This window comes from Geomonas oryzae (genome assembly GCF_004117875.1).
GTDB classification, from domain to species: domain Bacteria; phylum Desulfobacterota; class Desulfuromonadia; order Geobacterales; family Geobacteraceae; genus Geomonas; species Geomonas oryzae.
The window spans coordinates 398226-455896 of sequence record NZ_RAHW01000003.1; the positions used below are offsets into that span (position 1 = coordinate 398226).

Genomic DNA, 57671 nt, shown 5'->3' on the forward strand with positions numbered 1-57671 from the left:
AAACGCGGACAACGCGTTGCAGACCGAGAAGATCGCCTCCAAATCGGCCAAGGACGCCAAGGAGGGGGGCGAGGCGGTAACCCATACGGTAAGCGCCATGAAGGAGATTGCCGGCAAGATCTCCATCATCGAGGAGATCGCGCGGCAGACGAACCTTTTGGCGCTGAACGCAGCCATCGAGGCGGCACGCGCCGGCGAACACGGCAAGGGATTCGCCGTCGTGGCAAGCGAGGTGAGAAAACTCGCCGAGCGGAGCCAGAAGGCGGCGGCGGAGATCTCCGACCTCTCCTCGAGCAGCGTCGAGATCGCGGAGCGTGCGGGGGACATGTTGAACCGGATGGTGCCGGACATCCAGAAAACCGCGGAACTGGTCATGGAGATCTCGGCGGCGTGCCGCGAGCAGGACACCGGCGCCGAACAGATCAACAAGGCGATCCAGCAGCTCGATCAGGTCATCCAGCAAAACGCCTCGGCGGCCGAAGAGATGTCCTCCACGGCGGAGGAACTCTCCAGCCAGGCCGAGCAGCTGCAGGACGTCATCGGCTTCTTCAAGGTGGAAGGCGGTGAGCATGCGGCGCCCAAGACGCCCAAGCCGAAGGTGAAGCAGGTGCAAACGAAGAAACCGCTCACACAATCGGCCAAGATCCTCCCCGCCGCCGCAAGGCGCAAGGCAGCCGGCGCCGGGCTCTCCCTTGAGATGGAGCACGACGACCCGGACTTCGAAAGGTTCTAGCTGAAGCTCAGTTCTGCCCGACAAGGGCAGCACCGGGAACTATTCCGATGCTGCCCTTATTTTTTGCTTTAGAAGCCCCCCCCTGTGCCGATACAAAACAGACCGGCCAGACACTTCCGAAAGGAGCCCTGCAGCAGGGGCATTGAGAGTTCAATGGAAAAGACCCCCTTTTTGCTCTTCCTCTGTATCGCAATAATCGCCCTCTTCGCAGCAAACCCAGGCTTCAGAAAGTATAAAGAAGCGAACAGCTGTGAGATCTCCTGTTACCAGTACGGTCAACTGCACTCGGCGATGAGCCTCTTCCCCGAGATTGCAGACACAGCCAGACACGATCTGACAGGGGAGTACGTCAGCATCTCGCAGTACAACGAGATCATGCGCAAGGTGGAACTCGCCAAACTGAAGCAGGCAAGAAGGATGTCTGCTCAGACAGAGTTGGCACTGGCAGAGAAACGCCTCGCAAAAAATTGATAGTTTTTTATTGAATATTTTTAACTGTACGCTATTATTTTGTCTGAGTGCGTGCCCCCCAAAACCGTACTTCATGCAGTGCCGCTTACTTCGACCGTATAGGTCCTAAATCCGCATACCCAAAGGAGACGTCATGAGCATCAAGATCCGCAGCATCATACTCGCAGCAACGGCGATAGCCGCGTTTGCAGCCCCGGTACTTGCAGAGAGCACCAACTGCACGGTTACCGCGCCCGAAATCCGCCTGCGCAAGAGCCCCAGCAAGAAGGCCAAAGTGGTGGCGATCCTCAAGAAGGAAACCAAGGTAAGCGCAGAGAAGTGCTCGGGAGGCTGGGTGAAGGTTTCCTCCGAGGACGGCAAGATGGCCGGCTACGTCGGGGGCTGGGCCCTTGCCGCCGCTCCGGTCCTGGTGGCATCCACCGAACCGGTACCGGTCTCGGTCTCCGCGCCCGCCCCGGCCGCCGAACCGGTGAAGGAAATCCCTTCGAACGAGAAGCTCGCCATGCAGATCACCGACCTGCGCCTGAAGATGCTCACCGTGGAGAGGGACGTGGCGATGATGCGCAAGGACATCAAAAAGATCAAGGTAGCCATGAAGCATAAAAAGTAAGGCAGCGGGGGACCGGGTACGGTCCCCCTTCCTCCCCTTCCTCCCCTTCCTCCCCCGGCTCCATCCGTTCTCCCCCCCTCGCTTTCCCCGACCGAATAACTAAAGATTGATCTCCAGTGACCGATAAGGTGGCAATCGACCACTATGGGCACAGGAGATAGCATGAAACGTTTCACCTCGACGCGGTTATCCACCAAGTTTTTCGGCGCCATGATCGTCCTCAATCTCCTCACCACGACGGCCTTCACGGTACACACATATTACGCGGAGAAAAAGGAGATCCTTGGGGACATCGACCGCGAACTGCGCACCTGCGTCGAAGGCGTGCGCATGGTCGCGGATGGGTACCACGCCAGGATGGCAACTACCCCGCCTACCCCTGCCGAGTTCCAGGCACTGAGCGACCGCCTCACCACCTACGCAAACGGGGCCGGACTCAACTACATCTACACGATGGTGAAAAAGGACGGCAAGATAGTGTTCTCCTCCTCAAGCTACACGCGCGAGGAAAAGGAAAAGGGAGAACAAAGCAAGCTCTTTGACCCCTATGAGGACGCAAGCGAGGGACTAAAGGCGGCGTTTGCCGACGGCAAGCCGCACTACGACCAGTATTCCGACAAGTGGGGCGTCTTCCGTTCCCTGTTCGTGCCGGCCCGCGGTGCGGACGGCACCGAGTACGTGATGGGGGCCGACATCTCGATGAAGCGCATCGATTCGGCCCTGCGCGGTGTGCTGCTGAACTGCCTGGTGATCGCGCTCATCGTGTTCGTGGTAGGCGGGGCGGTCATGCTGGTCCTGGTGCGTTCGGTGCAGCGGACCGTCGGCGAACTGGCACGCGGCGTCAACCTGATCGCGGAGGGAAACCTGGGGACGTACATCGACCACGAAGGGGGGGACGACGAGCTCGGCATGCTGGCCGACGACATGAACCGCATGGCGGCCCAACTGAAGGACGTGGTAGCCGAGGTGAGAAATTCGGCCGAGGAGGTAGCGATGGCCTCGAGCAGGCTATCGGACACCGCGGCGGTGATGGCGGACGGCGCGGACAGAGTGCACGGACAGATCGGCTCGGTCGCCACGGCAGGCGAGGAGATGGCAACGACCTCAGGCGAGATCGCGCACAACTGCGCCGGGGCCGCTGAGCTCGCACGCCGGGCCAACACGACGGCCTCATCGGGTGCGGGGGTTGTCGCCGGCGCCATCGAGGCGATGCAGCATATCGCGGAGCGTGTAAAGGAATCCGCGCAGACGGTAGGCGGGCTCGGGGTGCGCTCGGAGCAGATCGGCGAGATCCTTGGAACCATCGAGGACATCGCCGACCAGACGAACCTCCTTGCGTTGAACGCCGCCATCGAGGCGGCGCGTGCCGGCGAACAGGGCCGCGGCTTTGCAGTGGTCGCGGACGAGGTGCGCGCCCTTGCCGAGCGCACCACCCGTGCCACCAAGGAGATCGCCGAGATGATCAAGGTGATCCAGCAGGAAACGAGGACCGCGGTCAGCTCGATGGAGGCCGGGGTGGCCGAGGTCGAGAAGGGAAGCGCCGAGGCGGGGAAATCGCAGCAGGCCCTGCGCGAGATCATGGAGTGCATCGGCGAGGTGACCCAGCAGATCAACCAGGTGGCCACCGCGGCGGAAGAGCAAACGGCGACCACGCGCGAGATTTCCGGCAACATGCAGCAGATCACCTACGTGGTGCAGCAGACCACCCGGGCAGCCCACGACTCGGCGGAAGCGGCGGAGCAGCTGAGCCAGAATGCGGCGCAACTGCAGTCGAGGGTCCGGCAGTTCAAGATCGACTGAGCCCCAACCTCACCCTATCCGTCACCTCGGCCTACCTTTTTCCCGGCCGGCGCCCAGCGCCGCGCCGGGCGGAGGTCGGCAGCACGGCGAGGTAGATAGTCACGCATGCGGCGATGGACAGGAGCACGCCCCTCAGCCAGATTCGGTCCACGAACAGGAAGGTGGTAACGGGAAACGAGATCCAGATCGCGCCGATGGCGAGGCACTTGGCGCGCAGCGGGATCGAGCCGTGCAGCAGGTACTCCTTGAGCATCGGCCCGAAGTGCTTGTGTTCCACAAGCCAGGTATGGAAACGTTCGGAACTGCGGGAAAAGCAGATGACCGCGACCAGCAGGAAGGGGACACTCGGGACCAGAGGGAGAAATAGCCCGACAACGCCACCGGCGAGGGAGAGAAGCCCGGTGCCGATGAGCAGGTAACGCAGCCACTCGCTCCTGACCAGCCTGATCTTCAGATGACGGTGTTTCATCCGACTTGCGTGCCCCCCGCTCCAAGCTTTGCATTTCGCCCAGACTCATTGTAAGCGATCCAATGTCGTTTTAACAGACCGGCTCGGCGGCGGCTAAATCATCGCAGTATCCATATAGTCCTTGAAATGATCCACCCCATCCGGTATGGTGCCCGTTGACCGATTACAACAACCGATACGCAAAAGGAAACTGCATGGAAAAGCTTGACGAGGCGCTGGTCAACCTGCGCCAGAACTTGAGGGACGGCAAGAAGCAGTCCGAGTTTTACGATCTCTTCCTGAACTCCGCTTTTTTCGTCGCCATCCTCAAGGAGAGTGAACAGGTGGAAAAGGCCGGCGGGGTACTGCCGCTCATCACCGAGGCGGACGGCAAGGACTACCTGATGCTTTTCAGCACCCTGGAGCGCCTTAAGGCCTGGGACGCCGAGACCCAGTACATAGAGGTCCCCGGCCACCTGCTGGCACTGAGCACCACCCCTCCCCTGCACTGGGCCCTGAACGTCGGCACCGAATATTCCAAGGAGTTCCACCCCGAGGAGATCGCCTGGCTCAGGGACTCCGTCGAACGCTGCAACGCCGAGGCTGCCGGGGCTGCCGGGGCACGCCAATCCTGATGAAAGTAAAGGACGGGGTCCCGTCCTTAGCACAGATCAAATGAACCAGACCATCCAACTCATATATTTCTCCCCGACCGGGACCACGCGCAAGACGGTGACCGCAATCGCGCAGGGGCTCGGTACGGGGAAGGTCGTCCATCACGATGTCACCCGGGTTCGGGAAGGGCTAGAACTTAACCTGGATGAAGGAATCGCCGTCATCGGCTTCCCGGTCTACGCCGGGAGGGTGCCCGAACTCTTCCTTAAGCGCATCGAGCGGCTCCAGGCCGCCGGCGTCCCTGTCGTCATCGCCGCAGTTTACGGCAATCGTGCCTTCGAGGACGCCCTTTTGGAGATGACCGACGTCTGCCGCGCCAAGGGCTTCAGCGTTTCAGCCGCAGGGGCATTCATCGGCGAGCACTCCTACGCAACAAACACCCACCCGGTCGCTTTGGGCCGCCCGGACCGCGACGACCTGGACCGGGCCGTCGAGTTCGGCACCCTTGCCTCGCGCGCCGTGGCAGATCCCTCCCGGCGTGCACCGCAAATCCCCGGGAATTCCCCGTACAAGGAAAGACCGCCGCTAGGCGGTGCCGCGCCCGACACCGACGCAGGTCTATGCACCATCTGCGGCGCCTGCGCGGAGGTTTGTCCGACCTTCGTGATAGAGGTCGGCGATGCCGTCAGGACCGACGCGGCCGGCTGCATCAAGTGCTGCGCCTGCACAAGAGTCTGTCCAGCCGGCGCGCGGACCATGAACCACCCGTCGGTTGCGGAGAGACGGCAGATGCTTGTCGACAATTGCTCGCGCCGCAAGGATCCGGAATTATTCCTGTGAAACAAATCAGACCGTGAGGCCCCAGCGGGGCCTCCTTCCCTCCCCCTTTACGCCTGGTGGGCACAGGGGGACAGGCACCTTCGGAGCCGGTCCCCTAATCCCCATCCTTTCCGCTTTTACACCTCGCTTAGCTTCGCTCATCTACCGCCGCCTGTTTGATTTACTCCCAACTGGTGCGATAATCACCCCTTGTTGCCCACTCAGCACCAGAGCCAGACACAGAGACGCCGGATTCCACGCGGCACTGTCTCAACACATCTGCAGCGGGGATTCCATTGAAACAGCGCGCATACTCATACAGCATTCCTCTCGCGTTGATCGTTGCGATTGCAGCGGTGTGGCTGCTGGTAAACGTATCAAAGGATGACTCTCTCACTCGACTGCGCCACGCCGGGACCATCCGGATCGGTTATGCTGTGGAAGCTCCCTACGCCTTCGTAAACCAGGACGGCACGGTCACCGGCGAATCTCCCGAGATTGCGAAACACATCGTCAAGGCCATCGGTATTGACCAGATAACATGGCGCCAAGCCGAGTTCGGTTCCCTCATTGCCGAACTGGAAGCCGGCCGCATCGACGTCGTGGCTGCGGGCATGTTCGTCACGCCGGAAAGAAAAATACAGGTTGCCTTTTCCACGCCGACCTTCCAGGTCAGACCGGGGCTTTTGGTTCCTGCCGGTAATCCCCTCCGGCTGTACTCCTACAAAGAGCTTGCGACACGTGACGTAGCCGTCGCGGTCCTCAGCGGGTCGGTTGAAGAAAACACTTTGCGCGGCCTTGGCGTTTCCGCAGAAAGACTCCTTGCCGTTCCCGATACACGCACCGGTCTTGCCGCAGTGACATCGGGCCTCGTCGCCGGGATGGCAATTTCATCTCCTACGGCACGGTGGATTGCCAAGCACTCCAAGGAGCACGTCGAAGCGGCAGAGGCGCCCGCAAAGGGGTATAGCGAATCGCTTGGCCTTGGCGCCTTTGCCTTCAGGAAGGAGGACCGGGAGTTGCTGGAGGCCTGGGACCGGGCGCTCAACGGTTACATCGGCACCAAAGAACATCTTGCCCTGGTTTCGCGCTTTGGGTTCACCGCGGACGAACTCCCCCCCACGGCAAAGGGGAAATCGGAGCCCAAGCCATGACGGCCGCACCTCTGCATCAGCGCGTCCGTTCCTACTCCCGGCTATCGGTCGGGAGCGCAGTACTACTCTCCATCCTCGTCTGCACAACCGTCTACTGGCTCGACCTTCAACAAAGACACACCCTGCGCGCGGCCCTGACCGAAGTGGAAGACCTGCGCGAGGCCCGCATCGACCTCTGCAAGGGTTTCCTGCACCTGACGCTCGCCGGCCAGCCCGATTCCCCGTTCGGCCAAGCCGAGGGACTCGCCCTGCTGCGCCAGTCCATCTCCTCCCTGGACCGGGCCGCTATGCGGTTAGGCGCCGACCAGAAGGACGCCGCTGCTTCTTTCAACAACAGCGTCAGCAGATTCGAGACCATCCTGGAAAGATGGCAAAAAGGAGGAACGGCACGTGCCGCCCATGAGGTGGCGCTCAGGGTCTCCTTCCAGCAACTGGAGCTGCAGGCAAACGAAATAGATACCCTTTCGCAGAAAAGGCTTAGGGGGATATCACAGCAACTGGAACGCCGCTTCGGCTGGACGATTTTTGCGGCGGCGCTTTTTTTGTCCGCCCTGTGCGGTGTGGTGTACCAGGCCGGGCGGGCGCGAGATCGGCTGTACGCCTCCTCGCGCGAGAGCGAGAATCGCTTCCGCACCATCTTCGAGAGGACGACTTCTGGATACTCCTTGTCGACGACCGAGGAGGTGCTGCTGATGGTGAATGACGCTTTCGCCCAGATGCTCGGCTACGAGCCGGAGGAACTGCCGGGGCACCCGCTGTCCAGCTTCATGCATGCGGACGACTTCGCCCAGTTTCTGGAACAGCGACGGCTGACCGTCAGCGGCAAACAGGAGTCGTTCCGGTTTGAAGCCCGCTACCTGCACCGGGACGGTTCGGTCCTCTGGGGCATGGGAAGTTCCAGCTTGCTGAGGGACGCCGGCGGTGCCCCGCTCTATTTCATCACAAGCGTCATGGACATGACTGAACGCAGGAAAGCCGAACTCGCCCTCAGGGAAAGCGAGAGCAGACTGCGCTTCGCCTTGGAGGGAACCAACGACGGCCTGTGGGACATCGATATGGTGACCGGTGCGACATACCTGAGCCCCAGGGGGTGGGAGATCCTAGGCTACGCCCCGGGAGAAGGAGAACTGTTGCGGCCGGTGTGGACCGACATGCTGCACCCGGACGACCTACCACGCTCCCGTGAACTCTTGCAGGCGCACATGGAGGGCGAAACCGAGATCTTTGAAATGGAGCAGCGCCTTCTCACCAAGTCAGGGGACTGGAAATGGGTACTCACCAGAGGGAAGGTGGTGCTGCGTAACGAGTTGAACGCCGCGCTGCGGATGACGGGAACCCACACCGACCTTACCGTCCAGAAGAAGCTGGAAGAGCAATTCCTGCAGGCGCAGAAAATGGAAGCGATCGGCAGGCTGGCTGGTGGCATCGCCCATGATTTCAACAACATGCTGCTTGTCATCATCGGGTTCGCAGAAATGTCCTTGCACGAACTGGGCGAAGGGAGGCAAACGGTATCGAGCATGCTGAACGAGATCGTCAAGGCTGCCGAGCGTTCGGCGAACCTGACCCAGCAACTCCTGGCGTTCGCCCGACGGCAGAAGGTTTCCCCGAAGGTGGTCGATCTTAACGATCAGATAGGCGACACCATCGCGATGCTCAAGCGCCTGATCGGAGAAGAGACCGAACTGGTGTGGCTCCCGCAAAAAGAACTATGGCCGGTGCTCATGGACCCGTCGCAGTTGAACCAGCTCCTTGCAAACCTCTGCGTCAACGCAAGGGATGCTTTAGCGGGCTCGGGCAAAGTGGTCATAGAGACCGCCAACATCTCCCTCGACCGGACCTACTGCCAGGAACACCCGGACTTTCACCCTGGAGATTACGTGAGCCTCACGGTTACCGACAACGGCTGCGGGATGGAAAAGGAAACTGTCGAGAGGATCTTCGAGCCGTTCTTCACGACGAAGGGGCCGGGGATGGGAACGGGGCTTGGGCTCTCCACCGTCTACGGCATAGTCAAGCAGAACCAGGGGACCATCCACGTGTACAGCGAGCCGGGCCAAGGTACCAGTTTCGCCATCTATCTGCAGCGCCATAGCGGAGAAGAGATGCCGGTCGGGGTAGAAGCAAGCGAGGAGCCCCCGCAGGGGAAAGAGGAGACGATTCTCGTAGTGGAAGATGAGCCGGAGATCCTGCGGATGACAACCGACATGCTCAAACTGCAGGGATACCGCACTATCGCAGCGTCATCCCCTGAGGAGGCGCTCAACGCCGCTGAGCAGCACCCGGGGGAAATCGACCTGCTGTTAACCGATGTCATCATGCCAGGTATGAACGGTCGGGCGCTTGCCGACCGGTTGCTCGCGGCGCGGCCCGGTTTGAAATGCCTTTACATGTCCGGATACACCGCCGATGCGATCTCTCAGCACGGGGTTCTCGACCCCGATGTGAAGTACATCCAGAAACCATTCAACATGAAGGCGCTGGCCCGCAAAGTAAGAGAAGTCCTGAGCGAACCGTAGCCTTCCCAACGAAAAAAGGCAGCCTAACCGGCTGCCTCTCCTCGATCCGAACTCAAGTCGCGACTTATCGCGGCCGCGGTACCACGACCGCCTTAACCCCCGCCTTTTCCAGTTCACCTGCACTTCTCGCAGCGGCGTCCTCGCTTTCGAAGGAACCGGCGGTAAGTTGCAAGGTCGGGACCTGAACCGACAGTTGCCTCAGCTCCGTCGTAATGCCGAAGCGAGCGAGGCGCACCTGTTCCTCGATGGCACTCGACTTGTCAAAGTAAGAGCCTGCGTAGAGGTTGAATTTACCCCGACGATCCTGAAGGATGAAAACGTCCGCCTTCGCCTTGCGCAGCTTCTGTATCATATGATCCGCCGCCTTCTTCTCGGTGTACTCGGCGACATGGATCCGGCTCATCTGTTCCTTTTTCCTTGAACCAGACACTACAACCGGTACCATTCCTGCTTTCCTGATCTTCTTTTTAATCTCGATCATGTCCCTTTTGAGGACGAAGGAGCCGAAATCGAGGGTGTAGCTCGCCGCTGCCGATCCGGTTCCAGCAACAGCCACCGGTGCGGCCACGGCAGCAGGAGGTGCTGAAGGAGGCTCCGGAATGGCTGCCAAGGCAGGATCCTCCATGGGGACTGCAGGAGCCGCAGCCTTTGCTGCTTCCGCCTGGGCCATGGCCTCAGCCTTGGCAGCGGCTTCAACCTTAGCCTGCTCGGCTTTTGCCTGCTCGATCCTTGCCTGTTCCGCCTTCGCTGCAGCCTCGGCTTTTTCTTTCTCTATCCGGGCCTGTTCGGCCTTGGCAGCGGCTTCAGCCTTAGCCTTCTCGGCTTTCGCCTGCTCGATCCTTGCCTGCTCTGCCTTTGCAGCCGCCTCGGCTTTTGCTGCCGCTTCGGCTTTCTCTTTCTCAATTCTTGCCTGTTCGGCCTTGGCCGCTGCTTCAGCTTTGGCCGCAGCCTCAGCCTTGGCTTTCTCCGCTCTGGCCTGCTCGATCCTTGCCTGCTCTGCCTTGGCAACCGCCTCAGCCTTTGCAACCGCCTCAGCCTTTGCAGCCGCCTCAGCCTTTGCAGCCGCTTCGGCTTTTGCTGCCGCTTCGGCCTTCGCTGCCGCTTCGGCTTTTTCTTTCTCAATTCGCGCCTGTTCGGCCCTGGCCGCAGCTTCAGCTTTGGCCGCTGCTTCAGCCTTAGCCTTCTCGGCTTTCGCCTGTTCGATCCTTGCCTGTTCAGCCTTTGCAGCCGCCTCAGCCTTCGCTGCCGCATCGGCTTTCTCTTTCTCAATCCTTGCCTGTTCGGCCTTGGCCGCTGCTTCAGCTTTGGCAGCAGCCTCAGCCTTGGCTTTCTCCGCTTTGGCCTGTTCTATCCTTGCCTGTTCAGCCTTTGCAGCCGCCTCAGCCTTCGCTGCCGCTTCGGCTTTTTCTTTCTCAATTCGCGCCTGTTCGGCCCTGGCCGCAGCTTCAGCTTTGGCCGCTGCTTCAGCCTTGGCCTTCTCGGCTTTCGCCTGTTCGATCCTTGCCTGTTCAGCCTTTGCAGCCGCCTCAGCCTTCGCTGCCGCATCGGCTTTCTCTTTCTCAATCCTCGCCTGTTCAGCCTTGGCGGCCGCCTCAGCTTTTGCCGCCGCATCGGCTTTGGGTTTCTCGATCTTTGTCTGCTCCGCCTTGGCAGCCGCTTCGGCGCGGGCTTTCTCATACCTGGCCTGTTCCGCTTTGGCCACGGCTGCCTTTGCGGCGGCCTCAGCTTTAGCTTCAGCCTCAGCCCTTGCGTTATCGTCCCTTCTCTTTTCCGCCGGCACAAGAGCGCCAACGCCCAGAAGTGCTCCCTCGACCGGTGCTTTCAAGGAAGAGACGGCGACGGAAGCCGCTGGAACAGCAGGAACAGCTGATTTTGCCGCGCCGGTAGGCGATGACTGTACTTTGGCCACAGGCTTTGGAGCTTCCTGCGGCTCGGCAAGCCTCGGAGGCTCCTGCTGCGCCCTCTCTTGAACCAGCTTCAGGACATCAGGATCAAGCTTGTCGGCAGCCTTCGGGTAATCCTTGAGCAGCGTGTTAACAGTGCGGACGGCCTTATCGTCGCGCGAAGTCGCCGTGTAGCACTTCACCAGCATCAGGAGTACCTCCTCACGCTGGGGCGTCTTCGGGTATTTCTTCAGGATCCTTTCAAGCCAGGTCGAGGCGTAGTAGTAACCCTTTTCCTGGTAGTGGTTCTTCGCCTGGGCGAACATCGCCGCCTCATCTGTTTCGGAAAAAGCAGCGGCAGGGAAAGTCAAACATGTCAGCACAACAGCCATTAAAAGAATGCGAACAGCGCTCATTCAAGACCTCACCTTGCAATAAATCTCTGGATATGCCCGAGTCTTAGACAGAAACCGGAAACCGCCATGAATTGGCGAAAGATTAATTTAGCGAAGAAATAAAGTCAAAGAATATTTATAAGGATTCTATGACAGAAGAGGTGTGGCGTATCCGGCCTGCACTCTCAAGGTGACACATCCGTTTCTTCCTGTAGAATCATCCTTATGAGAGACATCGACTGCTGGCATGAAGAGGAGTTTCGCCGCCTGGCGACGGAAAAGGTGGTGCGGCTACTGGGCGACACTCCGACAGAAGCCAACCTGGCTGCCGCCGTTTCGGGTTGCGCCGAGGACGCCGAAGCGATCTGCAGCGACCGCCCCATGGCCTGCGCCGCGGGCTGTCCCTACTGCTGCGTCTTGAACGTCGCAGCATTGCTTCCGGAGGCGATGGCCATCGCACAACGGCTGGCAGAACAGACTCCTCCAAGGGAACTGGACGAACTGCGCCAACGACTTGCACAGCACCGCTCCTGGACCAGATGGATGGACGACGAAGAGCGGATACTGAAGAGGATGTCCTGCCCGCTGCTGGACCGATACGGCGCCTGCAGCGTTCATCCGGTGCGCCCGCTCGCCTGCCGCGCCATAACGTCTCTGGACAGCGAAAGCTGCCGCGAAGCATTCGCCCCGGTGGTAAGTGATGAAGACCGCCTTGTGCCTACCGACTTGTTACGCAAGGCGGCTTATGATGCCGCCTTCACCTCGCTTGCCGCGGGACTTCTTTCATGCGGTCTTGATGACCGCAGCATCGAACTCGGAACCGGGGTTATAGCCTTTCTCGAACACCCGGAGTACCGGGAGCTGTTTCTAAAGGGAGGAAAGCTCCCGGAAGCCCTGTGGCGATAAAAAAAGGGATCAGCCTTTCCGGCTGATCCCTTATCGTTTCCTTGCATATCTTGACGGCTAGCCGCGCGGGTCCTTCGGGTAACCGAGCCCCTTCCAGTCTATGCGTCCGTTCTCGCCGTGGCAGTGCCGGCACCGGATTGCCTTTTCCTTTGGTACCACCATGTGGTTCAGCGACCAGACCGTGGTTGTTTCCACCCAGCCGTACTTCCCACTGTAGGGAAGCCCGGCCGCCTTCATCCCCGCCTCGATCGCCTTGTTCCAGTCGAAGGTCGCCGAATAGGCCGTCTCACTGTCGGCCGGGCCGAAGATGTTGGGGACGGCTATGATCCGGTTTTCCAGGTCATAAGGCTGTTTCGCCTTCAGCACCTTGAACGGGAAGATCTTCGACTGCGGATCGGAGCGGTCGCCGCGGGGGGCGGAAAGCCGCACCACCTTGCCGGGATCGATCTTGTCGCCCATGAGGACCCGCTCCACCGTGCCGTTGTACCACATGTAGGTCGGTACGAGGTCCTTGCCGAGCACCAGCTCGCCGCGCGCCTTGTCGTAGATCTTCAAGGGATCTGCCCCCTCGGCGGCGCTCTTACCCGCGGCCGACCAGTCCCACGACAGCACCGTCGGGCTCCCCTTGGCGTAGGTCGGGATGTGGCAGGTCTGGCAGGCGACGCGTCTCATGTGTATGTTCAGGATCCTGATGGCATGGACGTCACCCTTGTGACAGTCGGTGCACCCCATGGCGCGGGGACCCGAGCCAGGCGAAACGGAAAGGGCCTCCCCCTTCACGTCGTGGTCGGGCGCTTTGTGGCAGGACTCGCAGGTGAGCCCCTTTGCCCCCATGTGCACGTCGTAGTCGCCGCTCGGGTTGGCAAGGGTCGAGTCGAGGTCGCCGTGCTTGTAGTTGTCGCCTCCGCCGCTGTAGAAGTGGCAGGCGCCGCACGCCGCACGCGAGGGACGCTCTATGGAACGCGCCGCGGCAAGGAGGTCGACCGGCTCCCACACCTTTCCCGGCGGGAATTCCTTTTTCTCCCCCTGGTAGACCGGGTGTCCAGATCCCAGCGGGAACTTCTTGTAGGCGCCGTTCGTCTCGTGACAGACGAGACAATCTATATTGTCGGTGTTGCCGAAATCGAAGGTGTTGTCCTTCCACCCGTAACCGGCGTGGCAACTGGTGCATGCGGAAAGGTTGGACGGGACGGCGAGACAGAAGGAATTGCCGAGGGCGTTCTTCTTGCCGAAGTCGACGGTCTTGCCGTTGATCGTCTGCTTCTTGCCCCAGTTCCAGTGCACCGTCTGCATGATCTGTTTGGTCAGCTTGTCATGGCAACCGGCGCAGGTCTTGGTCACCTCAGGGCCGCTCTTGAAAGGTTCGGAGAAGAACCGATGCGTCCCTTTCAACGAGGCATCCGAGGTGGAAGCACAGACCAGCACCAAAAGCAGCAGCAGGTATTTCCTCATGATGTATTGGACCCCGCGATCTGAATGATTGGCGACCCGCTCGCCCGAGGCATGCGGACGGTAAAGAACCGGGAACACATTATATTTGATGCCGGACGTAGTCAATGACAAATTGCGCCGCAAAGGTCATAAGCCGTGCAGAAGTGTCTTCCATCGTGACGGGGGTATCTGACAACGAAAACGTGCCTCCCCCTCTTTAAGCTGCACATCGCGCCGAAGCTGTTAAAATGTTCAACTTGTCGACAACGGCACCTTGTTACCAGTCATAGACAGACAATAGGAGAAACAAAGTTATGGCGGTGCTTGCAACAGTGTTAGGTCACCCTAGAATCGGTATAGCGCGGGATCTTAAAAAGGCGCTCGAGGCATACTGGAGCGGCGCCACTCCTGCGGAGTCGCTCCTTGCCACGGCCCAGGAGATCCGCAGCCGTCACTGGCACTTCATGAAGGAAGCCGGGCTCGACCAGATTCCATGCAACGACTTCTCCCTCTACGACCATATGCTGGACATGGCGGTAACGGTGGGGGCGGTGCCGCCGCGCTTTGCCGGAATCGCCACGCCGCTGAACCGCTACTTCGCCATGGCGCGCGGCATCCAGGACCGCGGCGCGGGGATCGACCTTTCCCCGCTCGAGATGACCAAGTGGTTCGACACGAACTACCATTACATCGTCCCGGAGCTAAACGCCGATCAGGCGTTCCGACTGGATCCAACGAAGATCATCGCGGAGCTCACCGAGGCACAGGCCCTGGGCATCGCGGCACGCCCCGTCATTCCGGGGCCGGTCACCTTCCTGAAGCTCTCCAAGTTCGCAGGAGAAGCCCCCGCGGGAAAGGACACGCTCGACCTACTGGAGCGCCTCCTGCCGGTCTATGAAGAGCTCTTCGCGCTGCTTGCCGGTCACGGCGTTTCATGGCTGCAACTGGACGAGCCCTGCCTCTGCTTCGACCTGGACAACAAAAGCCGGGAAGCCTATCGCTTGGCCCTTACCCGGCTAGGCGCCTGCCCGAAACGACCGGCGCTGTTGGTCGCCACCTACTTCGGCTCGATCGGTGACAACCTCTCCCTCGTCACGGCATCGGGATGCGAGGGGCTGCACATCGATCTCGTCCGCGCCCCTGCCGAACTCAATGCAGTGCTCGGCGCGCTCCCCACGCAGATGAAACTCTCCCTCGGCGTGGTGGACGGCCGCAACGTCTGGCGCTGCGATCTGGAGCAGGCGCACCGGACGGTCCGGCAGGCCGTTACGAAGCTGGGAAGCGAGCGCGTCATGGTCGCCACCTCATGCTCGCTGCTCCACGTTCCGGTCGATCTGGATGCGGAAATGAAGCTCGACCCGGAGCTTAAGAGCTGGATGGCCTTCGCGACGCAGAAGGTGGCCGAGGTCCGCGCCTTGGCCGACGCGGCGGAAGGCGAAATACCGGATGACGCTTTCTGGGGGCAGGCCTCGTCGGCGCTGGCAAGAAGGCGCGCGGCGGCGGCGACCTCCAACCCGGAAGTCAGGCGCCGGGCCGAACAGGTGACCGCGGGGATGCTGCGGCGCACCTCCCCGTTCACCGATCGAATCGCCCGTCAGAAGGAACATTTCGGCCTGCCGCTTCTCCCCACCACCACCATAGGCTCCTTCCCGCAGTCAAAACAGGTGCGCGAAGCGCGGTCCAAATGGCGCAGCGGCGCCCTCGACGGCGAAGGGTACGACGCCTTTTTGAAGGAAGAGATCAGGCTTTGCGTGGAGAAGCAGGAAAAGCTCGGGCTCGACGTGCTGGTACACGGGGAGTTCGAGCGCACCGACATGGTGGAATACTTCGGAGAGCAGTTGGAAGGGTTCGCCTTCACGCAAAACGGCTGGGTGCAGAGTTACGGCTCGCGCTGCGTGAAACCGCCGGTGCTCTTCGGCGACGTGGCGCGCCCCCGCCCGATGACCGTCGACTGGAGCCGCTACGCCCAGTCACTGAGCGGGCGGCCGGTGAAAGGGATGCTCACCGGCCCGGTAACCATCCTGCAGTGGTCCTTCGTGCGCAACGACCAGCCCCGCTCGGAGACCTGCCGGCAGATCGCCCTGGCGCTGCGCGACGAGGTGGCCGACCTGGAACAGGCCGGGATCGCGATGATCCAGGTGGACGAGCCTGCCATCCGGGAGGGGCTGCCGCTTAGGCGCGGCGAGTGGACCGCCTACCTCGAGTGGGCGGTGGAGGCCTTCCGCCTCGCCACCTCCGGGGTGAGGGACGAGACCCAGATCCACACCCATATGTGCTACTCGGAGTTCGGCGACATCCTCGCCTCCATCGTCGCCATGGATGCCGACGTTCTCTCCATCGAGTCTTCCCGCTCACGGATGGAGCTCCTGGGGAACTTCCGGCAGCAGGGGTATCCAAACGACGTCGGCCCCGGCATCTACGACATCCACTCCCCGCGCGTCCCCTCCGTCGAGGAGATGGCTGCGCTGCTGGAGCTTGCCTGCGAGGTCCTTCCGGTGGAACGGCTCTGGGTCAACCCGGACTGCGGGCTTAAGACCCGCGGCTGGCCCGAGATCGAGGCGTCACTTGCCAACATGGTGCATGCCGCACGACGGCTCCGCTTTCAGCACGCGGCAGGCTAGCCCGACCAACCTGCCCGCACCACATCTATGAAAAAGAGGGATCAGCCATGGCTGATCCCTCTCCTTTTTTCCCGCTTTACCGTAGGCCGCGAAAAACTTTCCGCGTTAGTCACCTACGAGGCATTTTTTCTTCCCGCCCGTTTTTTCACCTTGACGGCCTCCGCCTCCGCTTTGGGCACAACCGGCGGAAGGGGCTTAAAGGAGGACGCCTCGGCCGGCATCAGTTTGGCGAAATGGGAACACGAGATCTTCCTCACGCCCCCGTCGTTGAAATGAATTGAGGCCCACTGCGTGGTGACCTCGACAACCTTACCCGAGCCCCACTCGACAGCCGCGCAATGGCTCACTACATCCCCACGCTTGATGGACATCTCTTTCCCCTATTGGTTGGCAGCGTGAACTTAATATCCGGCATGGCAGGCTTGAAACAAAAATGGCCCCAGATTGAAACCGTAGGGCCATTTCCTTTTGTGGATGCGGAGTTGTTGCGGCTAGACCCTTTTCACGTTGGCCGCCTGAAGACCTTTCGGCCCCTTCACGACGTCGAACGTCACGCTATCGCCTTCCGCCAGGGATTTGAACCCGTCGCCGCTGATCGCGGAGAAGTGGCAGAAAACATCGTCACCGTTCTCCTGCTCCAGAAAACCAAACCCCTTGCTGTCGTTAAACCATTTTACAGTACCGTTTGCCATGTGATTCTTTCTCCAAGTCTTGCTGATTGTGTTCGGCAACATGCCGAATTTAGCAGTTACCGTAACAGCTATGGATGACTTAAGCAAGCTATTTAACTGCTTCAGGTTCAGAAATAATTTTGGCACAGACGTCTTTTTTATCATTTATGACACAAAATATTTACCTATCGCATGAACTTTAAATCTGACAATACCCTATATAAACAGGATCTTGAGTAACAAATGATGGAAATATATCTGGGTAAATTGAAACTTCTTGCTATTTAAATGGCGGTAATTCAGTATGGCTGCTCAGCTTATTTTATAATCCGTGCAGGAAAAAAGAATATCCGTCCGATACGAAACGCATTTTTTTTGTGAAGGAGAGCCCATGGCACACACGAATTTCAAGTTTCAGAAGCGTCAAAAAGAATTGGACCGGAAGAAGAAGCAGGACGAAAAGGCCCTGCGCAAACAGCAGAAGGACATCGCCGATCCTGAGACCGAGGCTGAAGATCTGCCTATTGCTGACACTGAGATCAAGGCGTAACGAAGCACCTCCTGGAGAGGTCGATAGATGAACTGTTTTGGAAGGCACCGGCACCGGAGGCGGGCGACAGGCCTGCGTCTGAGTCGAACCGCAAAGAAGGGACCAACCCGTGGGGCTGGTCCCTTCTTCGTTCACGCCTCCATGGAGGTTAGTCCTCTACTTACCACCCTTCACAGCGTGCAGCGTCCACGGGCCGCGCGTGGTGATCTGCACAACGGTCTCCTCGTCCACCCAGGCGTTATGGACCGTCTTCGGTTTGATCGAGAAGTAACTCCCCGCCGGGAGCAGGACCGGGTTTTCCTGCGTCATGCCCATGGCGAGCTTGATGTTCCCGGAAATCACCGTCACCCTCTCGACGTTGTCATGGAAATGCGGCGCTATGCGCGCCCCCGCCGGCAGCTTGAGCCTCGCCACGAAGAATCCGGGCTTGGACAGGCCCCCCTCCAGCACGGCCATCTGCGCGCCCGGGATGGCCGGGGGGCCTGCCTGCCACTGTATGTCGTTCGGTACGACGATGATCGTTTTCACCGCCGACTGCGCCATCTTCTTCTCGTGCGCGGCACCGCTTCCTGCCAGCGAAAAGAAGATCACCATCAGAAGTAACATCATCCTTTTCATGTCGTCCTCCTACCGTGCTCCGCAACAGCCTTTTTCCGCTGATTTTCCTCCTACATGCCACCATTTTACCGGCCGCGGCTCCCGTCGCGCCACACAAAACGACACGGGCAACGCCTGACGCGCCCCTTTCCGAAAATAATTCTTTACACCACTCGGTAAAATGAATAAAATTCGTCCAGAAAGGTGTAAACAAGAATGTTCGACGAAATAGACATCCACATACTGGAAATCCTTCAGGAGAAGGCGAGGATCCCGAATGCCGAGGTCGCAAGGCAGGTCGGCATGGCACCATCGGCGGTGCTGGAGCGGATCCGCAAGCTGGAGGAGCGAGGCATAATCGAGGGGTACGAGGTGCGGCTGAACCCGGCCTGCTTCCACCAGGGGCTCTCCGCCTTCGTGCAGGTGGAAAGCGACGGCGCGGCGACGGCCCGGGCGCTCGCCGAGATCACCTCGGTCCAGGAGGTGCACCAGGTGGTAGGCCCGGACGGGTTCCTCGTCAAACTGAGAACCGCCGACCACACCACCCTCGCCAGGATACTCGGGGAGATCAGGGCCCTCGAGGGGGTCCGGTCGATCAGGACGCAGGTGGTCCTGGAAACGGTGAAGGAGACCAGGCGGGTGGATCTCACCGAACACAACGGCAACGGCCGTCACTGATATATCGAACGCAACAGAAATCATCTAAAAACTGCGAAGGAGAATCAAGATCATGCCGATGTCCGCTTCTTTCAAAGACCGCCTGTTCCCCAGGCTCCCCGAGATCGACAAGCACTTCAACACCCCGTTCCACATCTACGATGAAACCGGTATCCGGGAGACCGGCGCGAACCTGGTCAAGGCTTTCTCCGGCATCCCCGGTTTCCGCGAATTCTTCGCGGTCAAGGCGCTCCCGAACCGCGAGATCCTGAAGCTCATGAAGGAAATGGGCTTCGGCTTCGACTGCAGCTCCATCCCGGAAGTGATCCTCGCCCGTGAGCTCGGCGCAAAGCCCGAAGACATCATGTTCACCTCCAACAACACGAGCCGTGAGGAGTTCGATTTCGCGGCCAAGGACGGCGGCTGCATCCTTAACCTCGACGACATCTCCCTCGTGGACAAGGTGCCGGTCTTCCCCGAGCTCATCTGCTTCCGCTACAACCCGGGTCCGCGCCGCACCGGCAACGTCATCATCGGCAACCCCGAAGAGGCGAAGTACGGCGTCTCCCACGAGCAGGTGGTCGAGGCGTACCGCAAGGCCAAGGAGCGCGGCGCCACCCGTTTCGGACTGCACACCATGGTCGCCTCCAACGAGCTCGACTACACCTACATCGTCGAGACGGCGCGCATGGTGCTCGAGGTGGCTGAAGAGGTCGAGGCGGCGCTCGGCATCACCTTCGAGTTCGTGAACATCGGCGGCGGCTTCGGCATCCCCTACCGCCCTGATCAGAAGGCGCTCGATCTGAACACCATGTCCGCCGAGATCACCGCGCTCTTCAACGCCTTCCGCGAGCGCCACGGCCACGCACCCGCCATGTTCATGGAAAGCGGCCGTTTCATGACCGGTCCGCACGGCGTCCTGGTCTCGACCGCCATCAACAGCAAGGACACCTACAGAAAGTACATCGGCCTCGACGCCTGCATGTCCTCGCTCATGCGCCCGGCCCTCTACGGCTCCTACCACCACATCGACGTCCTCGGAAAAGACGGCGTCGAGCGCAGCGAGGTGTACGACGTGGTCGGCTCGCTGTGCGAGAACAACGACAAGTTCGCCATCCAGCGCGAGCTTCCCCCTATCGAGGACGGCGACCTGGTGGTGATCCACGACTCCGGCGCTCACGGTCACGCCATGGGCTTCCAGTACAACGGGCGTCTGCGCCCGAAAGAGCTCATGCTGCGCGCCGACGGCAGCGTCGAGCTGATCCGCCGCGCCGAGACCCTGGAGGACTACTTCGCCACCTACAACTTCGAGCCGAGCGTGCTGAAGCCGTAGGTGTCCTGGGGTTACTGCAAATAGCGAAGTCTACTGAAACAACAAAGGCACCCGGCCTGTCACCGGGTGCCTTTTTCAATTCCTGCAGGGATGCCCCACTTCCGCCCCTCCCCCGCAGCTTCACCCACCCCCAACTTCGCTTTCGTCAAGGTATAGGGAGTCGGATGAGGGGACTTCGCGATCCGCAACCAGGAACGCCTCGGCCTCTGCCGCGGGCATCGGTCTTGCGTAAAGGTACCCCTGCACCTCGTCGCAGCGGCACGCGCGGAGCTTCGCTTCCTCCTCCTCAGACTCCACCCCTTCGGCGATGACGGTGACCCCCATGCTGTGGCCGATGGCGACGATCGCCTTCACGATGCCGGCGGCGTCCTCCCGTATGGTGATGTCGCGGACGAAGGACTGGTCTATCTTGATGCGGTCCACGGAGAAGTTCTTCAAGTAGCTCAAGGAGGAGTAGCCGGTCCCGAAATCGTCGATGGATATCTTCACCCCCAGCGACTTGAACATGCGCAAAAGGGCCACGGATTCGGCGGCGTTGTCCATAAGCATGCTCTCGGTCAGTTCCAGGTCGAGGTACTTAGGTTCGAGCCCGGTCTCGAGCAGGGTATCCACCACCATCTCCGAAAAATCCTCCTGCATCACCTGCTTTATGGAGACGTTGACGCTGATGACGAGTGGGTGCCCGTTCAAGTGCCACTGTTTGCACTGGGCGCATGCCGTCTTGAGAACCCAGGCCCCCAGCTCCCTGATGAGCCCTGTCTGTTCCGCGACCGGGATGAAACGCGCCGGTGCCACCGCACCGAGCTTTTCGTCGTACCAGCGGGCAAGCGCCTCCATCGCGACGACCTTCCCCGTTTTCAACTGTATTTGAGGCTGGTAGTGCACCGAGACCTGCTCCTTTTCGAGCGCCTCGCGCAGCGCCCGCTCGATGGATGCCCGCTCCTGCGCCTTCATGTTCAACGTCTCCGAGAAGAACTGGTACTGGTTCCCCCCTCCCCCTTTCGCCGCATACATGGCGAGGTCCGCGTTTTTGAGGAGCGTGGCGATGTCGGAGCCGTCATCGGGGAAAAGGACGATCCCGATGCTCGCCCCGGTGTAGATCTGGCGCCCGTCGACCTCGAAGGGGTCCTTCATGAGCGCCAGGAGCTTCTCCGCGAGGGTCGCCGCCCCATCGGGCCCGGCTACGGACGCGCAGAGAATGGCGAACTCGTCCCCCCCGAGCCTCGCGAAGGTGTCGCTCGCGCGCACGATGCCGCCGATCCGGCTCACCACGAGCTGGAGCAGGAGGTCTCCTGCGTGGTGTCCCATGGTGTCGTTCACGTCCTTGAAGTGGTCGAGATCGAAGAAGAGGATGGCGAAGCTTTCGCCGTAGCGCCGGCAGCGTGCGAGGGCTTGCGAGCTGCGGTCGTAGAAGAGGGTCCGGTTGGCAAGGCCGGTCAACTGATCGAAGTAGGCAAGGTTATGAACCTCCTGCTCAGCCTGCTTGCGCTTCGTGACGTCGTGGCTCAGACAGAGAAAGCGCTCCCTCTTTCCCTTCAAATCCAGCATGGTTGCGCTGAGGGAAACGTGCAGTTCCCTGCCGTCCCGCGCCGACAGCATCGCCTCCTCCTCGACCAGCCCGGTACTTGCCGTCACCGTGGCTACGAGTGCGTCCCCCCTGTTCCGCTCCAGGAACAGATCGGCGAACTGACGCCCCACCAGTTCCTCCCGGGGGTAACCGAACATCAGCTCCGTGGCGCGGTTCACATCAAGGATGCTCCCGTCGACGGAGACCACGGTGAGGGCCTCTGGCATGGTGGTGATGACGCTGTCGAGGTAGCTGTTCGCGGCGTCGAGCTCAGCCTCATAATCCCTCAGCCGTTCTACCATGCCGTTAAAGCAAAGAGAGACCGAGGCGATCTCGTCGTGCGCCGTCACCGGGAGCACAATGTCGCGTCGTCCCGCGGCGACCTGGCTGGCAGCGTCCTTCAGAAGCCGTATCCTGCGCGAGATGGAGAGGGAGAGGGCAACCCCCAGGATGAGGGCTCCGCTGATCGCTACCAAGGAGACGACGACGAACCGGGTCACGGCGCTCGAAACGCTGTCGAAGGTGGCGGCTGTATGTCGCCCGAGGTTCGCCATCTCGCGGTCGTGGGCGGAGTTCACCTCCTTCAGGAACTCCTGTTCCGCGTTTTCGAAACGCTCCTTCGAGGCAAGCAGTTGCCGCGCCGACGCCCCTACACGCACGACGGCAAGGTATTCGCTCGATGCGGCGAGAAGGGCCTGGCCGGTCTGCTCCAGAGGCTGTTGCTCCTTTCCCTGAGCCAGCATGGTCCTGCAGATGGCGAGGCTGACCTGGAAGCGCTCGCGTCCCTCGGCGATCAGCCTGATTTCCTCCATCCGGGCATTTTCCTGATCCACCCCCTGCACCGAGGTCAAAAAAGCGTACTCCATCGAGGAGGAGACGATGCGCAGCCCAGCATAGCGCAGGTCCTTCAGGGCGAGCAGATGCGGGATCACCTCGCGGTTCACCTTGTTGAAGCTCTCCTTGACGCGCAGGGCGCCGCTGATCCCGCCGACGGCAAGGAGGAGCGTGGCGCATATTACGGCCAGGTAGCTAAGCAGCAGTTTCAGCCAAAGTTGCATAGGGAGGTCTCACGTTCGGCAGGTTCGGATACCCCTATCCTATCGGCAGGCGAGAATAAAAATTTAATGATAATTTGTCCCACTGCGGGCGTAAAAAAGGCGTCCGGGGGCGCCGGACGCCTTTTCCTGCTTGCCTGCTGTCCCGCCTCACTGCCCCAAGGCGTGCCTTAAGTCCTCATCCGGGGTGGAGATCCCACCCAGGTCGTAGTTCTGCACCAGGAAGTCGAGCACTGCCGGTGAGACGTAGGCAGGGAGCGTGGGGCCGAGCCGGATCCCCTTTATACCCAGATGCAGCAGGGTAAGAAGGATCACGTGCGCCTTCTGCTCGTACCAGGAGAGGATCATGGAGAGCGGAAGGTCGTTCACCTCGCACTGGAAGGCGTCCGCCAGCGCCACGGCGATGCGGATCGCGGAGTAGGCGTCGTTGCACTGCCCGACGTCGAGCAGGCGGGGGATGCCGCCGATATCGCCGAACTCGAGCCGGTTGAAGCGGTTCTTGCCGCAGGCTAGCGTCAGGATCACGCAGTCCTTGGGCACCTTCTCGGCCAGTTCCGTAAAGTAGTTTCTCCCCGCCTTCGCCCCGTCGCAGCCGCCGATCAGGAAGAAGCGCTTCACCAAGCCGTTTTTTACCGCGTCCACCACGGTGCCCGCCACCTTGAACACCGCCTCGTGCCCGAACCCTACGAGGATCTCCTGCCCCGGGTTTTCCGGGAGATCGGGGAGCGAGAGGGCCTTGTCGATAACCGGGGTGAAATCGTCCCCTTCGAGGTGCGGGATGCCGGGCCAGGCGACCTCGCCCCAGGTGAAGAGACGGTCGGTGTAGGAGGGGTCCGGTTTCTGGATGCAGTTGGTGTTGAAGACGATGGCACCCTTGAAGTCGGGGAGTTCACGCACCTGGTTCTGCCAGGCGGTGCCGAAGTGTCCGGCGAAATGCGGGTACTTCCTAAGGCCCGGATAGCCGTTGGCGGGGAGCATCTCGCCGTGGGTGTAGACGTAGATCCCCTTCCCCTCGCTCTGCTTCAGGATCTCCTCCAGCATGGGCAGGTCGTGCCCCGAGACGACGATCCCCTTCCCGCCGCGCGTCCCGAGGTTCACCTTCATCGGCTCGGGAGCCTGGAAGTTTTCGGCGTGGCCGTCGTAGAGCAGTTCCATGGTGCGCAGGTTCCACTTGCCGCACTCAAGGGAGAGGTTGACGAACTCCTCGAGGGTCGCCGCGCCGTTCGTCGTCGCGGCGAGGGAGCGGTGGATGAATTCGTAGATGCCATCGTCCTCCTTGCCCATCTCCGCCGCGTGCCATGCAAAGGCCCCCATGCCCAACAGCCCGTAGATGAGGATCTCGATGGTGGAGAGGATATTCGGGTCCTGGTGCCAGGTCAGGATGCCGTGTTGCTTCCCCTGGTCGATGAGAGCCTGGGTCCCCGCTGCGGGCTGCCACAGGGCCGCCTCCTCTGTCAGCTGCGGCGCTTCCCCCCCCTTCTGCTGCCGGTAGGTCTGTTCGTAGAGGGATTTCGCCTTCTCCTTCATCTGGTAGCACTTCTGCAGGCGCCGGGCGATGTCTTCGGGGTCGAAGTTCACGTTGGTGACCCTGGTGAAGAGTCCGTCCAGCATGAAGCGATCCACCTCCTGGTCCTTCGCCCCCAGCTCCCTCGCCCCGCTCGCGTAGAGTGCCACTCCCTGCAGCCCGTGGATCATCAGGTCCAGCAGGGCCGAAACCTGCGGGTCCTTGCCGCAGTTTCCCATCACGTCGCACCCCACCCCGCGGGCCGCCTGCTCACATTGCCGACAAAACATCGCGCTAGCCATTTACGCCTCCCTTGAAAGATTGGAATTTTCCAACCACAGAGTTTCCCAGAAGCGTTTCTTTTTTCAACCACAAAAAGGCAAGGGAGCAAAGATCAGGCGCAAAAGTACGAGGAGTACGATCGGCAAGGGGTGAGGCATGCAGGGGCAGGTGCAGGGTCTGGCGTGAATTCAGTGAGGCTGAGACGGTGCGAGGAGGTCGGCCAATACCGCCGATACCTCCGAGGCGCGGTAGGGTTTCGCCATGGTCGCCTTGAAGCCGAAGGCGGCGTAATCGGACATGATCGGATCGTTGGAGTAGCCGCTTGATACGATGAGGCAGGCGTCCTTGTCGATCTCCAGGATGAGCCCGGCCGCCTCCGTCCCCCCCATTCCACCCGGAATGGTCAGATCCATGATCACCGCATCGAAGGGTGCGGCGTCCTCCATGGCGGCGGCGTACAGTTCCACCGCCTCGCTGCCGTTGCAGCAGGTAGTGACCGTGCATCCCAAAGCAGCGAGGATCTCGGCCATGAGATCGCGGATCATCTGCTCGTCATCCATCACGAGGACCTTGCGTGCCGCGTGCTTTACCGCGGCCGTCTGCTCCTGTGCCGGTTCAGTCTTCGCCGCGGCCTCCGTCCTGGCGGCCGGGAGCAGTATCTCCAGGGTTGTTCCCTGGTCCGGCTGCGAGTGCACCGTTATGTAACCGCCATGCCTCGTAATGACCGAGTGTGCCGAGGAGAGCCCCAACCCCTTCCCTCCCGTCTTCGTGGTGAAATACGGGTCGAAGATCCTCCTCTGGTCCTCGGCGGAGATGCCGCATCCGGTGTCGGTGAACAGGAGCTTGACGTAAGCCCCCGCTGGCAGGGCGAAACGGTTCTCATCGACCAGGGAGATGTTCATGGCGCTCACGGTGAAGGTCCCTCCCCGCGGCATCGCCTGCACCGCGTTGATCGCGATGTTGTTGAAGACCTGGTGCATCTGCCCCTCGTCGACCTCTATCAGGTGCAGGTTGCCCGGAATATCCAGGATGCTCAGCACGCTCGTCCCACGCAGCGCGAGCGACACCGCCTCCTCGATAAGGTGCCTTGCCGCAACGCACTTTTTGATCGGTTTCCCACCCTTGGCGAAGGTGAGGAGCTGAGTGGACAGTTCCGAGGCCCGCTGACACGCCTTCTCCGCCTGCTGGAGGAGCTTTTTCCCGCGCTCGGGCTCTCCCAGGGTCATCTGTGCCAGGGTGATGTTCCCCATGATGCCGGTCAGGATGTTGTTGAAGTCGTGGGCGATACCGCCTGCCAGCACCCCCAGCGATTCCAGCTTCTGCATCTTCAGGAGTTCCTGCTGCGACTTCTCCCGCTCCGTGATGTCGCTGTTGATCTCCATGATGCGCCACGGGCGGTTTTCCCTGTCGACCTGCAGCACCCATCTGCTGTTGACGATGATGCCGGTCCCCGCAGCGGTTGTGTGGGTGAGCCTTCCCTCCCAGCGCCCGTTGCTGCGCAGTTCCTCGTAGATCTCCTCCTGAGCTTTCGGGAAGCGGGTCGCCAAAAGCGGGTGGATCACCTTCCCGAGCGCCTCTTCCGGCGTATATCCGTAGATGGCCGCTGCTCCCTGGTTCCAGTACAGGATGGTTCCTTCCATATCGAGCAGAACGATGGCGTCGTGGGCAAGATCAAGCAGGTCGGACTTCTCCCGCAGCACGTCTTCCTTCTTCATCCGGTCCTGCAGCTCGAAGCAAAGCGCCTCGGCCATCTCGTCGAAGCAGAGCCCAAGCCTCCCGAGTTCCCCCCCTCCCGCCTCCTGTCCGACCCTGACCTCAAGGTCCCCGCCGGCCAGGGCGCGCGAGGCGTGCTCCAAAGCGCTGATCCGGTTCACGATGAGCCGTTTGCTGAGCCATATGTTGAGCCCTAACACGGAGACGAGGATCAGGAACATGACGCCCAGGTTGAGAATGAGTTCCCGGTTCGCCCCCTCGAGCATGATGTCGACCGGTGTCCCCCCCCTGATGTAGGCGTAGGGGGGAAGCTCCGGTCTGAGCCGGATCTTGCGGTAGGCGGAGAGGCGATGGATGCCGTCGTTTGAGACGATGTCGATGATCCCCGCCTCCGGGCCGTTTTTCATCTTTTCGAAGTGGTTGGTGCGGTCCGGCTTGCCGATGAACTTTTCCGGATCGATGGTGCGGTAGAGGAAGGTCCCTTTGTGGTCGAAGATGCCGAACGAGGTGCCTGCCGGCAGTTTGGCCGCCTCCAGCAGGTTCCCGATGTTTGCGAGGTCGATGCCGAAGAGGATGGCCCCGTCGAAGGCGCCGGTCTCGTCCTTGAGCGGGTAGGCGAAGTTGATGATGGGCTTTTTGCTGGCCCTCCCCACGGTGTACTCCCCGGGGGAGAAGCGGCCGCTGTCCCTTGCGTCCTTGAAGGCCTTCCTGTCCGCTAAGGAAACCGGTCTACCACTGGGGAGGGCGGTCGCCCAGGTCATCCCCTGGCGGTCCACGATCATGATGTTCGCGTACATCGGGAATTTTTTCTGCAGCCCCGCAAGCAGCTGGTCGACCGCGGCAGCATCTTTCCCGCGCACCTGCGGCATGAGGGAGAGGAGTTCCATCATCTGCTCTGCCGCCTCGACCTTGCTGTTCAGCTCGGAGGCGATGTTGTCCAGGAGGTAGGTGGTCGCACGGGTGGAAAGGCGCAGGTCGTCGGTGCGCCCCTGCAGGCCGGCATGGATGATCAGGGCAACCGAGGGAAGCGCCATGATCATCAACATGCACACAATCAGAAGATGAATCGGTAGTGATTTCAACCAATGCATTACAAGAATCCCACTGTCAGAGGGCACAAAGAGACTTCATTACTAGTATTAACGAACAAAAATAGTAATTGATCATGAGTTCGATGTCAAAATTACTTTTCGGGAACTTTCGAATGTTCAGTGTCGAATTGGAACTTAAGCCCGCAGCGTACCGCCCCAAGCCGGGGCAGAGTTGCCTAAGCCGGACCTGTGCCTATACTTGGCGTGACCCGCTACGGCACGGCCGCCAAGGGAGGTATCGCATGCACCGCATCGCACGGAGCGCGCTGCTAACCGTCATCATACTCTCGGGATTCACCGCGAACGGACATGCACTGACCGGGCTCAACCAGTGCGGTCCCGGCACCGCCCCGCCACTCGGGGTGCGCTGCAGCCGAAACCAACTGCTGTTAGGGTACCGAAACGCAGCGGGGGCATGCCTCTGGGTCTGCTGCACGCCCAACAGCGACGGCGTGACGTACGACTGCTCAGGCAACCCCACCCCTTCCGACTACAAGATGGACCTCGGAAAAGTCCAGCCCCGCCCCTGGAAGAGCATCTTCACCGTCCCACCGGTTTTTGAAAATGAAGAGTGAGCTTCAGCTAAAATCGACGCTGTAACATCCACATATAGGTCTGTATCTTCATGGTTCATCCGTGATAAAATTTTCTTGTAGCAGAAGCAAAAAGGCACGTAAACAAGCACCATGAACGGCGTAAGCCCGGAGGTGGATCATGAGATCCAGTACAAAAGACACAACAAAGGGTGCCTTGCACGAAGCAAAGGGTAAAGTAAAGGAAAGTATCGGCAGCGCCTTCCGGAACGTTTCCCTGGAAGCCGAAGGCAAGGGCGAAAAGGTAGCAGGTAAAGTGCAGAAAAACATCGGCAAGGCCGAAAAGAACATAGAGGATGATCTGGACGTGGAAAGAAGCCGTAAAGGCAGGATCTAAGGTTTCTTATTCAAGTCGTGACTAAGAAAAGGGGACGCCGGGCGGCGCCCCCTTTTTTTGTGTGAGCCATTACCGGTTCCCGTTGCCGTCGACACCACTTTGCGTCGCTTTACGGGTGAAGCGTTCATTAACCGTTAAAGAAAACCGCACACGGCGTCGATAAATCATCAACTGCGGTTTTGCCTCCACCACTCGGTCAACGTACAGCGAACCCCAACCGGAGCGGCCATTTGTACGACAAGGTAAAAATACTGGTAGTTGACGACGAGGAGATGAACAGGGAATTGCTAGTCGCCCTGTTTGAAGACCTCGGACAGATTGTCACGGTTGCCAACGGCAGGCTTGCCCTGCGGGAGATCGAGAAGAGTCCGGACTTCGACCTGGTGCTTCTCGATCTGCACATGCCGGAGATGGATGGATTCGAGACGCTTCGGGTCCTGAAGAAGCACCTCTCATGGCGCGAGATCCCGGTCATCATCGTCACGACGGGTAGGGACGATGTTAAAGAGACCCTCGCCATTGGCGCGAACGACTTCGTCGCAAAGCCCTACGACTGTGAAGAGCTGCGGCTGCGCGCGATCACCCAGCTAAAGAGCAAGAAGCTCCAGGACCTCTACAAGGACCTGGGCGGGCACCTCGAGGCGGAAGTGCTGCGCAAAACGGCAGACCTCAGGAAGGCACTCGCCATAGCGCAGGAGGCGGAATACGAGATCACCCTGAGGCTTGGGCGGGCAGCCGAATTCCGCGACATGGAAACCGGGTTGCACACAAGGCGCATCAGCGAGATGTCGGAACTTCTGGCGCAATTAGCCGGCCTGAGCCATGCGGATTGCGAGCTTTTGCGTTACGCCTCCCCGCTGCACGACGTCGGCAAGGTTGGTATCCCGGACCGCATCCTGCTAAAACCGGGGAAGCTCACCCGGGAAGAGATGGACATCATGCGCCTGCACACGGTGATCGGGGGTAGGATCCTGAGCAACGCGAAAAGCTACCCCTCCCTGGAGATGGGACACATCATCGCCCTGCAGCACCACGAGAAATGGGACGGCACCGGGTACCCGAACGGCATCGCGGCGGAGGCGATCCACATCTTCGCCCGGATAGTATCCATAGTCGACGTCTACGACGCCCTTTCCTCCGAACGCCCTTACAAGCCGCCGTTCTCAAGAGAGAAAACGCTCGAGATCATGAGCGATGGAAAGGGAACCTTTTTCGACCCCGTGCTGCTCGATCACTTCATCGACCACATCGACGCCTTTGCCGCTATCAGGGAGAACCTGAAGGATCAGGACCCGGAGCCGGACAGCGAACTCGGCGCGCTGGCCCTTCTCGCCTGAGGGGTGTACCTTGCCCCGATGTAGGAGTGGGTGAAGAGAATTGACGGAGCGTTAGCCGGGGAGAGGGGTTCCGCAGTAGGGGCAGGCGGTGCAGGAGGCGTCGACGTAGCGCCGGCAGGGTTCGAAAACGCACTGTTTCGGCTGCCTCGCCGCTGGTGCTACGGGTGCTACGGGCGCTACGGCGGTAACGGGGACGACATGGGCCGGCTCGCTCTGAGCGGCCTCTTTGAGGGGGATGCACTCCAGCGCTTCTTCCATCTGGAGCCTGCGTTTCTCGACGTTTTTCGCTTTCTTCAACTTGCCGTTTTTCGACATGCTTCACTTCCAAAGAGCGGGCAGAAAAAAGGGGTTACCCGACCGGGTAGCCCCTTTGCCGTATGCGGTTGTAGAATTTCGGGACTCGGAGCTATATCAAACCCCTGAGCCGAATGCAAGCGTTACGTCGGGAGTCGGACGGTTGGTCACTGCAGCAGACTGCAGAGCGTTATCAGCCGCCCGTTGATGTGACCGGTCCGCTATGCTGCGCCGCCCCCTGAAAGAACTTGCGCCCGCCGCCGGGCTGATAATGCACCACCGCGCGGCGCTCCCCATGACTCGTCCCCCCCCTGCTTCCGGACCGTGAGTCATTTAGCTGGTGTGGCATGCCACGAAAGTGTTGCAAGCAAGCTGTGGCATGCCACAGTTTCTCCTAAATCATTAAAAAGCCGTCCTGCCGTTACCCCACCTCGCACACCCTACTTTTTTTCTCTACGAAGCCTGTCATTACAACGAGTTGCCGCTCCAGCTCGCCTATGTGGCCTGTTATTTTTGCCGCCGCCGTAAACATGGGAGCGCATTTTGTAAACATTCCAGCAAACACCGCGTGACCATCCATGAAGCCAAGCGACAGCAACCGGTCGTCCAACCAAGGAGGAAAGGCCATGACTACCCAATACGAATTCACCAGCAACGATTTCCACCGTGTCCGCGCCATGTTCCGCTCCAGCACCGGTGTCATGCTCGGTCATCACACGAGAGACCTGGTGTATAACCGCATGTCGCAGCGCGTCGACGCAACCTACTCCCGTGATTTTTCCCAATACCTGGACCGGGTGCTGATCGGCGACGGCAACGAGTTGGGCGAGTTCACCAGGGCGCTTGCCGCGCAGCCGGGCTCTTTCTTCAAGGCACAGCATCAGTTTGCCGCGTTGAGGGAGCACCTGAAAGGGCTGCATATCCCGGGAGCCCTGCTCTGGAGCTGTGCCGCCGCGACCGGTGAAGAAGCGTACTCGATGGCCATGACCGCGCACGATGCGCTAAACGGCGATGTCCGTTCGGTAAAGATCCTCGCCACAGACATAGATCTTTCCGCCCTGGCCTTTGCCGAAGCCGGCAACTACCCGGCGGAGCGCCTGCGCAACGTCCCGCTGACCTTCAGGCAGAAATACTTCACCCGTCTTGCCTGCCGTGAAGAGGTTTACCAGATAGCCCCGGAAATCCGGCGCATGGTCACCTTCCTTCCCTGCAACCTCGCGTCCGCGGAGTGGGTCCTGAAGGGGAAGTACGACGCCGTCTTCTGCCGGGAGGTGTTCGATCACTTCGATCCCGGGACCCAGCAGGCCCTGGTGGCGCGGATGGCCGGGATGTTGAAGTCGGGCGGGCTCTTGTGCTTCGGAGACGCGGAACCCCATCTCGAGGACCGGCGTTTTGAAGGGAGAGGCGGCAAGGTGTACGCGCTGAAACCGACCTTCGGCTTATTGAAATAGAAAGAAGAGTCTTCCCGGAGGCGGCCCTCCGTCTCCGGGATCATGATGTGACTACTATCAACCCACCTTGCCGTGCGGGCGTCTGAGTCCCGTACTGCAATCGATCAAGTTACCCCGCTCCACACGTCTCCCTGATGATGGAGCCGTCGCGCACCTCGAAGATCCGGTCGAACCCCTCCACCATGCGGTGATCATGGGTCACCACGAGAATGGCGGAATGATTCTCCACCGCCAGGGACTTCAGCAGCGCCATGACGTTCTTCCCGTTCTCGGTATCGAGCGCGGCGGTCGGTTCGTCCGCGAGGATGACCCTGGGCTTGTTCGCCAGGGCTCTCGCGATGGCGACACGCTGGGCCTCGCCGCCTGAGAGCGCCATCGGATAACTGCCGAGACGCTGCCCGAGGTTCAGCGACTTCAAAAGCTGCTCCGCCCTACCCTTTGCTTCGCCGCTCGGGAAATTGTTGATCTCAAGCGCCACCATGACGTTTTCCAGCGCGGTCAAGAAAGGAATCAGGTTGTGCGCCTGAAAGATGAAACCGAGCTTTTCCCGGCGCATGCGCTTCAGGTCCAGCCCGGGCACCCAGCCGCCGTCGGCGACGGTCACCCCGTCGACGATGATCCTTCCGTGCGTCGGCTCATTAATGAGGCCGATGGCGGTCAAAAGGGTGGTCTTTCCCGACCCGGAAGGCCCGAGGATCGCCACAAGCTCCCCGGGACGGACCTGAAACGAGGCATGGGAGATGGCGGTAACGGCGGTATCGCCCTTGCCGTAGATCTTCGTAACGTTGTCCACTTCGATAGCGTACATGTTCACCCACCCAGCGCTTCCGCAGGCTCGACCTTGAGCGCCTTGCGGATGCCGACGAAACTGGAAACCGTGCAGATAACCACGACGATGGCAAACAACACCTGCAGGTCGAACGCCTCAAGGACGATGCGCCGCGGGAATTTTTCATAAGTAAGGGAGATCAGAGCGTAGCCGACCGCGTAGGCGATCACGCCCATGAGAAGCGACTGCTGCAGGATCATCCCTACGATGACCCGGTTCTGCGATCCGATCAGTTTCAAGGTCGCGATGACCCTGATCTTGTCGAGGGTCGAGGTGTAGATTATGAGCGAGATGATGACTGCCGAGATCACCAGCAGGATGACGCGGAAAAGTCCCAGCTGCATCCGGGCCTTTTCGATCATCCCCTTGGTGAGGATCTTGGTCTGCCCCTCCTCGGAGATGGCGCGGTAGTGATTCCAGCGCTCTATCCGCTGTTGCACCTCGTGCAGGCCTGCCCCCGGAGCGAGCCGGGCAACCACGGTGTTCACCGTATGGGTGGATTCGGTGAGATCGCTTACGTTCTTCTTGAGGAATTGCGCCTGGGACTGGGTCAGGTTCTCAAGCCTGTCCAGATCTGCCGCAACGCGTTCCCTGTTGTTCCTTATGGCGTCGTTGTCCTTTTTGAACTGGATCTCTTGGGCGTCGGCGAGGCTCACGTAGGCCGCCGGGTCGCCGCTTGAGGAGACGACCTTGCCGGTGATGCCCACCACGGTGTATTCATGGAGCCCCAGGCGGATCTTCTCGCCGAGCGCCATCTTCATCGCCTTGGCGACCACCATCTCGTAATGCTTCTGACGGATGTTGCGCCCGGCAAGGATCGCGGGTGGGCCGCCGATGCCGCCCAGATCGTAGCCGATCAGGAAAAAGCGGAAAGGGTTCCCGGCGCGTTCGATCTGGATGGTCTGAAAGGAAAGCGGCGAGGCCTCCGCCACGCCGGGGACGGACTTGATGCGGTACTTGATGTCCTCGGGGATGCGGGAGCTCTCTGCAAACGGACCGTTCGTGTCCTTCTGCACCACCCAGAGGTCGGCCTTGGTGCAATGGAGCACGGCGAGGGCATCGGCGAAGAGGCCGCGGTAAATCCCTCCCATGCTCATCACGACGCCAAGCAGCAAGCCCAGTCCGATCGAGGTAAGTATGAAACGTCCCCGGTGAAACCGTATGTCCCGTATCGCCAGGTTCATTGCGGTGTCACCTTCCGCCCGTCGGCGAACTGCGCCATCTCAGCAGGAGGCGCCAGGGCGATCAGATCGCGCCCGTCGAGCCCCGATAAGATTTCGGAGAATCCTTTGCGGTCCTCGATGCCCACCTTGACCGGTTTGAAGACGAGCCTGCCGTTGGCTATCACCCATACGCCACGCTGTTGTTCCCTGGAGACCAGGGCCGCGGAAGGGAGCGATACCGCCCCCTTCTTGCTCCCCGTGACGATGTAGACCTCGGATTGCTCGCCGAGCCGAAAGTTCCGCCGCGCTTCGCAGAATGCCACGTCTACCTCGAGCTCTTCGGTCACGCGGTCGCTTTCACGCCCAAGGCGCGCCACCTTCCCCTCACAGGGTTGGCCTGCGCTGGAGCGGAGCGTTATGATGGCGCTGTTGCCGACGGCTATACCCTTCAGCAGCGCTTCGTCCACATTCGCCTTCACCCAGACGGTCCCGGGATCGGCCATGGTGAAGATGGCCATTCCCGGGGTCACCGTTGATCCTTTCTCGAGGTCCCTGGTGATGATGACGCCGTCCTGCGGAGCGTAGATCATGGTGTCACCCACTTTGCTCCTGGCGAATCCCAGACCCGCCCGGTTTACCGACTGCTCCATCCGCGCCGATTCGAGAGCCGCGGCGCTGCGGGCCACTTCCTCCCTGGCAACGAGGAAGGCGTTTTCGTACTGTTCGGCCTCGAGCCTGGAAACCAGGTTCTTTTCGGCCAGCGCCTTGTAACGCTGGGCGTTCTTTTCCGCGAGGACCAGATTTGCCTTCGCCTTCTTAAGCGTTGCCTGCTCCGCATCCAGGTTGGCGGCCGCCCTTTGAACGCCCGCCTCGGACTGATTCCGCTGCTGCACGAAGTCGCCGTCCTCAAGCCTCGCCAGCAGTTGCCCGCGCCGGACATGGCTACCCTGATCGACGAAAACTTCGACGATCCGGCCGGTAATCTTGCTGGAAACGGGGATGACGACCTTGGCCTCGACCGTACCGTTGCCGTAGACCTCTTCCGTCAGATCACGCCTTTCAAGTTTCACGGCATGCACCTTCCGAGGGGCGAGCAGCGTCAGTTTCAGCAGCACCACCGCTGCGGCCAGGAAGCCGGCCCAGAGAAGGTACTTTTTCCTCGCGGCCAGTGTTTTCATCAGCGCCATATACCACTCCTTCTCGAAATTCGTCTCAGTCTTTACCTACCGCCCTGTCCATACGCGCAAGGGCGATCTGATAATCGTAAAGGGCCTGGATCTGCGCCGTCCTCGCCTCGAGTGCCTGCGATTGCGCGTCGGTCACCTCGATGATGTTCCCGACCCCTTCCTGATATCTACCTTCAGCCAATGCCTTGCTCTCATCGGCCGCGGCAACCTCTTTTTCCGTCGATACCATGCGGGCACCGGCCTCCCTTACCCCGAGCCAGGCCGCTTCCACCTCCTTGGCGACCTGCAGCCGTTCGCCTTCCTGCTGTGCCGCGACGGCGCTTCTAAGCGCTACAGCCTCCTTGACCTGCTCCACGGTGGCGAATCCGGATAAGAGCGGGACGGTCAGGTTTACGCCGACGCCCCACACGTTGCCGGAGGGGGGAAGGTCCCGATCCGCATAGCCGAAACTTGCCGTCGCAGAGAGAACGGGAAGAAATCCGCTTTTCGCCGTTTTGAGGGATGCCTGGGCGGAGTTTTCCAGCGCACCCAGGCGCTTCAGCTCGGGACGGTTGGCAAGGGCATCCATTTGCGCCGCCGCCAGTTCAGGCGCCTCAGCCGGTGCAACCTGCGGAGCGACGAGTTTACGCTCTCCCAGGGAAGCAATCCCAAGGGCGTTGGCGAGCTCGACCCTGGCCAAGTCGCGGTTGTTTTGCGCTCGTATCAGGGAGGTCCTCGCCGCGTAGAGATTGGCTTCGGCCCGCGCCACATCCACCTTGGCCTTGAGCCCCTCTTTGAAAAATTCCTGTGCCTGCCTGAAGACCGCCTCTCGCGCGAGAACCGTTTCGTTCACCGCGTCGACCTGTTTTCCCGCGGCGAGCAGCAGGTAAAAACCGTTTCTGACTCGGAATAAGACGTCCTGTCGCGTCACGGCAAGCGCATCGAGTGCCGCGGAGCGATTCCACCCGGCGGCCTCGACCGCGCCCGCCGTCCTGCCGAAATCGTAGATGGTCTGGCCGGCGGAAAGCGCTGCGGTGGTCACGTCCGACTCGAGGGTGCTTTGCTTAACCGGGAAATAGGACCGCCCCTTGCTCCAGTCCGAAGAGATCCTCACCTGGGGGTAATAGCCGGCAAATGCCTGACCGGATCGTGCCTCGGCACCGGCAAGGTTTGCCTTCGCTTCAAGGATCTGCGGGTGGTTTTTCAGCGCGGTGGCTACCGCCACATCCAGGGAGAGCGGTTCTTCGGCATGGGCCTGTGCCGTGAAAAGCACCGCCATGACTACTTGAAGGGAGAGTGCTTTGAAACGCCTGCGTGGAGTGCGGCAGGCACTTGTTACCGATACTGGAAAATCGAGGTGCATCCGGGCTGCCTTCCTTTTCCTACAGGTATTTGGTCAGCGACGATATCGCCTGGCATGGAGGTGGGGAGCTACGCGGCGTCAAAAGACATGCGGATATTCTGATATCAGCAAGTAAGGGAAGATTCAACAGAAATTTGTCCGCTCTCACTCATAAAAAGCATAAACGAGCGTAACGGCGATTAAAAAAAACCGATTAGTCGTGGGGATCAACGATCCAGGGAGCGCATCGCGATGTCGACCAGGCGTTTGAACTCCGCGACTTCCGCCTCGGACATGTCGCCGGTCATCAAGTCCACCACTTCGTCGCTTTTTCTTTGCAGCAATTCAACGGTCGGAAGGGTCTTCTCGCTCAGAAAGATCTTTGACTGCCGCCGGTCCTGATCGCATGCCACGCGGTAGATGAGCCCGTCACGCTCCATGCGGCTCAGCGTGTTCGCCATGGTGGGCTGCTCGACCTGGATGTTCTTGCACAGCTCGGCCTGCGTCTGTCCCCCTTCGTCGTCCAGACAGCAAAGCACCGGGAGCTGCCCCTGCGTGACGCCATGCGGCTTCGTCTGCTCGTTGACCTTCGCCATGAGCATCCTCGCCAGCCGGTTGATCTTGTAACAGAGATTCTTATCCACTGCAGTCATTCTCCTTCACCCCGATCGTCGTGAAAGCAGCGCCTTGAGAGCACCTGCCCGTTCAAAAGGTGGCTGGGATACGGCCTAAAACAGGTCCTGCGCCTCTTCTAACATGTTGCCGAACCTTTTCAAAGCTGATTTATGAATACATCTGCCAGTGCATCAACGCTGCGGGTCTTTCGACCCCACACAGACGTTGCCTCGGCAAAGCCCCTGCTGCCATCCCAAACTGCAGAAGCGCCCCCGGCCCATACCGGAAGCGCTTCTGAATGTCACATGTTTGAATTTCTCACGCGCAGCCGTGAATAGCCTGCAGGATGTTCTTCGAATGAGTCGGATGGACATGCACCGTAGCGCCGACCTGCAGCAGGGTCAGACGGTTTTCCACCGCGAGTGCCATCTCGTGAATCATTTCCGTGGCCGCCTCTCCGATGATGACCGCACCGGCGATCTCGGAGGTCTCCTCTTTGACGAACAGCTTCACGAAGGCAGGGGCGACCTTGTCCACCACCGAGCGACCGTTTGGTACCTGCGGGAACGTGTAGGCCTTCACCCCGGCCCCTTCGCACGATGCCCCAACGGCAGCCACTTCGGGATGAGTGAAGGCGACCCGGGGCACTGCCTGCTGGTTCAGGGTGCTACGCCCCCCCTCCAGCAGGTTCTGAACCAACAGTTGTGCTTCCTTTTCCGCGGCATGGGCCAAGGTCAGTCCTCCGGCCACATCGCCGACGGCGTAGACACCCCGGACGTCGGTCTCCATCAGCTCGTCGACCTTGATGGCACCCGCTTCCGTCCGCACTCCGGCAACTTCAAGGTTCAGTCCCTCGATATTGGCGCTGCGCCCGATGGCTACCAGTACTTTGTCGATGGCGTCGATCACCTCGCCGTTTTTAAATGCCACGCTGACCTTGCCGTCGGCAACGGTGATCCGCTCTATGGACGTGCCGGTCTGCACCTTTATCCCCTGAGCTTCAAAGGCAGCCTGCAGAGCCTTGCCGGCCTCAACATCCTCCCTTGGCAGCAGCGATTCCATCGCCTCGGCGATGATGACTTCACTGCCGAATGTGTTGTACAGAGTGGCGAACTCGCACCCGATTGCACCACCTCCAACGATAAGGAGCTTCTCCGGCAGTTCCGTGTTGACCAGCATCTGGTCGCTGGAGAGGATGTGCTTTCCGTCGAAGGGAGCGGCGGAGAGTTCCCGAGGTCTGGAGCCGGTGGCGATGATGATCGTCTCACCGCGAAGCATTTCCCTGGTGCCGTCGTTGCGATTTACGGCGATCACGCGGTCCGATTCGAAAGAGCCCTTGCCGCGAAAACAGGTTATCCCGGCCTGGTCGAGCATCCCCTGCACCGCGCCGCGCAACATGCCGAGATCCCCGTCGGTGACCGCACGCACTTTTCCCAGATCGACCGCACCCACATGCAGTTCCAGGCCGTACTTCGCAGCATCCTTGGCATATCGGTAAGCGGTAGCGGCCTTCAACAGAGACTTGGTCGGCATGCAGCCGCGGTTCAGACAGGTGCCGCCGAAAGATTCCGGTTCCTCCTGAATCAGCGCAACACTTTTGCCCGCCTTGCTCAACGTGATTCCCGCGTTTATGCCGCCGGGCCCTCCGCCGATAATGACAACATCAAAGTCTTGCACGCATCCTCCCTTTTGGTTCGTTCTGGTTGCCTTCCGATCCGGACGGCCGAAATACATAGCGGGCTATAGAAATATATAGCCAGCTATATTTTGTCAAGCAGAAACCGATCATCCGTCATTTCCCCACCTTACCGGCGATCCGCGAAGACAGTAACGACGGAGGAAGATAGAACCAGACCCATTCGCCTTGACATAGGGCTGGTGCGTGTAAGACTAAAGCGGTTGCGCAGCCGGGGTCACGGAGCAAGTCCAAGGGGATCTGAGCCGCCTGCTCTTTTTCACGCGTCATATAGCTTTGACAAACTCCCCTAACGCACTCATATCGACTTGACCGACCGCGATTCTGTCCGCGCCTTCACCTCCTCACACTTACCCGACCCGCATTGAAAACAGCCAGAGCATTCGTAACACCGGGCACATCCGACAGCGAACCACACACTTTCACACTTCCCACCTCCTTTGTGCCCATTCTCGTCCGGATGCCACCCGTCTCGGCACGCATCATCTTCCGGCGCCAACTGGCGCTCCACCATCTCAAAAAAAGGAGGTCGTCATGGCAACAGGAAACGACATCGTCAACCTGGCAAGCCAGCACATCGGCGAGCGCTACCTTTTGGGGACGGCGGTCCCGAAAGACAACGCATCATGGGTCGGTCCGTGGGACTGCGCGGAATTCGCCTCATGGTGCATCTACCAAGTGAGCCAACAGTTGTACGGCTGCGAAAACGGAGAGTGCTGCCCGCCATCGCAGGCCGACGCCTACACAGGATACTGGGGACGGGACGTGAGGTGTCTCGGCACGGAGATCCCGTTGCAACAGGCGGCAGCGACCCCGGGAGCCTTCGTGCTGCGTAACCCCGGCCGCAAATGCGGCCATATCGTGATCTCCGACGGTACGGGAGGCACCATCGAAGCGCACTCCACCGCCCGCGGGGTGATCTGTGACACCTTGAGCGGCCGCAGATGGGACACTGGAATCCTGGTGCCATGGATCCAGTACTCCCCGCTGGCGCAAACGCCGGTACTCGCAAATCCGGGTACCATCTACCGGGTTAAAAAACCGATGCAATCCGGCGCCATCGTACTGGAGATACAGAAAGCGCTTCAAAACCAGGGGATTAATCCCGGCATACTGGACGGAGTCTACGGTTGTCACACCGCCGCTGCGGTGCAGGCCTTCCAGATCTCCCGGGGGCTTGTGGTGGACGGCGAGGTGGGACCTGTCACGGCTGCGGCACTGGGAATAACTCTGGGGCGCAACGCCCGAGGAGGGAGACAATGACGAAGGGAAAAAGCAGGTTCCTTCCAAAGACCGGAATGCCGCTTTTTGCAATTCCGGACCCCATCGACTTCAGGGACTTGATGTATCTCCCCACCCTGGTTGAGGTGCAGAGGGAACGACCGGTAGAGGACTATCTATCCCTCGGCATCCCGGTGCTGGACCAGAAAGAGACCCCCAGCTGTACCGGTTTCGCGCTGGCCACCGTCGTTCACACCTTGGTGAAGCATCGCGACAAGAAGCTCCACGGCCAGGTTAGCCCGCAAATGCTGTACGAGATGGCCCAGCGCTACGACGAGTGGCCTGGTGAGAAATACGACGGTTCAAGCGCGCGCGGCGCCATCAAGGGGTGGCACAAGCATGGGGTCTGCAAAAGTGAACTGTGGCATGGGAAACTGACCCCCGAGGTATCCCTGGATGCCCTGTCGCTCCCGCTGGGGGCATACTACCGGGTGAACCACAAGGATCTGGTCGCCCTTCACGCGGCGATCACCGAAGTCGGCATCCTCTACGCGACGACACTCGTCCATTCCGGCTGGGACGAAGTGGATAAAACCGGGATCATCACATGCAGCGAGGAGATCCACGGGGCACACGCCATAGCGATCGTAGGTTACGACACCAAAGGCTTCTGGTTCCAGAACAGCTGGGGGACCAAGTGGGGGAAAAACGGCCTTGCCCATATCTCATACGACGACTGGCTCGCCAACGCTAAGGATACATGGGTCTGCCGCCTGGGTGTCCCGATGGATATAGAACTAAGCACGTCAACGGCGACCCTCCATTCGGCAGCCGTACCGCGTTCCAACGCCGCGTCTTTGCACGACCTGCGCCGCCACATCGTCAGCATCGGCAACAACGGGCGACTCAAGACAACCGGTGACTACGGCACCTCGCCAAGCGACGTCGACAACATGGTGGCGGAGTGCAAGGAGACCCTTTCCGAGTGGCAGAATCAGGGGAAAACGAGGCGGGTGCTCCTCTACGCGCACGGCGGGCTCGTGGACGAAGCGACAGCGGTACAGGTCCTGGCGGATTTTCTTCCCGTCTTCATGGCAGCAGGCGTCTACCCGATCTCTTTCATATGGCATAGCGACTTCTGGACCACGCTGAAGAACATGCTATCGGACGCAACATGCCGCCGCCGTCCCGAAGGTTTCATTGACAGTGCCAAGGATTTCATGCTGGACCGGCTTGATGATGCCTTGGAGCCTCTGGCCCGCGTGCTGGGAGGAAAGGCCCAGTGGTGCGAGATGAAGGAAAACGCGGTGCTGGCGACGGCCGGTACCGACGATGCCGGGGTGGCAGTAGGTGGCGCACGCTACCTGGCGGACCGCTTGGAGAAGGAACTCGGCGGCGGAGTTGAATATCATCTGATCGGCCACAGCGCGGGCAGCATCTTCCATGCCCCCCTGGTCCAATACCTTGCGACCAAGGGTGTGATCAGCTCCGGGCCGATGGCCCGGCAAAAAGGCCTCGGAGTCCCCATCAAGAGCTGCACCCTTTGGGCGCCGGCCTGCGACGTACGGCTCTTCAAAGAGAGCTACCTGCCGCTGATAGGGAATCAGATAGAAAAATTCAGCAGCTTCATACTCAACGATGAAGCGGAGGAAGACGACAACTGCGCCCACATCTACAACAAGTCCCTTCTATACCTCGTATCCGACGCCTTTGAAGAGGAGGCTCGCATACCGTTTGTCAGCGACGGCTGGCCAATTTTCGGTATGAACAAGTTCATCAAAAAAGACGCGGAACTCAGCGCCCTTTTCAAATCCGGCAAGGCCGAGCTGGTTCTCGCCCCCAACACCGAGCCTGCCCCGGTAAGGCGATCCAACGCAAGGCATCACGGCGATTTCGACAACGACAAAGCTACCATCACAGCGACCTTGCAGCGTATAACGGGCGTGGAACGAGGAGTATGCGAGTTCGCCCCCCGGAAGCCCTCAGCGGCACTCAGAGACATCCGCCGCAACTTGCAGAGGTAAGCACATCTCAACGAAAGGGAGGAAAGGACATGGCTAAAGGACTTGCTCTATGTATCGGCCTCAACGCAGTTGATCCTCAACATTACAGCGGTTGGTCCGGACACCTAATGGCCTGCGAAGCGGACGCACAGGACATGACCCAGATCGCGAAGTCACAGGACTTCACCGCAACCACCATTCTCACCAGAGAGGCGACCCTGGGAACGGTCAAAAGGAGAATCGAGGAAGCCGCCGCGAGTCTGCGCGGTGGAGACACCTTCATGCTGACCTACTCCGGCCACGGCGGTCAGCTTCCAGACCTGAACCACGACGAACCCGACGGCCTGGACGAAACCTGGTGCCTGTTCGACGGAGAGTTGGTGGACGATCAAATGTACGCGCTGCTCGGGGCCTTCCAGGAACATGTGCGAATCATCGTACTCTCCGACAGTTGTCACAGCGGCACAGTGGTAAAGCAGGCCTACTACCACGGCACCGCCGATGCCCGAAAATCGGCCATGGGTGATCTGCCCCGCTACCGCTGCATGCCACCGGAAGCGATCCTGGCAACGTACAGGAAAAACAAGGCGTTCTACGACCCCATCCTCAGGGAACGTAAACTGATCAAGCGCCAGGAATCGGTAAAGGCATCCGTCCTGCTCATTTCCGGTTGCCAGGACAACCAGCTTTCCCAAGATGGCAACTTCAACGGCCTTTTCACCTCGCACCTGCTAAGGGTCTGGGATGAGGGGAGCTTCGACGGAGGGTACCGTAAGTTCCACAAACAGATCCTGCGCCAGATGCCACCGGACCAGACTCCCAAGTACTTCCGCGTAGGCATTCAGGATGCCGCTTTCGAGAAGTCGAAACCCTTCAGCATCTGACCGTCGGCACGAGCCGCCGTCGAACTGGCATTTAAAGAAGATGGGGTTACCGGATCGGTAACCCCTTTTTTTTAAGTCGCGGCTTTAAGTCGATGATCAAGCCGAGTTTCATGCCCGCCCTTTTCTACTTGCGCAGAATTGTTGGTTGGTAGTACGCTCGATTGCGCTCTTAGTCCTGAGGTTGCATGCCTCGTTTGGAAAGCAGAGACAGCTTTTGCTCTACCCTCCGGAGGACCGGTTCCCTTTGATTTGTTTGCAGTACGAAAAAACACACATTTTCGCTCTCGCCCTCGCGCGACGCGTCTTGCCGGTCCTTCTTCTGCCGGCCCTGCTACTGCTCGTGCCGTGCTACGCATGGGCCGCGGCGGGCGGGACCATCGTCGTCGGCGGCGACCACAACTATCCCCCTTATGAATTCATCGACAAGGACGGCCACCCCGCCGGTTTCAACGTCGACCTGACCCGCGCCATCGCCGAGGTGATGGGGATGACGGTGGAGATCCGCCTGGGGCGCTGGGAGGAGATGCGCCGGGCACTGCAGACGGGCGAGGTGGATATCCTCCAGGGGATGGTCCAGGCGGAGGTGCGCGCCAAGGATTACGAGTTTTCGCCCCCCCACTCCATCATCAACCAATCGGTGTTCGCCCGCCGCGGCACGAAACCGGTACGGGACCTGAACGACTTGAAGGGGAAGGACGTCCTCGTGCAAAACGGCGGCATGATGCACGACTACCTCCTGGAAAAGAACATCGGCGCGAGGATCGTACCGGTCGACACCCACGTGGACGCACTTCGCCAGTTAGCCGCGGGGAAGCACGACTACGCCCTGGTCGGGAACCTTCCCGGGCTGTACCTAAGCCGCGAGTTCGGCCTCTCCAATATCGTCCCGGTGGGGAGGCTCTTCGCCGGTCAGCCGTATGCCTATGCGGTCAAAAGGGGTAACGACCAGATCCTTTCGCAGTTCAGCGAAGGGCTTGCCATCCTGAAAAACACCGGGCGCTACGAGAAGATCCACGACAAGTGGCTCGGCGCGCTGGAGCCAAGCCCCGTCTCCTGGCGCAAGATCGTCACATACGCCGCCATCACGGCGCTGCCGCTTTTGCTTTTATTGAGCGCCATAGGTTACATAAACCGCACGCTGAAAAAGGAGATCGCACACCGCACCCGCGAGATGCAGTTGCAGCAGCAGCAACTGATCCAGGCGGACAAGATGGCCTCGCTCGGCATCCTCGTATCCGGGATAGCGCACGAGATCAACAATCCGACGGGGCTTTTGCTCTACAACCTCCCGGTACTGAAGAAGATCTTCCGTTCGGCCGAAGAGCACCTGGAGGAAAGGTTTAGGGAGGAAGGGGATTTCATGATCGGCGGGCTGCGCTACTCGCAGTTTCGCGAGGACATCCCGCTGCTCATCGACGAGATGCAGGACGGGGCGACGCGGATCAAGCGTATCGTGGAGGACCTGAAGGACTTCGCCCGCAAGGACACCTCCGAGATGGACCAGTCGGTGCTCTTAAACGACGTAGTCAGGGCGGCGCTAAGGCTCGTGGACAACTCGATCCGCAAGACCACCGGCAACGTCGTCACCAATCTCGCCGACGGACTTCCGGCGGTCCGCGGCAACGCCCAGCGCATCGAACAGGTGGTGGTGAACCTCATTCTCAACGCCTGCCAGGCGCTCCCCGATCCGGCGAAGGGGATCTTCCTCACCACCGGTTATGATCCCGAACGCAAAGAGGTCCTTTTGCTGGTCCGTGACGAGGGAGTCGGCATCCCCAGGGAAGACCTCTCCCGCATCGCCGATCCGTTCTTCACCACAAAACGTGAGACGGGAGGAACCGGGCTCGGCCTCTCGGTGTCGGCGTCCATCATCAAGGAGCACGAGGGGACCATGACTTTCGAATCGCGGCCGGACGAAGGGACCACGGTACGGGTGGCGCTTCCCGCCCTGCAAGGAGCATGAGCATGATCGAGTCACTCACCCCATCCTTCGAGATCCTTCTCGTAGATGACGAAGAAGCGTGGCTGCGCAGCATCAGCATGACGCTCGCCATGTCCGGAGGCATCAACAACGTGGTGCGCTGCTCGGATAGCAGGAAGGTCCTTGAGCTGCTCCGGTCACGCCCCATCGGCCTCGTGCTTCTCGACCTGAACATGCCGCATCTCTCCGGACAGGATCTCCTCCCCACCATCATCGAACAGCATCCTGACGTCCCGGTCATCGTGCTGAGCGGGCTGAACCAGGTCTCCGTCGCCGTGGAGTGCATGCAGAAGGGGGCGTTCGACTTCTTCGTGAAGACCGTGGAGGAGGAACGCCTGATTCAGGGGATCCACCGCGCCATCCGCATGATCGACCTGCAGCGCGAAAACTCGGAGATGAAGTCCCGGATCCTGAGCGACCGGTTGGAGTACGCCGACGCCTTCGCCGATATCCTCACGGCGGATCGCGCCATGCTCTCCATCTTCCGCTACATCGAGGCGGTGGCCGGGAGCAGCCAGCCGATCCTCATCACGGGAGAGAGCGGCGTGGGGAAGGAACTCGTCGCACGGGCGGTGCACAAGGTAAGCCGGCGCCCGGGGCAACTGGTCTCGGTTAACGTGGCGGGGCTCGACGACCAGATTTTCAGCGACACGCTCTTCGGCCACACAAGAGGTGCCTTCACCGGGGCTGAACTTCCTCGCAGCGGGATGATCGAACGGGCGGCGGACGGAACCCTGTTCCTCGACGAGATCGGGGACCTCGCCATCACCTCGCAGGTCAAACTGCTGCGTCTTTTGCAGGAAGGCGAATACTTCTCCCTCGGCAGCGACGTGCCGAAACGGATGAACGCGCGGGTGGTCGTGGCGACGCATCACGACCTGGCCGCCAAACAGGCCGCCGGCGAGTTCCGCAAGGACTTCTACTACCGTCTGTGCGGTCACCACATCCACATCCCGGCCTTGAGGGAGCGTCCGGACGACATCCCGCTTCTCTTCGACCACTTCCTGGACGAGGCGGCCCGGGAGCTCAACAAGAAAAAACCGACCGTCCCGAAGGAACTCCCCGTTTTGCTGACCAACTATTCCTTCCCGGGCAACGTGCGCGAGTTGCGTGCGCTGGTGTACGACGCGATGAGCCGCCACGAGGCGCACATGCTCTCCATGGAGACGTTCAAAAGGGTGCTGGGCAAAGACCAGAACCAGCCGGTGCGTATTGACGCGCAAGGACGACGGAGCGTTTTCGTCCCTACCGAACCGCTGCCGCCCCTGCACGAAGTAAGCGATCTTCTGGTTGCCGAAGCGATGCGCCGGGCTGAGGGGAACCAGTCCATCGCCTGCCGGCTCATCGGCATCTCGCAGCCGGCGCTGAGCAAACGCCTTAAAAAGACAGGAGATTCCTCACCGTAATCATCATCACCCAACGTGGTTTTACCCTCTCGCGCCGCAAACGCGGCCGCGAGGGAGCCGCGGCCACGCCCCCCACGAAAACCCCTATAACCTGCGCCCTTCCTATAACCTTCGAAAATCCGTTTTAAGCACCCGTAATCGCAAAGTAAATCAGCAAAGAAGGCAACCTTGCCTCGCACAGGTTATACCCCCCTGCACGCCTCCCACCGGCCCCTTGTTCCCCGGAACGCCCGCAATTACGGCAAATTACCTTTCAGACGCCATATTGGCAGTTCTCTTGCTATCAGTGGGGTACTGCAGGATCTAGAAAAGTATTTTATGCAAAGCTGTGACATGGGGACAAACAATGCAATTCAACCTGAAGGAGACCGCGGTATGAAAAAGAACAAACTGACCCTGTACATCATGGTGGCGATGATTCTCGGCATCGTCGTCGGCTACTTCTGTAACCTTTACGCGCCGGACGCCAAGGCCGCCAAAACCATTGCAGGGTATTTCGACATCATATCGGCGGTCTTTCTGCGTCTGATCAAGATGATCATCGCGCCGCTGGTCTTCGGGACCATCGTCTCCGGCATCGCAGGCAACGGCGACTCGAAAGCCATCGGACGGATCGGCGTGCGCGCCATGGGCTGGTTCCTGTGTGCCTCGGTGATCTCCCTCGTGCTGGGCATGACGTTCGTCAACCTGTTCCAGCCCGGCGTCGGCACGTCCCTCCCTGCCCCGGCCGCCGGAGCCACCACCAATCTCAACGTTGCCGCGCTCAACTTCAAGGATTTCGTCACCAACATCTTCCCCACCAGCTTCCTCGATGCCATGGCGAAGAACTCGATCCTGCAGATCCTGATCTTCTCGGTTTTCTTCGGATTCGCCATCGCTTCGTTCAAGGACGACGCCACGAAGACCGTCGTCGCCTTCGTAAAAGAGCTGGTTCACATCATGCTCAAGGTGACCGACTACGTCATGCGCTTCGCCCCGCTCGGTGTTTTCGCCGCAATGGCTTCCTGCATCACGGTGCAGGGGGTTGGCGTGCTCACCACCTACGGCAAGTTCATCGGGAGCTTCTACATCGGGCTCGTCGTGCTTTGGGCCGTGCTCATCGGGGCCGGCTACCTGTTCCTGCGCAACTCCACCTGGACGCTCCTGAAGCTCATCCGTGAGCCGATGATGATCGCCTTCTCCACCGCGAGCAGCGAGGCCGCCTATCCCCAGACCCTGGAATCCCTGGAGCGCTTCGGCGTGAAGGAAAAGGTTTCCGGTTTCGTGCTGCCGCTAGGCTACTCCTTCAACCTGGACGGTTCCATGATGTACCAGGCTTTCGCCGTCATCTTCATCGCCCAGGTCTACAACATCGAACTTTCCATTTCCAAGCAGATCGCCCTGCTCCTCGTGATGATGCTTACCAGCAAGGGGATGGCGGGTGTTGCGCGCGCCTCCCTGGTCGTTGTCGCCGCGACGCTTCCCATGTTCAACCTCCCCGAGGCGGGTCTTCTGCTCATCATGGGGATCGACCAGTTCCTCGACATGGGGCGCACCGCCACCAACGTTATCGGCAACAGCATCGCCACCGCCGTCGTCGCCAAGTGGGAGGGAGACCTCGCACCGGAGGCCGAGACGGAGGAGGCAGACGATATGGTCCTCGCCGCTGTGTCGGTGCAGGATTAGTAAAGACCGTGCTCGGGCCATCGGGACATGCGACATGAGCATGATGTCTCCGGTGGCCGAAATGAAAGTGCAAATGGTTGAATAAGTTAAAAGGCGCCTGGTGAGAACCGGGCGCCTTTTTTAATTGCAAGGGTATTGCACCGGCAACGGCACCCGCCCCAAAAAAATAAAAGTTTAATCCATCCAATATTTGACATCCTGACTCTTAGATATAAAAAAGTTTAGGACCTCTGCGCATGTCGACCGGCTTGAGACAGTCGGCACTGACATCTACTCGTCTTCCCTTGTCCTCATTCAGGTCTGCACGATCCTAGTTCACTGCCTTTTCAAGGTGCGCTTGAGCCTCCGACTCGGTCGCACCTCACATCTCTACTGCACAGCACAGGCAGATTGAGGGAGGGTGAACCTATGAGACTCGTATTCGTCAACGTCATGCAAGAGTTGCAGAAGTTTGACTCCACCGCCTACATCACGCAGCCCCCCGTTCCGCTGGCCGTCCTGAACTCGGCAACCCCTGCCGGCATCGAAACCGCTCTCATGGACGAACAGACGGAACGGATCCGTTATACCGGCGACGCTTTCGCTTTTTCCGTTTCGACACAGAACTCCGCGGCGGTCTATGACCACGCCGATGCGCTGCGCGCCGCAGGCAAAAAGGTGCTGCTTGGGGGGATCCACGTGACGGTCTGCCCGGACGAGGCGCTGCAGCATGCCGACGCCATCGTCACCGGTGAGGCCGAAGGGGTCTGGCCCGAGGTGTGTGGCGACCTGCTGGCGGGGACGCTCAAAGGGAGGTATGACGGTTCTCCCACTCCTTCGGAGCGGATGTCCCCTGTCGACTACCGCTTTTTCGGATCACGCCGTTATCTCACACCGGCCTCCCTGTTTGCCACCCGCGGGTGCAACCGTCGTTGTTCCTTCTGCGTGAGCTCCAACCACATGGGCCCTTACCGGATGAAGCCCCTCGACGTTCTGGAACAGGAGATCGACCAACTCTCGAGGCTTTATCCCGGCATCTTCCTGCAGTTCACCGACGACAACCTTCTCGCTGACAAGAACTACCGCGGCGAACTGCTCCCCTTGCTTCGCCGCAAAGGGGTGAAGTTCATCACCATGGTTACCGTGGACCAGTACTGTGACACATCTCTCGTTGAAGAGATGGCCGCGTCCGGTTGCATCGGGGTGGCGGTCGGGGTCGAGTCGGTCGATGATGACAACTGCGCCTCGATGAACAAGTATCAAAACCTGTCACAGCCGTTTCGCGATGCCGTCCGCCACGCAAACGGCTGCGGCATCCAGACCGCTGCCCTGATCATGCTCGGGCTCCCCCACGACACGCCGGCACGGCTCGAGCACACCCTGCGCGAGCTACAGGATGTACCCTGTTCCCTTTACGACATCCGCATCCTGCGCATCTATCCCAGTACCTCCCTTTACAGGGAGATGCTCGCTACCGGCGAGGTCACCGAGAACTGGTGGCTGCAAAAGGAGCCACACGGTGACTGCAACCACCTGCTCCCCAGCTGCCTCAGCGTCCACTTCCGGCACCGCAACTTCGGGGCCATGGAACTGCAGCGCGTGGCCCTGCGGTACACCTCTGAGCTGAACCGGCTGAACCGGGCCTCGATCACCGAAATCACCCGCATCGGCAGCCGGGGCAACGGTCTCAAGCTTGCCGCCACCGTGCTCTACGCACGCCGCCGCGCCGCCGGACAGGCGCGCCGTCTGCAGCAGCAGGTGGAAAGTGCCATGACGGCGCAACAGGCGCTGACGTCATGTCCGGCGCGGTAGGACTCTGCCTCGGGGCGACCACCATCACCATGGCCCGGCGCGAGGGTCACGGGGTGATGATCGACTCCTTTCCGCACGAGGGGAAGGTCGCGGCCCGACTCCTGCCGTTACTGCGTGCAATCGGTGCGGCGCGGGTCGGGCTCACCGGGCGCAAGTTCTGTCGGCAACTCCCGCTGCCTACGGTCTCCGAGCCCGAGGCGGTGGAGCTTGCCTTCGCCCACCTGCGCCACCGGTTCCCCGATGCCGACTGCATCGTTTCCGTCGGCGGGGAGACCTTCATGCTGTACCTCCTGGACGATGAGGGCAGGATTCGGGACGTTCAAGCGGGAAACAAGTGCGCTGCAGGAACCGGAGAATTCTTCACGCAGCAGGTCCGCCGGATGGGGCTTACCCTTGAAGAGGCCCTGGAGCCGGCTATCCGGGAGACGCCGCACCGCGTGGCAGGACGCTGCTCGGTGTTTTGCAAGAGCGACTGCACCCACGCGCTGAACAAGGGGGTCCCCAAGGGGCAGGTCGTAGCAGGCATTTGCGCCATGATGGCCGGCAAGGTCGCCGAACTTTTGCAGAAGGCGCGAGCCCGGCGGGCGCTTATCGTCGGCGGCTGCAGCATGAACCACATGATGATCGATTTGCTGCGTCAGGGGTACCCCGACTTGGTCGTCCCGCAGGAGGCGGTAGGGTTCGAGGCGCTCGGGGCGATGCTTTGGGCAGAGCAGCATGGCGTGACCGCAGGTGCAGTGGAGGCCGCCCTCGCCTGCCGGAAGCGCACCTTTGCGACACTCCCGCCGCTTGGCGACGGGCTCGCGCGGGTCACCTTCCACACCCTCGCGCCTGGCACTTTCGCACCTGGTGAATACCTCTGCGGACTCGATGCCGGAAGCACGACGACCAAAGCGGTCCTCATGCGGTGCGACAACAAAAGCATCGTCGCCAGTGCCTACCTGCGCACCAACGGTGATCCGGTCGCCGCCGGCCGGGCCTGCTACCGAGCCTTGCTCGAACAGCTCCCCCACGGCTCGAAACCTGACATCGTGGGACTCGGCGTCACCGGGAGCGGTCGGCTGATCGTGGGCCTGCACGGCATGACCGACGGCGTTGTGAACGAGATAGTAGCTCATGCCACCGCGGCCGTAGCGTTCGACCCTGAGGTGGAGACCATCTTCGAGATCGGCGGGCAGGACGCCAAGTACACCTTCATCTCGCAGCGGGTCGCCAGCGACTATGCCATGAACGAGGCTTGCTCCGCCGGAACCGGTTCCTTCCTCGAGGAGGCCTGCCGGGAGGCTCTGGGCGTCGGAACGGAGGACATCGCCCCCCTGGCGCTGCGGGCAACGCACCCGCCCAACTTCTCCGACCAGTGCGCCGCCTTTATCGGCAGCGACGTCAACAGCGCCGTGCAGGAGGGAGTGGGGACCGAGGACGTGGCTGGGGGGCTTGTCTACTCGATCTGCCAGAATTACCTGAACCGGGTCAAGGGGAACCGTCCCGTCGGAGGCAAGATCTTCATGCAGGGCGGGGTCTGCTACAACCGGGCGGTCCCCGCAGCGATGGCTTCGCTTTGCGGGCAGCTAATCGTCGTTCCGCCGGAGCCCGGGCTGATGGGTGCCTACGGCGCAGCTTTGGAGGTGCTAAGCCGTCTCGAGAAAGGACTTTTGGAGCGCGCCCCCTTCGACCTCGAGGTGCTTGCCGGCCGCGAAGTGCGCTATCTCGAGCCGTTCACCTGCCCGGGCCGGCAGGGGTGCGATCGAAAGTGCGGCATTTCCCGTGCCGTTCTCGACGGGCGCACCTTCCCTTTCGGAGGCGCCTGCAGCAGATACGAGGGGCGACGCGCCGCCGCAAAGCGCGGGGAAGATCTGGTCGCCCAGCGCGAGGAAATGGTGTTCAAAAAACACGTCCCCACCTGCTGCGCGACCGGAGCGACGGTCGGGGTCCTCCCCGCCCTCTTTGCCGGCACCTTCTACCCTCTTTATGCCCACTTCTTTGCAGCACTCGGCATGCGGGTGATCACCCCCGAACGCCCCGCCCCGGAAGGGATCGAAGCAGCCACGGCACCCTTTTGCCACCCGGTGCTTTTAAGCCACGGCTATCTGCGCAGCGCGCTCGATGCCGGCTTAGACTATGTCTTTCTTCCCCACGTGAAAAATGCGGCGCTCGAGGGGAAACCGGGGGAGGCGAACTGCACCTGTCCTCTGGTTCAGGGGGAGCCGTATTATCTTGCCGCCGCCTTTCCCGAAGAGGTGCCGCAAAGACTTTTGACCGCCGTACTCGATTTTCAGGACCTGCAGAAACTGCAGGGGGCATTCACCGCCATCGGCAAGCGGCTCGGCTTTTCCACCGCACGATCCGACCACGCCTTTTCCGTCGCCTGGGAGAGTTTCCTCGCGCTGCGCCGTGAGATGGAGGAACGGGGACGACGCTTCCTGGCAGAGCTTGATCCCGCAGCGACAGCCATAGTCCTGTTCGGGCGCCCTTACCAGGCCTTCAGCCGTCTCGCCAACCTCTCCATTCCGCTGAAGCTGTCGGACCGTGGTTGCACCGTTATCCCCCATGATCTTCTTTTGCAGGGGGAGAGCGCGGTGCAGGACGAGCTCATGTACTGGAGTACCGGCCGGCAGATGCTGCAGGTGGCCGATCTTGTGAAGCGACACCCGAACCTCTTCGGGGTGTTCGTCACAAGCTTTGGTTGCGGGCCGGACTCATTCCTGCTTGGGTACTTCAGGGACCGCATGGGACGAAAACCCTCCCTCACCCTGGAGCTCGACGCCCATACCGCCGATGCCGGCATCGACACGAGGATCGAGGCGTTCCTAGACGTGATACGCAACTACCGGGAATCCCTCGCCTCCCCGCGCGTCGACACCTGCGCCGAGGTTAAGGGCGCGCAGCAGGACATGCCCCGCCCGGGCAACGGCAACGCCGGCGGCTGCAGCCTTGGGGACTCCGCGGTTAAGGTTCTGGTCCCGACCATGGGTGTGTCCGGGTCGAGGGGTGTCGTCTGCGCCTTCCGGTATGCAGGGGTTGATGCCGTTCTGGCCGCCCCTCCGGGGCTCGAGGAGTTGAACCTCGGCAAAGCGGTCGCGACTTGCAAGGAGTGCCTTCCACTGCTACTGACCGTCGGTACGCTGCGCAGGTATCTGCAGCAGGAAAAGCGCCCTGGGGAACCCCTGCTCTTCTTCATGCCCGGCTCCGACGGTCCCTGCCGCTTCGGCCAATACCGGGTGTTTCTGGAAAACTATCTTGTTAAGAACGATATCCGTGACGTTGCCGTATTAAGCCTTAGCTGCGAGAACAGTTATGCCGGGTTGCCGTACCGGTTCACGCGCCGAGCCTGGCAGGCGGTCTGTGTCGGGGACGGGCTCGATGAGATTGAAGCGACGCTCAGGGCTCAGGCAATGGATGTCCCGGCAGCCCTTGCCCGGCTCGAATTGATGAAGGAGCGCATCTTCGCTAGCATCGCAAGGGATGACGGCAACCGGCTGCTGCGGGTGATCGGGGAGGAAGCCGCAGCCCTCTCCGCTTTCCCGCGCAAGAAGGAGACCAGGCCGCTCACAATCAGGCTTCTCGGCGAAATCTACGTGCGCCACGACGGTTTTTCGCGTCAGGGACTGGTCGAGCGTCTTACCGAGCGGGGCATAGTGGTTCGCACCGCGCCTGTCGCGGAGTGGCTTCAGTACAGCGACTACTGCATGTCTCACGGGCTCGCCTCGAAAAGTTTTCAGGCCAGGGAGCGGATCAAGTCGGTTCTGACCCAGAAGGTAAAGGCAGGCGACCGGTCGGCGATAGAAAAGGAACTGTCGCGTTCCGGCTACTACGAGGGTGATGGATATGAGGTAGCCGATCTGGTGCGCGCCAGCACTCCGCTTCTGAACCCGGAACTCGCCACTGAAGCGACTCTTACCATCGGCACCACTCTTTTGGAACTGGGTCGTGGAACGCATGGCGTGATCAGCATCGGTCCTTTCGGATGCATGCCGAACAGGGTCGCGGAAGCCGTGCTGAGCGGGAGGGGGTGGGCTGCAGGCGCGCCGGTCTCAGACCTCCCCTTCCTTGTCATCGAGGTGGACGGCAACGCCTTCCCGCAACTTGTGGAAGCTCGCCTGGAGAGTTTCCTGCTGGCCGCCCAGCGTCTGCGCGACCGGCAGGTGAACGCTTCATACGTAAAGAAGGCACCAAGACGAAACGTGGTGCCTTCTTCCCTTGCCGGCCCGTAGACCATCCAGGACCGGACGCAATATTCCTAACGCCCTTCTACTTAATGGGGAACTGCGTCCTTTGCCCTTGCGGCGTGCTGAGGATGGTCACCAGTTCGTTCCGCAACTGGTTGATCCTCTCCATGAGGGCCGCGGTGTTTGCATTGCTGTTGTTCTTGATTGATGCCGCGTTGTTGTCGTCATTGCGCTTTATCCCATCGTGTTGGGCATACAAGGTGGCGAAGCCGCTGTCGATGCTGCCTGCTGTTTTCTGCAGACACGAAAGCGTCGAAGTCTGCAGCGCTCCCTCCTCGCTTTTGAGGATTTCATCTACGGTAGTGTAGGCTATCTCCAGGATGGACGCCGCCGTCTCGAAGACGAGGCAGACAACACTGCCGTTGCCGCCAAACCCAAGCGCAACAGCGGTCTGCTCGCAGCCAGTCCCGGACATGCCGGCCAATCCGCGTGCCGTGACGGAGACCTGCCTCAATATGCCGGCCGCGAGGTCGAGTCCCGGAGTGGTAGCGGGCGTCTCGCATCCGGTCGGCACGGCTTGAGCCGAGAGGGAGACCAGGGCCTTTGGTGTTGCGGCGTTCAGCTCTTCCAGGTCACCGTTTACCTTGTGAAGCTCACCCTCCAGCGAAGCGTACGCCTGGTCCATCGGCGCAGCTTCCGCCTCCATCTCCAACCGCTCCGCATCGGTTAACGCTTCATCCGCGCTGCAGATCTGGTCACATTCAAGGCCGTCCTGCCCCTTCCCCTTGTTTTTCTTCAAGGGGTTGCAGGCCTGCTTGTTGTTATGGTCGTCCAGATCGATTGCGGCACACTTCGCGCTGGAGTTGCCCTGATCATAGTCGCAGACGCCGTCGTTGTTCGCGTCGTCCTGGGCCGTGAGCGGCACGCGATAGCAGGCGTTCTTGTTGGATTTCGCCTCGCTCTTAGCCAGCTTCTTGAAATCGTTCGCTCCGTTCTTGTTTTTCGAGCGATCGGTCTTCATCTTCATGCCTTTCATCTGCCCGCGTTGCCCGGTCGTAAGCTTATCCCCCAGCAGCGTCCCCTCCTGAAAGAGGCCGGTCATGAACTCGATCTGGCTGGCGACACCGTCGTGCTTGCACTTGAGCCTTTCGTAGACGTCGCTTTGGTCGCACGATGCCGTGGCAGGTGGGCTCGCCCACGCTACGGCGTTGAGACCGATGACCAGGACACTAACGAGGACGGCGCCAAAAAACGCAGAGGTCACGAATCGATGCAGTTTCATGCCTGTTCTCCTTTTTGCAGCGATGTGTGGAGTGCGCGGTTCCGGAGGGTGCGGATTGGCAAGGACAAGACAAAAAAATGCCGGGCGCTAGATGTCTCCTGTAAAGGGAGGCTCCGGCAACCCGGCCGACTTGTTGGGAGTAACCTCGAGGTAAGTCCCGTGGTTTTCCGTCCCCCGGTCACCCGAGGTTTGGCTTTGTCATAGCAATGGTATTACTGAAGGATGGAAAGTCAAAGTTCGAAAGATCCTACATCGAGCCGCTCAATCAGGACTCTGCAGCGCAGTGAAGTCCCCCTCCATTTACTTCGAAAAAAGAAGCTGCAAATACTTAAATGCCTCAAAAGAGGGGAACTGTGTCTGCAATGATAGGTGGGCTCTTGATCGGCTCCACCATCGTACTGGTGGATGACAAAAGGGGCGAGCCAACTAAGACAGAGTGAAGTTGACAACTACAATCAGGAATCGGGCAGCCGCCGCCTTGTTCAAGTTGTTTCGTTCCAGCGTGTCGATGACCACTTCACGCTCCAACTGCTCCAGCGAGTATCCCTCGTAGAAGACGACCGCCCCTCACGTCCAGCCTTTCCACCTTCGCGCCGCCCACCGGCACGACCTCCTTCTCTTGGAGAACCCGGAGCAGCTTTGGCTGCATTTCTACGGGAAGATCCCCCACCTCGTCCAGGAAGATGGTTCCTCCCTCCGCAAGCTGGAGTCGTCCATTTCCGCACTCTTTCGTGCCCGTTATCCCACCATCCACCGCTATTAAACGCTTGGACAGAACTTTCACGAGCTGCGCCGCGATGGCGCCGCTGAAGGCAAGGATCGGCACGGGCAAAGGAGGCGATAGCGGCGTGGACGGGGAGTCAGCGGGGTGAAGATCAATATCGCGAGGATGAAGCTCATGATAGCGTGTGAAGTTCGGGCAAAAGTGGGCAGTCATCCGGTAATTTCGCAGGAAAACCTACCGTTCCAGGATAGATTCAACAAAGAGAGGGGGCCAACCGTCATATCAAAGCCCAAACCTCAAAAACCGGAACACAAATCGACCAGCTAGCGCGCCAATCGTCAATTTGGATGACCAAAACGACATATTAAGGGGCCAAAGTGACAAATTAGAGGTCAAAGTGACAGATTAGAGGGGCCAAAGTGCAAATTAGAGGGGTCAAAGTGCAGATTAGAGGGGTCAAAGTGCAGATTAGAGGGGTCAAAGTGCAGATTAGAGGGCAAAGTGAAAGATTAGCGATCAAAGTGACGGATTAGAGGGTCAAGTGATTCATTCGGTGGCTGATGCACCCCCTCACCCCGGGTGAGTGCGGATGAGGGGGTGGAACTGTGGATTAGGGGTCGACTTGAAACAGTTTCGACCAGGGTCCAAATTCATTAGCCCCACGGGCTGCCCGCATCTTCAAATAGTTCGTCTTGCTGCGGTCCACGCCCGGCACCTCGATTCCTCTGCATCTATGGGAAGCGGTAAGCAGTCTCCAGTTTCCCTCGACCTTAGGGTCTCCGTCGCACCCCCAGATCTGGTATCCCTTTGCACCCGCCACCTTGGTGGCCGAAGCAATAAGGTGACCCGTCTTCCGGTCGTAGGACAAGTCGAAGTCTTTGGGCGCAGTGAGGTGAAGCAGAGCAGAGGGTGTGCTCGCGTGTGCGGAACCCAAAGCCTCCAAAATTGTCGGGTCTTTGACGGCTAACAATTTCGCCACTCCGTAAAGGATCGTCATCTCCTGCCCGACAGCCTTCCTAATAGCCTCGCACTCCTTCTGCTTCTCTGGATCGCCCTTCAATGATGCAGCGAAACTGGCCTCCAAACGTTCGTGGTTCTCCGCATATTTTTCCCTCGGCGAGAAGAGGGACATAAGGTACGCCCACTTCTCCGGGGGCAACGCCTCCAGCGTCGCTGCGGATTTAATGATCAACTCGTGATGGCTCAAATCGTTGAACGGCATAGCGTTAGACCTCCTTTGAGTTTGATTAATAAAATCTTATACGGTTTTCAAAAGTTGGCAAGGGCACAGGCGACAACCATTTTCCTGCCGGTTCGCGTCCGCCTCGCTCGGTTCGCAGGCGGTGTTGTTGACAGGTCGCCAGGGGACAGTGCTGATATTCTGAGATTTAAAATTGTCGAGTGATCCGGAGGAAGGAGATTCAGCGGAATAAACTGAATTGAATAAAAAAGGCACTCAGCTGAAAAAGCCAAGTGCCTTGTCGTGCGGAGCTCAGGGGTCGCGTCTGTAAATTTTACTTTTCAAGCAACCTTTGCACCCTCGCGACCATACCCAGAAGCTCTTCATCCTCATCCAACTTCGATTCGTAAAGCTCGGGTCATAGCTTACTCCTTGGACTCGGGGTGGTTCCACCTCCCCACAATATCCAAGAATTAAGTTTTGTGAATTTTACAGACACACTCCTGGTCTCTTTGGTTTCTCCTCAGATTCGTTCTCCCCTTCACAACAGCGTTGGTACATAAAGCTCATTTACGCTCACGCACAAACTTAGGCCGCCACGCTTCCGCCGTCATGGTAACGACAAAGAGCGCCATGGTCACCAACCCCAAGCACCCCGCTACAATAAAAACGGCTGGTAAACCGCAGCTCTGCTGTATTCCGACGCCAAGAAGCGGACCCGAGATGAACCCGAGGTTCAAGACGGAGTTAAACGTGCCGACCGTGCTCCCCATCCCGAAACGGCTCCCCTCTTCCAGCAATAGAGCCGAACTAGCAGGTTGTGATAGTGCACTGAAAAAACCTATTCCTAGTACAAGCATGAGTACCTGGCTGAACCCAGGCATCATCGGAATCAGTAAGTACAGCAATGGGACCACAGTTCCACCCACGACCACCAGTGTTTTGCGAGGGACCTTGTCTGCAAGAAGTCCAGCCGGCCTTAGTGCTACCGCGACCACAAAAGTGCTTGCCGCCATCACCATTCCGGTCTGTGTCCCGGTGAGACCAAGCTGCGTGCTTAAGACGATCGGCAGAAAAACAGCGGAAAGCGAGATACCACACGCCCGACCGAAAATAAATG

General features: G+C 60.2%; 44 protein-coding genes, 1 pseudogene and 1 riboswitch (2 of these 46 cut by a window edge). Of the genes and pseudogenes, 25 read left to right on the top strand and 20 right to left on the bottom strand.

The features are described from left to right. From D6Z24_RS10035 to D6Z24_RS10050, 4 genes are all read left to right on the top strand, one after another. A protein-coding gene (locus tag D6Z24_RS10035; protein WP_129126443.1) for a cache domain-containing protein crosses the window boundary here: on the top strand, positions 1 to 733 show its 3' end. 2531 nt of this gene lie to the left of the window's left edge; 733 of the gene's 3264 nt are visible here — the last part of the coding sequence; its start codon lies off the left edge, out of view; the stop codon is at positions 731 to 733. 153 nt (positions 734 to 886) lie between these two features. After that, positions 887 to 1204, top strand: coding sequence for a hypothetical protein (locus D6Z24_RS10040; protein ID WP_129126444.1), 318 nt, complete (start codon positions 887 to 889; stop codon positions 1202 to 1204). A 133-nt stretch (positions 1205 to 1337) separates the two neighbouring features. Then, a complete protein-coding gene (locus tag D6Z24_RS10045; protein WP_129126445.1) occupies positions 1338 to 1814 on the top strand; it encodes an SH3 domain-containing protein in 477 nt (158 codons plus the stop codon). A 162-nt stretch (positions 1815 to 1976) separates the two neighbouring features. Beyond that, a complete protein-coding gene (locus D6Z24_RS10050; RefSeq protein ID WP_129126446.1) occupies positions 1977 to 3614 on the top strand; it encodes a methyl-accepting chemotaxis protein in 1638 nt (545 codons plus the stop codon). A 31-nt stretch (positions 3615 to 3645) separates the two neighbouring features. On the opposite strand, the gene D6Z24_RS10055 is transcribed toward D6Z24_RS10050, so the two are convergent. Further along, positions 3646 to 4083 (bottom strand): YbaN family protein, encoded by a 438-nt coding sequence (locus D6Z24_RS10055; RefSeq protein ID WP_129126447.1) that lies wholly within the window; start codon positions 4081 to 4083, stop codon positions 3646 to 3648. 194 nt (positions 4084 to 4277) lie between these two features. Here D6Z24_RS10055 and D6Z24_RS10060 point away from each other — a divergent pair, with 194 nt between their 5' ends. The 4 genes from D6Z24_RS10060 to D6Z24_RS10075 all read left to right on the top strand — a co-directional run bounded on the left by D6Z24_RS10060 (position 4278) and on the right by D6Z24_RS10075 (position 9169). Beyond that, positions 4278 to 4697, top strand: a complete 420-nt coding sequence (locus tag D6Z24_RS10060; protein WP_129126448.1) for an SseB family protein — start codon at positions 4278 to 4280, stop codon at positions 4695 to 4697. A gap of 40 nt (positions 4698 to 4737) precedes the next feature. Further along, on the top strand, positions 4738 to 5517 hold the full coding sequence (locus D6Z24_RS10065; RefSeq protein ID WP_129126449.1) for a 4Fe-4S binding protein: 780 nt from the start codon (positions 4738 to 4740) through the stop codon (positions 5515 to 5517). Positions 5518 to 5792: 275 nt separating this feature from the next. Then, positions 5793 to 6650, top strand: a complete 858-nt coding sequence (gene ehuB / locus D6Z24_RS10070) for an ectoine/hydroxyectoine ABC transporter substrate-binding protein EhuB (RefSeq protein ID WP_129126450.1) — start codon at positions 5793 to 5795, stop codon at positions 6648 to 6650. Continuing rightward, positions 6647 to 9169, top strand: a complete 2523-nt coding sequence (locus tag D6Z24_RS10075) for a hybrid sensor histidine kinase/response regulator (protein WP_129126451.1) — start codon at positions 6647 to 6649, stop codon at positions 9167 to 9169. The genes ehuB and D6Z24_RS10075 overlap by 4 nt, the downstream gene beginning before the upstream one ends. 64 nt (positions 9170 to 9233) lie before the next feature. Here the strand turns inward: D6Z24_RS10075 and D6Z24_RS10080 are convergent, their stop codons facing one another. Then, positions 9234 to 11468 carry a tetratricopeptide repeat protein gene (locus tag D6Z24_RS10080; RefSeq protein WP_129126452.1) on the bottom strand — a complete coding sequence of 745 codons (2235 nt, stop codon included), beginning with the start codon at positions 11466 to 11468 and terminating at the stop codon, positions 9234 to 9236. Between the two features lie 204 nt (positions 11469 to 11672). On the opposite strand from D6Z24_RS10080, the gene D6Z24_RS10085 reads away from it, so the two are divergent. Beyond that, positions 11673 to 12353, top strand: a complete 681-nt coding sequence (locus tag D6Z24_RS10085; protein WP_129126453.1) for a YkgJ family cysteine cluster protein — start codon at positions 11673 to 11675, stop codon at positions 12351 to 12353. A 57-nt stretch (positions 12354 to 12410) separates the two neighbouring features. Here the strand turns inward: D6Z24_RS10085 and D6Z24_RS10090 are convergent, their stop codons facing one another. Beyond that, positions 12411 to 13805: a tetrathionate reductase family octaheme c-type cytochrome gene (locus D6Z24_RS10090; RefSeq protein ID WP_129126454.1), complete on the bottom strand. Its 1395-nt coding sequence runs from the start codon at positions 13803 to 13805 to the stop codon at positions 12411 to 12413. Between the two features lie 293 nt (positions 13806 to 14098). Here D6Z24_RS10090 and metE point away from each other — a divergent pair, with 293 nt between their 5' ends. After that, entirely contained in the window at positions 14099 to 16405 is a 2307-nt protein-coding gene (metE, locus tag D6Z24_RS10095; protein WP_129126455.1) for a 5-methyltetrahydropteroyltriglutamate--homocysteine S-methyltransferase, read from the top strand. Positions 16406 to 16518: 113 nt separating this feature from the next. On the opposite strand, the gene D6Z24_RS10100 is transcribed toward metE, so the two are convergent. Both D6Z24_RS10100 and D6Z24_RS10105 read right to left on the bottom strand, forming a co-directional pair. Next, positions 16519 to 16776, bottom strand: coding sequence for a DUF3553 domain-containing protein (locus D6Z24_RS10100; protein WP_129126456.1), 258 nt, complete (start codon positions 16774 to 16776; stop codon positions 16519 to 16521). A gap of 120 nt (positions 16777 to 16896) precedes the next feature. After that, entirely contained in the window at positions 16897 to 17097 is a 201-nt protein-coding gene (locus D6Z24_RS10105; RefSeq protein ID WP_129126457.1) for a cold-shock protein, read from the bottom strand. A gap of 370 nt (positions 17098 to 17467) precedes the next feature. On the opposite strand from D6Z24_RS10105, the gene D6Z24_RS21635 reads away from it, so the two are divergent. Further along, positions 17468 to 17626: a hypothetical protein gene (locus D6Z24_RS21635; protein WP_198419534.1), complete on the top strand. Its 159-nt coding sequence runs from the start codon at positions 17468 to 17470 to the stop codon at positions 17624 to 17626. A gap of 156 nt (positions 17627 to 17782) precedes the next feature. Here the strand turns inward: D6Z24_RS21635 and D6Z24_RS10110 are convergent, their stop codons facing one another. Beyond that, entirely contained in the window at positions 17783 to 18244 is a 462-nt protein-coding gene (locus tag D6Z24_RS10110; RefSeq protein WP_129126458.1) for a cupin domain-containing protein, read from the bottom strand. 195 nt (positions 18245 to 18439) lie between these two features. On the opposite strand from D6Z24_RS10110, the gene D6Z24_RS10115 reads away from it, so the two are divergent. Continuing rightward, positions 18440 to 18901 (top strand): Lrp/AsnC family transcriptional regulator, encoded by a 462-nt coding sequence (locus D6Z24_RS10115; protein WP_129126459.1) that lies wholly within the window; start codon positions 18440 to 18442, stop codon positions 18899 to 18901. Positions 18902 to 18953: 52 nt separating this feature from the next. Further along, positions 18954 to 20213, top strand: coding sequence for a diaminopimelate decarboxylase (locus D6Z24_RS10120; RefSeq protein WP_129126460.1), 1260 nt, complete (start codon positions 18954 to 18956; stop codon positions 20211 to 20213). A gap of 120 nt (positions 20214 to 20333) precedes the next feature. On the opposite strand, the gene D6Z24_RS21935 is transcribed toward D6Z24_RS10120, so the two are convergent. The 3 genes from D6Z24_RS21935 to D6Z24_RS10135 all read right to left on the bottom strand — a co-directional run bounded on the left by D6Z24_RS21935 (position 20334) and on the right by D6Z24_RS10135 (position 27380). Then, entirely contained in the window at positions 20334 to 22838 is a 2505-nt protein-coding gene (locus tag D6Z24_RS21935) for an EAL domain-containing protein (protein WP_129126461.1), read from the bottom strand. 147 nt (positions 22839 to 22985) lie between these two features. Next, on the bottom strand, positions 22986 to 24641 hold the full coding sequence (gene hcp / locus D6Z24_RS10130) for a hydroxylamine reductase (RefSeq protein WP_129126462.1): 1656 nt from the start codon (positions 24639 to 24641) through the stop codon (positions 22986 to 22988). A 168-nt stretch (positions 24642 to 24809) separates the two neighbouring features. After that, positions 24810 to 27380 carry a hybrid sensor histidine kinase/response regulator gene (locus D6Z24_RS10135; RefSeq protein WP_162605107.1) on the bottom strand — a complete coding sequence of 857 codons (2571 nt, stop codon included), beginning with the start codon at positions 27378 to 27380 and terminating at the stop codon, positions 24810 to 24812. Positions 27381 to 27667: 287 nt separating this feature from the next. On the opposite strand from D6Z24_RS10135, the gene D6Z24_RS10140 reads away from it, so the two are divergent. From D6Z24_RS10140 to D6Z24_RS10150, 3 genes are all read left to right on the top strand, one after another. Then, positions 27668 to 28000, top strand: a complete 333-nt coding sequence (locus tag D6Z24_RS10140) for a hypothetical protein (protein WP_129126464.1) — start codon at positions 27668 to 27670, stop codon at positions 27998 to 28000. A gap of 139 nt (positions 28001 to 28139) precedes the next feature. Then, positions 28140 to 28355 carry a CsbD family protein gene (locus tag D6Z24_RS10145; protein WP_129126465.1) on the top strand — a complete coding sequence of 72 codons (216 nt, stop codon included), beginning with the start codon at positions 28140 to 28142 and terminating at the stop codon, positions 28353 to 28355. Between the two features lie 230 nt (positions 28356 to 28585). Then, positions 28586 to 29692, top strand: coding sequence for an HD-GYP domain-containing protein (locus D6Z24_RS10150; protein WP_129126466.1), 1107 nt, complete (start codon positions 28586 to 28588; stop codon positions 29690 to 29692). A 51-nt stretch (positions 29693 to 29743) separates the two neighbouring features. Here the strand turns inward: D6Z24_RS10150 and D6Z24_RS10155 are convergent, their stop codons facing one another. Further along, positions 29744 to 30007, bottom strand: a complete 264-nt coding sequence (locus D6Z24_RS10155) for a hypothetical protein (RefSeq protein ID WP_129126467.1) — start codon at positions 30005 to 30007, stop codon at positions 29744 to 29746. A 605-nt stretch (positions 30008 to 30612) separates the two neighbouring features. Here D6Z24_RS10155 and D6Z24_RS10160 point away from each other — a divergent pair. Then, a complete protein-coding gene (locus D6Z24_RS10160) occupies positions 30613 to 31437 on the top strand; it encodes a CheR family methyltransferase (RefSeq protein ID WP_162605108.1) in 825 nt (274 codons plus the stop codon). Between the two features lie 109 nt (positions 31438 to 31546). Here the strand turns inward: D6Z24_RS10160 and D6Z24_RS10165 are convergent, their stop codons facing one another. The 6 genes from D6Z24_RS10165 to lpdA form a co-directional block, all read right to left on the bottom strand. Continuing rightward, positions 31547 to 32245, bottom strand: coding sequence for an ABC transporter ATP-binding protein (locus D6Z24_RS10165; RefSeq protein WP_129126469.1), 699 nt, complete (start codon positions 32243 to 32245; stop codon positions 31547 to 31549). 2 nt (positions 32246 to 32247) lie between these two features. Further along, entirely contained in the window at positions 32248 to 33450 is a 1203-nt protein-coding gene (locus D6Z24_RS10170) for an ABC transporter permease (protein ID WP_129126470.1), read from the bottom strand. Then, on the bottom strand, positions 33447 to 34616 hold the full coding sequence (locus D6Z24_RS10175) for an efflux RND transporter periplasmic adaptor subunit (RefSeq protein WP_129126471.1): 1170 nt from the start codon (positions 34614 to 34616) through the stop codon (positions 33447 to 33449). The genes D6Z24_RS10170 and D6Z24_RS10175 overlap by 4 nt, the downstream gene beginning before the upstream one ends. A 25-nt stretch (positions 34617 to 34641) precedes the next feature. After that, positions 34642 to 35874, bottom strand: a complete 1233-nt coding sequence (locus D6Z24_RS10180) for a TolC family protein (RefSeq protein WP_129126472.1) — start codon at positions 35872 to 35874, stop codon at positions 34642 to 34644. A 290-nt stretch (positions 35875 to 36164) separates the two neighbouring features. Next, the gene (locus D6Z24_RS10185) at positions 36165 to 36581 is read right to left on the bottom strand and encodes a MarR family winged helix-turn-helix transcriptional regulator (protein ID WP_129126473.1); all 417 of its coding nucleotides are present in this window, start codon (positions 36579 to 36581) and stop codon (positions 36165 to 36167) included. Between the two features lie 289 nt (positions 36582 to 36870). Next, complete coding sequence (lpdA, locus tag D6Z24_RS10190; RefSeq protein ID WP_129126474.1) at positions 36871 to 38229, bottom strand: dihydrolipoyl dehydrogenase; 1359 nt, start codon at positions 38227 to 38229, stop codon at positions 36871 to 36873. A gap of 553 nt (positions 38230 to 38782) precedes the next feature. Between lpdA and D6Z24_RS21640 the strand changes: the two genes are divergently transcribed. The 8 genes from D6Z24_RS21640 to D6Z24_RS10230 all read left to right on the top strand — a co-directional run bounded on the left by D6Z24_RS21640 (position 38783) and on the right by D6Z24_RS10230 (position 53410). Continuing rightward, positions 38783 to 39511, top strand: a complete 729-nt coding sequence (locus tag D6Z24_RS21640) for a peptidoglycan-binding domain-containing protein (RefSeq protein ID WP_198419535.1) — start codon at positions 38783 to 38785, stop codon at positions 39509 to 39511. Further along, the gene (locus D6Z24_RS10200) at positions 39508 to 41493 is read left to right on the top strand and encodes a C1 family peptidase (RefSeq protein WP_129126475.1); all 1986 of its coding nucleotides are present in this window, start codon (positions 39508 to 39510) and stop codon (positions 41491 to 41493) included. Before D6Z24_RS21640 ends, D6Z24_RS10200 begins: the two co-directional genes overlap by 4 nt. A 29-nt stretch (positions 41494 to 41522) precedes the next feature. Beyond that, a complete protein-coding gene (locus tag D6Z24_RS10205) occupies positions 41523 to 42356 on the top strand; it encodes a caspase family protein (RefSeq protein ID WP_129126476.1) in 834 nt (277 codons plus the stop codon). 304 nt (positions 42357 to 42660) lie between these two features. Next, positions 42661 to 44319, top strand: coding sequence for a transporter substrate-binding domain-containing protein (locus D6Z24_RS10210; protein WP_129126477.1), 1659 nt, complete (start codon positions 42661 to 42663; stop codon positions 44317 to 44319). 2 nt (positions 44320 to 44321) lie between these two features. After that, complete coding sequence (locus D6Z24_RS10215; protein WP_129126478.1) at positions 44322 to 45743, top strand: sigma-54-dependent transcriptional regulator; 1422 nt, start codon at positions 44322 to 44324, stop codon at positions 45741 to 45743. A gap of 375 nt (positions 45744 to 46118) precedes the next feature. Next, a complete protein-coding gene (locus D6Z24_RS10220) occupies positions 46119 to 47408 on the top strand; it encodes a dicarboxylate/amino acid:cation symporter (RefSeq protein ID WP_129126479.1) in 1290 nt (429 codons plus the stop codon). A gap of 408 nt (positions 47409 to 47816) precedes the next feature. Continuing rightward, positions 47817 to 49199, top strand: coding sequence for a B12-binding domain-containing radical SAM protein (locus tag D6Z24_RS10225; protein WP_129126480.1), 1383 nt, complete (start codon positions 47817 to 47819; stop codon positions 49197 to 49199). Continuing rightward, on the top strand, positions 49184 to 53410 hold the full coding sequence (locus D6Z24_RS10230; RefSeq protein WP_129126481.1) for an acyl-CoA dehydratase activase: 4227 nt from the start codon (positions 49184 to 49186) through the stop codon (positions 53408 to 53410). Before D6Z24_RS10225 ends, D6Z24_RS10230 begins: the two co-directional genes overlap by 16 nt. Positions 53411 to 53447: 37 nt before the next feature. Here D6Z24_RS10230 and D6Z24_RS10235 read toward each other — a convergent pair whose 3' ends face one another. The 4 genes and pseudogenes from D6Z24_RS10235 to D6Z24_RS10255 form a co-directional block, all read right to left on the bottom strand. Further along, complete coding sequence (locus D6Z24_RS10235) at positions 53448 to 54647, bottom strand: hypothetical protein (RefSeq protein WP_129126482.1); 1200 nt, start codon at positions 54645 to 54647, stop codon at positions 53448 to 53450. A 112-nt stretch (positions 54648 to 54759) separates the two neighbouring features. Next, a riboswitch (cyclic di-GMP riboswitch) is annotated at positions 54760 to 54851 on the bottom strand. A gap of 252 nt (positions 54852 to 55103) precedes the next feature. Then, a pseudogene (locus tag D6Z24_RS22125) lies at positions 55104 to 55401 on the bottom strand (sigma 54-interacting transcriptional regulator); the annotation flags it as partial. 580 nt (positions 55402 to 55981) lie between these two features. Next, positions 55982 to 56593 (bottom strand): hypothetical protein, encoded by a 612-nt coding sequence (locus D6Z24_RS10250; RefSeq protein ID WP_129126484.1) that lies wholly within the window; start codon positions 56591 to 56593, stop codon positions 55982 to 55984. 524 nt (positions 56594 to 57117) lie between these two features. Next, positions 57118 to 57671, bottom strand: the end of a protein-coding gene (locus D6Z24_RS10255) for an MFS transporter (protein WP_129126485.1). The gene runs 640 nt beyond the window's last position; only the last 554 of its 1194 coding nucleotides appear in the window; its start codon lies off the right edge, out of view — the gene reads right to left on this strand; the stop codon is at positions 57118 to 57120.

Coding starts and splice junctions, on each gene's coding strand:
- D6Z24_RS10075 (WP_129126451.1), top strand. CDS start 6,647: ATGACGGCCGCACCTCTGCATCAGCGCGTCCGTTCCTACTCCCGGCTA.
- D6Z24_RS10250 (WP_129126484.1), bottom strand. CDS start 56,593: ATGCCGTTCAACGATTTGAGCCATCACGAGTTGATCATTAAATCCGCA.
- D6Z24_RS10085 (WP_129126453.1), top strand. CDS start 11,673: ATGAGAGACATCGACTGCTGGCATGAAGAGGAGTTTCGCCGCCTGGCG.
- D6Z24_RS10140 (WP_129126464.1), top strand. CDS start 27,668: ATGCACCGCATCGCACGGAGCGCGCTGCTAACCGTCATCATACTCTCG.
- D6Z24_RS10040 (WP_129126444.1), top strand. CDS start 887: ATGGAAAAGACCCCCTTTTTGCTCTTCCTCTGTATCGCAATAATCGCC.
- D6Z24_RS10170 (WP_129126470.1), bottom strand. CDS start 33,450: ATGAACCTGGCGATACGGGACATACGGTTTCACCGGGGACGTTTCATA.
- D6Z24_RS10165 (WP_129126469.1), bottom strand. CDS start 32,245: ATGTACGCTATCGAAGTGGACAACGTTACGAAGATCTACGGCAAGGGC.
- D6Z24_RS21640 (WP_198419535.1), top strand. CDS start 38,783: ATGGCAACAGGAAACGACATCGTCAACCTGGCAAGCCAGCACATCGGC.
- hcp (WP_129126462.1), bottom strand. CDS start 24,641: ATGGCTAGCGCGATGTTTTGTCGGCAATGTGAGCAGGCGGCCCGCGGG.
- D6Z24_RS10060 (WP_129126448.1), top strand. CDS start 4,278: ATGGAAAAGCTTGACGAGGCGCTGGTCAACCTGCGCCAGAACTTGAGG.
- D6Z24_RS10200 (WP_129126475.1), top strand. CDS start 39,508: ATGACGAAGGGAAAAAGCAGGTTCCTTCCAAAGACCGGAATGCCGCTT.
- D6Z24_RS10045 (WP_129126445.1), top strand. CDS start 1,338: ATGAGCATCAAGATCCGCAGCATCATACTCGCAGCAACGGCGATAGCC.
- D6Z24_RS10105 (WP_129126457.1), bottom strand. CDS start 17,097: ATGGCAAACGGTACTGTAAAATGGTTTAACGACAGCAAGGGGTTTGGT.
- D6Z24_RS10235 (WP_129126482.1), bottom strand. CDS start 54,647: ATGAAACTGCATCGATTCGTGACCTCTGCGTTTTTTGGCGCCGTCCTC.
- D6Z24_RS10080 (WP_129126452.1), bottom strand. CDS start 11,468: ATGAGCGCTGTTCGCATTCTTTTAATGGCTGTTGTGCTGACATGTTTG.
- D6Z24_RS10230 (WP_129126481.1), top strand. CDS start 49,184: ATGTCCGGCGCGGTAGGACTCTGCCTCGGGGCGACCACCATCACCATG.
- D6Z24_RS21635 (WP_198419534.1), top strand. CDS start 17,468: ATGGCACACACGAATTTCAAGTTTCAGAAGCGTCAAAAAGAATTGGAC.
- D6Z24_RS10100 (WP_129126456.1), bottom strand. CDS start 16,776: ATGTCCATCAAGCGTGGGGATGTAGTGAGCCATTGCGCGGCTGTCGAG.
- D6Z24_RS10065 (WP_129126449.1), top strand. CDS start 4,738: ATGAACCAGACCATCCAACTCATATATTTCTCCCCGACCGGGACCACG.
- D6Z24_RS10155 (WP_129126467.1), bottom strand. CDS start 30,007: ATGTCGAAAAACGGCAAGTTGAAGAAAGCGAAAAACGTCGAGAAACGC.
- D6Z24_RS10115 (WP_129126459.1), top strand. CDS start 18,440: ATGTTCGACGAAATAGACATCCACATACTGGAAATCCTTCAGGAGAAG.
- D6Z24_RS10090 (WP_129126454.1), bottom strand. CDS start 13,805: ATGAGGAAATACCTGCTGCTGCTTTTGGTGCTGGTCTGTGCTTCCACC.
- D6Z24_RS10135 (WP_162605107.1), bottom strand. CDS start 27,380: ATGTTGATGATCATGGCGCTTCCCTCGGTTGCCCTGATCATCCATGCC.
- D6Z24_RS10110 (WP_129126458.1), bottom strand. CDS start 18,244: ATGAAAAGGATGATGTTACTTCTGATGGTGATCTTCTTTTCGCTGGCA.
- D6Z24_RS10145 (WP_129126465.1), top strand. CDS start 28,140: ATGAGATCCAGTACAAAAGACACAACAAAGGGTGCCTTGCACGAAGCA.
- D6Z24_RS10175 (WP_129126471.1), bottom strand. CDS start 34,616: ATGGCGCTGATGAAAACACTGGCCGCGAGGAAAAAGTACCTTCTCTGG.
- D6Z24_RS10215 (WP_129126478.1), top strand. CDS start 44,322: ATGATCGAGTCACTCACCCCATCCTTCGAGATCCTTCTCGTAGATGAC.
- D6Z24_RS10180 (WP_129126472.1), bottom strand. CDS start 35,874: ATGGCGGTGCTTTTCACGGCACAGGCCCATGCCGAAGAACCGCTCTCC.
- D6Z24_RS10205 (WP_129126476.1), top strand. CDS start 41,523: ATGGCTAAAGGACTTGCTCTATGTATCGGCCTCAACGCAGTTGATCCT.
- D6Z24_RS10220 (WP_129126479.1), top strand. CDS start 46,119: ATGAAAAAGAACAAACTGACCCTGTACATCATGGTGGCGATGATTCTC.
- D6Z24_RS10225 (WP_129126480.1), top strand. CDS start 47,817: ATGAGACTCGTATTCGTCAACGTCATGCAAGAGTTGCAGAAGTTTGAC.
- metE (WP_129126455.1), top strand. CDS start 14,099: ATGGCGGTGCTTGCAACAGTGTTAGGTCACCCTAGAATCGGTATAGCG.
- D6Z24_RS21935 (WP_129126461.1), bottom strand. CDS start 22,838: ATGCAACTTTGGCTGAAACTGCTGCTTAGCTACCTGGCCGTAATATGC.
- D6Z24_RS10120 (WP_129126460.1), top strand. CDS start 18,954: ATGCCGATGTCCGCTTCTTTCAAAGACCGCCTGTTCCCCAGGCTCCCC.
- D6Z24_RS10050 (WP_129126446.1), top strand. CDS start 1,977: ATGAAACGTTTCACCTCGACGCGGTTATCCACCAAGTTTTTCGGCGCC.
- D6Z24_RS10160 (WP_162605108.1), top strand. CDS start 30,613: ATGACTACCCAATACGAATTCACCAGCAACGATTTCCACCGTGTCCGC.
- D6Z24_RS10055 (WP_129126447.1), bottom strand. CDS start 4,083: ATGAAACACCGTCATCTGAAGATCAGGCTGGTCAGGAGCGAGTGGCTG.